Source organism: Rhizobium sp. 10N427 (genome assembly GCF_056394605.1).
This window is the reverse complement of record NZ_JBFTID010000006.1, coordinates 224740-279835: the sequence shown is the minus strand read 5'-3', so window position 1 is coordinate 279835 and position 55096 is coordinate 224740. Positions and strand designations below refer to the sequence as shown.

At 55.6% G+C, this 55096-nt stretch carries 59 protein-coding genes and 5 pseudogenes (1 of these 64 cut by a window edge); 42 read left to right on the top strand and 22 right to left on the bottom strand.

Translation table 11 applies throughout. The features are described from left to right. Positions 1 to 560 precede the first annotated feature (560 nt). Entirely contained in the window at positions 561 to 1064 is a 504-nt protein-coding gene (locus AC1DIJ_RS15645) for a DUF4142 domain-containing protein (protein ID WP_112389265.1), read from the bottom strand. Between the two features lie 631 nt (positions 1065 to 1695). On the opposite strand from AC1DIJ_RS15645, the gene AC1DIJ_RS15640 reads away from it, so the two are divergent. Continuing rightward, positions 1696 to 2421, top strand: a complete 726-nt coding sequence (locus tag AC1DIJ_RS15640; protein ID WP_112389266.1) for a Crp/Fnr family transcriptional regulator — start codon at positions 1696 to 1698, stop codon at positions 2419 to 2421. 172 nt (positions 2422 to 2593) lie between these two features. Here AC1DIJ_RS15640 and AC1DIJ_RS15635 read toward each other — a convergent pair whose 3' ends face one another. From AC1DIJ_RS15635 to AC1DIJ_RS15615, 5 genes and pseudogenes are all read right to left on the bottom strand, one after another. Next, entirely contained in the window at positions 2594 to 2809 is a 216-nt protein-coding gene (locus AC1DIJ_RS15635; RefSeq protein WP_112389267.1) for a hypothetical protein, read from the bottom strand. Between the two features lie 866 nt (positions 2810 to 3675). Next, positions 3676 to 4701, bottom strand: a complete 1026-nt coding sequence (locus tag AC1DIJ_RS15630; RefSeq protein ID WP_112389268.1) for an ATP-dependent DNA ligase — start codon at positions 4699 to 4701, stop codon at positions 3676 to 3678. A 50-nt stretch (positions 4702 to 4751) separates the two neighbouring features. Next, positions 4752 to 5648 carry a DUF72 domain-containing protein gene (locus tag AC1DIJ_RS15625; RefSeq protein WP_310295319.1) on the bottom strand — a complete coding sequence of 299 codons (897 nt, stop codon included), beginning with the start codon at positions 5646 to 5648 and terminating at the stop codon, positions 4752 to 4754. Positions 5649 to 5696: 48 nt separating this feature from the next. Continuing rightward, complete coding sequence (locus AC1DIJ_RS15620) at positions 5697 to 6110, bottom strand: CBS domain-containing protein (protein ID WP_112389269.1); 414 nt, start codon at positions 6108 to 6110, stop codon at positions 5697 to 5699. A 350-nt stretch (positions 6111 to 6460) separates the two neighbouring features. Continuing rightward, a pseudogene (locus tag AC1DIJ_RS15615) lies at positions 6461 to 6607 on the bottom strand (type II toxin-antitoxin system HipA family toxin); the annotation flags it as partial. 722 nt (positions 6608 to 7329) lie between these two features. Between AC1DIJ_RS15615 and AC1DIJ_RS15610 the strand changes: the two are divergent. The 12 genes and pseudogenes from AC1DIJ_RS15610 to AC1DIJ_RS15555 all read left to right on the top strand — a co-directional run bounded on the left by AC1DIJ_RS15610 (position 7330) and on the right by AC1DIJ_RS15555 (position 17590). Beyond that, positions 7330 to 8382 (top strand): annotated as a pseudogene (locus tag AC1DIJ_RS15610) (sensor histidine kinase). Positions 8383 to 8448: 66 nt separating this feature from the next. Beyond that, positions 8449 to 8873 (top strand): annotated as a pseudogene (locus AC1DIJ_RS15605) (response regulator). Positions 8874 to 8921: 48 nt separating this feature from the next. Beyond that, positions 8922 to 10028, top strand: a complete 1107-nt coding sequence (locus AC1DIJ_RS15600) for an AI-2E family transporter (protein ID WP_112389271.1) — start codon at positions 8922 to 8924, stop codon at positions 10026 to 10028. A gap of 454 nt (positions 10029 to 10482) precedes the next feature. Further along, positions 10483 to 11639: pseudogene (locus AC1DIJ_RS15595) on the top strand (methyl-accepting chemotaxis protein); the annotation flags it as partial. 426 nt (positions 11640 to 12065) lie between these two features. Next, positions 12066 to 13037 (top strand): CobW family GTP-binding protein, encoded by a 972-nt coding sequence (locus tag AC1DIJ_RS15590; protein WP_112389272.1) that lies wholly within the window; start codon positions 12066 to 12068, stop codon positions 13035 to 13037. Positions 13038 to 13061: 24 nt separating this feature from the next. Beyond that, positions 13062 to 13562 (top strand): DUF1097 domain-containing protein, encoded by a 501-nt coding sequence (locus AC1DIJ_RS15585; RefSeq protein ID WP_112389273.1) that lies wholly within the window; start codon positions 13062 to 13064, stop codon positions 13560 to 13562. Between the two features lie 31 nt (positions 13563 to 13593). Next, entirely contained in the window at positions 13594 to 14337 is a 744-nt protein-coding gene (gene nthB / locus AC1DIJ_RS15580; protein ID WP_112389274.1) for a nitrile hydratase subunit beta, read from the top strand. A gap of 31 nt (positions 14338 to 14368) precedes the next feature. Continuing rightward, a complete protein-coding gene (gene nthA, locus AC1DIJ_RS15575) occupies positions 14369 to 14986 on the top strand; it encodes a nitrile hydratase subunit alpha (RefSeq protein ID WP_112389275.1) in 618 nt (205 codons plus the stop codon). 10 nt (positions 14987 to 14996) lie between these two features. Then, the gene (locus tag AC1DIJ_RS15570) at positions 14997 to 15323 is read left to right on the top strand and encodes a nitrile hydratase accessory protein (RefSeq protein ID WP_112389276.1); all 327 of its coding nucleotides are present in this window, start codon (positions 14997 to 14999) and stop codon (positions 15321 to 15323) included. Between the two features lie 26 nt (positions 15324 to 15349). Beyond that, positions 15350 to 15544 carry a CbtB domain-containing protein gene (locus AC1DIJ_RS15565; RefSeq protein ID WP_405049612.1) on the top strand — a complete coding sequence of 65 codons (195 nt, stop codon included), beginning with the start codon at positions 15350 to 15352 and terminating at the stop codon, positions 15542 to 15544. Between the two features lie 11 nt (positions 15545 to 15555). Further along, positions 15556 to 16272, top strand: a complete 717-nt coding sequence (locus AC1DIJ_RS15560) for a CbtA family protein (RefSeq protein WP_112389278.1) — start codon at positions 15556 to 15558, stop codon at positions 16270 to 16272. 304 nt (positions 16273 to 16576) lie between these two features. Beyond that, the gene (locus AC1DIJ_RS15555; RefSeq protein ID WP_112389279.1) at positions 16577 to 17590 is read left to right on the top strand and encodes a GlxA family transcriptional regulator; all 1014 of its coding nucleotides are present in this window, start codon (positions 16577 to 16579) and stop codon (positions 17588 to 17590) included. An 11-nt stretch (positions 17591 to 17601) separates the two neighbouring features. On the opposite strand, the gene AC1DIJ_RS15550 is transcribed toward AC1DIJ_RS15555, so the two are convergent. Both AC1DIJ_RS15550 and AC1DIJ_RS15545 read right to left on the bottom strand, forming a co-directional pair. Beyond that, a complete protein-coding gene (locus tag AC1DIJ_RS15550; protein ID WP_112389280.1) occupies positions 17602 to 18663 on the bottom strand; it encodes a sensor domain-containing diguanylate cyclase in 1062 nt (353 codons plus the stop codon). Between the two features lie 84 nt (positions 18664 to 18747). Next, positions 18748 to 20613, bottom strand: coding sequence for a GGDEF domain-containing phosphodiesterase (locus tag AC1DIJ_RS15545; protein WP_112389281.1), 1866 nt, complete (start codon positions 20611 to 20613; stop codon positions 18748 to 18750). 148 nt (positions 20614 to 20761) lie between these two features. Here AC1DIJ_RS15545 and AC1DIJ_RS15540 point away from each other — a divergent pair, with 148 nt between their 5' ends. Next, complete coding sequence (locus AC1DIJ_RS15540; protein ID WP_477831450.1) at positions 20762 to 21307, top strand: autoinducer binding domain-containing protein; 546 nt, start codon at positions 20762 to 20764, stop codon at positions 21305 to 21307. A gap of 7 nt (positions 21308 to 21314) precedes the next feature. Then, positions 21315 to 21455 (top strand): LuxR C-terminal-related transcriptional regulator, encoded by a 141-nt coding sequence (locus tag AC1DIJ_RS15535; protein ID WP_477831449.1) that lies wholly within the window; start codon positions 21315 to 21317, stop codon positions 21453 to 21455. Between the two features lie 184 nt (positions 21456 to 21639). Here AC1DIJ_RS15535 and AC1DIJ_RS15530 read toward each other — a convergent pair whose 3' ends face one another. Further along, positions 21640 to 21819 (bottom strand): helix-turn-helix domain-containing protein, encoded by a 180-nt coding sequence (locus AC1DIJ_RS15530; RefSeq protein WP_477831469.1) that lies wholly within the window; start codon positions 21817 to 21819, stop codon positions 21640 to 21642. A gap of 111 nt (positions 21820 to 21930) precedes the next feature. Then, positions 21931 to 22227 (bottom strand): annotated as a pseudogene (locus AC1DIJ_RS15525) (autoinducer binding domain-containing protein); the annotation flags it as partial. Between the two features lie 234 nt (positions 22228 to 22461). On the opposite strand from AC1DIJ_RS15525, the gene AC1DIJ_RS15520 reads away from it, so the two are divergent. Both AC1DIJ_RS15520 and flgD read left to right on the top strand, forming a co-directional pair. Beyond that, the gene (locus tag AC1DIJ_RS15520; protein ID WP_112389284.1) at positions 22462 to 23061 is read left to right on the top strand and encodes a TetR/AcrR family transcriptional regulator; all 600 of its coding nucleotides are present in this window, start codon (positions 22462 to 22464) and stop codon (positions 23059 to 23061) included. Positions 23062 to 23172: 111 nt separating this feature from the next. Then, positions 23173 to 23655, top strand: coding sequence for a flagellar hook assembly protein FlgD (gene flgD, locus AC1DIJ_RS15515; protein WP_112389285.1), 483 nt, complete (start codon positions 23173 to 23175; stop codon positions 23653 to 23655). 40 nt (positions 23656 to 23695) lie between these two features. Here the strand turns inward: flgD and AC1DIJ_RS15510 are convergent, their stop codons facing one another. Both AC1DIJ_RS15510 and AC1DIJ_RS15505 read right to left on the bottom strand, forming a co-directional pair. After that, positions 23696 to 24484, bottom strand: coding sequence for an enoyl-CoA hydratase/isomerase family protein (locus AC1DIJ_RS15510; RefSeq protein WP_112389286.1), 789 nt, complete (start codon positions 24482 to 24484; stop codon positions 23696 to 23698). Beyond that, positions 24484 to 25392: an alpha/beta hydrolase gene (locus AC1DIJ_RS15505; RefSeq protein WP_310295306.1), complete on the bottom strand. Its 909-nt coding sequence runs from the start codon at positions 25390 to 25392 to the stop codon at positions 24484 to 24486. Before AC1DIJ_RS15505 ends, AC1DIJ_RS15510 begins: the two co-directional genes overlap by 1 nt. Positions 25393 to 25508: 116 nt before the next feature. On the opposite strand from AC1DIJ_RS15505, the gene AC1DIJ_RS15500 reads away from it, so the two are divergent. The 5 genes from AC1DIJ_RS15500 to AC1DIJ_RS15480 all read left to right on the top strand — a co-directional run bounded on the left by AC1DIJ_RS15500 (position 25509) and on the right by AC1DIJ_RS15480 (position 30453). Beyond that, entirely contained in the window at positions 25509 to 26699 is a 1191-nt protein-coding gene (locus AC1DIJ_RS15500) for an alpha/beta fold hydrolase (protein WP_112389288.1), read from the top strand. A gap of 10 nt (positions 26700 to 26709) precedes the next feature. Further along, positions 26710 to 27426: a flavin reductase family protein gene (locus AC1DIJ_RS15495; RefSeq protein WP_112389289.1), complete on the top strand. Its 717-nt coding sequence runs from the start codon at positions 26710 to 26712 to the stop codon at positions 27424 to 27426. Positions 27427 to 27527: 101 nt separating this feature from the next. Next, positions 27528 to 27986, top strand: a complete 459-nt coding sequence (locus tag AC1DIJ_RS15490) for a MarR family winged helix-turn-helix transcriptional regulator (protein ID WP_112389290.1) — start codon at positions 27528 to 27530, stop codon at positions 27984 to 27986. Between the two features lie 73 nt (positions 27987 to 28059). Next, entirely contained in the window at positions 28060 to 29433 is a 1374-nt protein-coding gene (locus AC1DIJ_RS15485; protein WP_112389291.1) for an MFS transporter, read from the top strand. Between the two features lie 60 nt (positions 29434 to 29493). After that, the gene (locus AC1DIJ_RS15480) at positions 29494 to 30453 is read left to right on the top strand and encodes a GlxA family transcriptional regulator (RefSeq protein ID WP_310295300.1); all 960 of its coding nucleotides are present in this window, start codon (positions 29494 to 29496) and stop codon (positions 30451 to 30453) included. On the opposite strand, the gene AC1DIJ_RS15475 is transcribed toward AC1DIJ_RS15480, so the two are convergent. The 4 genes from AC1DIJ_RS15475 to AC1DIJ_RS15460 all read right to left on the bottom strand — a co-directional run bounded on the left by AC1DIJ_RS15475 (position 30450) and on the right by AC1DIJ_RS15460 (position 35573). Continuing rightward, on the bottom strand, positions 30450 to 31100 hold the full coding sequence (locus AC1DIJ_RS15475; RefSeq protein ID WP_112389293.1) for an HD domain-containing protein: 651 nt from the start codon (positions 31098 to 31100) through the stop codon (positions 30450 to 30452). The genes AC1DIJ_RS15480 and AC1DIJ_RS15475 overlap by 4 nt on opposite strands. 63 nt (positions 31101 to 31163) lie before the next feature. Then, the gene (locus AC1DIJ_RS15470) at positions 31164 to 32618 is read right to left on the bottom strand and encodes a catalase (RefSeq protein WP_112389294.1); all 1455 of its coding nucleotides are present in this window, start codon (positions 32616 to 32618) and stop codon (positions 31164 to 31166) included. Positions 32619 to 32811: 193 nt separating this feature from the next. Next, on the bottom strand, positions 32812 to 34377 hold the full coding sequence (locus tag AC1DIJ_RS15465) for a DHA2 family efflux MFS transporter permease subunit (protein WP_112389295.1): 1566 nt from the start codon (positions 34375 to 34377) through the stop codon (positions 32812 to 32814). Between the two features lie 11 nt (positions 34378 to 34388). Next, positions 34389 to 35573 carry an HlyD family secretion protein gene (locus AC1DIJ_RS15460; protein ID WP_112389296.1) on the bottom strand — a complete coding sequence of 395 codons (1185 nt, stop codon included), beginning with the start codon at positions 35571 to 35573 and terminating at the stop codon, positions 34389 to 34391. Between the two features lie 96 nt (positions 35574 to 35669). Between AC1DIJ_RS15460 and AC1DIJ_RS15455 the strand changes: the two genes are divergently transcribed. Beyond that, positions 35670 to 36329 carry a TetR/AcrR family transcriptional regulator gene (locus AC1DIJ_RS15455; RefSeq protein ID WP_112389529.1) on the top strand — a complete coding sequence of 220 codons (660 nt, stop codon included), beginning with the start codon at positions 35670 to 35672 and terminating at the stop codon, positions 36327 to 36329. Here AC1DIJ_RS15455 and AC1DIJ_RS15450 read toward each other — a convergent pair. After that, a complete protein-coding gene (locus AC1DIJ_RS15450) occupies positions 36297 to 36992 on the bottom strand; it encodes a gamma-glutamylcyclotransferase (protein ID WP_162706028.1) in 696 nt (231 codons plus the stop codon). The two genes, AC1DIJ_RS15455 and AC1DIJ_RS15450, sit on opposite strands and share 33 nt — an antisense overlap. A 37-nt stretch (positions 36993 to 37029) precedes the next feature. Then, positions 37030 to 37494 carry a winged helix-turn-helix transcriptional regulator gene (locus tag AC1DIJ_RS15445; protein WP_310295293.1) on the bottom strand — a complete coding sequence of 155 codons (465 nt, stop codon included), beginning with the start codon at positions 37492 to 37494 and terminating at the stop codon, positions 37030 to 37032. Between the two features lie 80 nt (positions 37495 to 37574). On the opposite strand from AC1DIJ_RS15445, the gene AC1DIJ_RS15440 reads away from it, so the two are divergent. The 3 genes from AC1DIJ_RS15440 (at position 37575) to AC1DIJ_RS15430 (ending at position 40076) form a co-directional block, all read left to right on the top strand. Further along, a complete protein-coding gene (locus tag AC1DIJ_RS15440) occupies positions 37575 to 38246 on the top strand; it encodes a GNAT family N-acetyltransferase (protein ID WP_112389299.1) in 672 nt (223 codons plus the stop codon). 72 nt (positions 38247 to 38318) lie between these two features. Beyond that, complete coding sequence (locus tag AC1DIJ_RS15435) at positions 38319 to 38837, top strand: hypothetical protein (protein WP_112389300.1); 519 nt, start codon at positions 38319 to 38321, stop codon at positions 38835 to 38837. A 48-nt stretch (positions 38838 to 38885) separates the two neighbouring features. Next, positions 38886 to 40076: a thiolase family protein gene (locus tag AC1DIJ_RS15430; protein WP_310295291.1), complete on the top strand. Its 1191-nt coding sequence runs from the start codon at positions 38886 to 38888 to the stop codon at positions 40074 to 40076. Positions 40077 to 40119: 43 nt separating this feature from the next. Here AC1DIJ_RS15430 and AC1DIJ_RS15425 read toward each other — a convergent pair whose 3' ends face one another. Next, positions 40120 to 40620, bottom strand: a complete 501-nt coding sequence (locus tag AC1DIJ_RS15425; RefSeq protein WP_112389301.1) for a nuclear transport factor 2 family protein — start codon at positions 40618 to 40620, stop codon at positions 40120 to 40122. A gap of 92 nt (positions 40621 to 40712) precedes the next feature. Between AC1DIJ_RS15425 and AC1DIJ_RS15420 the strand changes: the two genes are divergently transcribed. The 4 genes from AC1DIJ_RS15420 (at position 40713) to AC1DIJ_RS15405 (ending at position 43419) form a co-directional block, all read left to right on the top strand. Continuing rightward, entirely contained in the window at positions 40713 to 41144 is a 432-nt protein-coding gene (locus AC1DIJ_RS15420) for a MarR family winged helix-turn-helix transcriptional regulator (RefSeq protein ID WP_112389302.1), read from the top strand. 61 nt (positions 41145 to 41205) lie between these two features. Continuing rightward, positions 41206 to 41946, top strand: a complete 741-nt coding sequence (locus AC1DIJ_RS15415) for an SDR family NAD(P)-dependent oxidoreductase (protein ID WP_112389303.1) — start codon at positions 41206 to 41208, stop codon at positions 41944 to 41946. A gap of 30 nt (positions 41947 to 41976) precedes the next feature. After that, positions 41977 to 42519, top strand: coding sequence for a nuclear transport factor 2 family protein (locus tag AC1DIJ_RS15410; RefSeq protein ID WP_112389304.1), 543 nt, complete (start codon positions 41977 to 41979; stop codon positions 42517 to 42519). A gap of 105 nt (positions 42520 to 42624) precedes the next feature. Then, a complete protein-coding gene (locus tag AC1DIJ_RS15405) occupies positions 42625 to 43419 on the top strand; it encodes an SDR family NAD(P)-dependent oxidoreductase (RefSeq protein ID WP_112389305.1) in 795 nt (264 codons plus the stop codon). A gap of 35 nt (positions 43420 to 43454) precedes the next feature. On the opposite strand, the gene AC1DIJ_RS15400 is transcribed toward AC1DIJ_RS15405, so the two are convergent. Continuing rightward, positions 43455 to 44309 carry an MBL fold metallo-hydrolase gene (locus AC1DIJ_RS15400; RefSeq protein ID WP_112389530.1) on the bottom strand — a complete coding sequence of 285 codons (855 nt, stop codon included), beginning with the start codon at positions 44307 to 44309 and terminating at the stop codon, positions 43455 to 43457. Between the two features lie 58 nt (positions 44310 to 44367). On the opposite strand from AC1DIJ_RS15400, the gene AC1DIJ_RS15395 reads away from it, so the two are divergent. Then, a complete protein-coding gene (locus tag AC1DIJ_RS15395; protein ID WP_162706029.1) occupies positions 44368 to 45378 on the top strand; it encodes a GlxA family transcriptional regulator in 1011 nt (336 codons plus the stop codon). Beyond that, the gene (locus AC1DIJ_RS15390) at positions 45379 to 45870 is read left to right on the top strand and encodes a hypothetical protein (protein ID WP_112389307.1); all 492 of its coding nucleotides are present in this window, start codon (positions 45379 to 45381) and stop codon (positions 45868 to 45870) included. It abuts the gene before it with no gap. On the opposite strand, the gene AC1DIJ_RS15385 is transcribed toward AC1DIJ_RS15390, so the two are convergent. Together AC1DIJ_RS15385 and AC1DIJ_RS15380 are read right to left on the bottom strand one after the other, a co-directional pair. After that, the gene (locus AC1DIJ_RS15385; protein ID WP_112389308.1) at positions 45867 to 46097 is read right to left on the bottom strand and encodes a helix-turn-helix transcriptional regulator; all 231 of its coding nucleotides are present in this window, start codon (positions 46095 to 46097) and stop codon (positions 45867 to 45869) included. The two genes, AC1DIJ_RS15390 and AC1DIJ_RS15385, sit on opposite strands and share 4 nt — an antisense overlap. Continuing rightward, positions 46003 to 46770, bottom strand: a complete 768-nt coding sequence (locus AC1DIJ_RS15380) for a cupin domain-containing protein (RefSeq protein WP_477831448.1) — start codon at positions 46768 to 46770, stop codon at positions 46003 to 46005. The genes AC1DIJ_RS15385 and AC1DIJ_RS15380 overlap by 95 nt, the downstream gene beginning before the upstream one ends. A 138-nt stretch (positions 46771 to 46908) precedes the next feature. Here AC1DIJ_RS15380 and AC1DIJ_RS15375 point away from each other — a divergent pair, with 138 nt between their 5' ends. The 10 genes from AC1DIJ_RS15375 to AC1DIJ_RS15330 form a co-directional block, all read left to right on the top strand. Then, a complete protein-coding gene (locus AC1DIJ_RS15375) occupies positions 46909 to 47667 on the top strand; it encodes an alpha/beta fold hydrolase (RefSeq protein ID WP_112389310.1) in 759 nt (252 codons plus the stop codon). Between the two features lie 74 nt (positions 47668 to 47741). Beyond that, entirely contained in the window at positions 47742 to 48149 is a 408-nt protein-coding gene (locus tag AC1DIJ_RS15370; protein ID WP_112389311.1) for an Rrf2 family transcriptional regulator, read from the top strand. An 8-nt stretch (positions 48150 to 48157) separates the two neighbouring features. Further along, the gene (locus AC1DIJ_RS15365; protein WP_112389312.1) at positions 48158 to 49150 is read left to right on the top strand and encodes a LysR family transcriptional regulator; all 993 of its coding nucleotides are present in this window, start codon (positions 48158 to 48160) and stop codon (positions 49148 to 49150) included. A gap of 613 nt (positions 49151 to 49763) precedes the next feature. After that, a complete protein-coding gene (locus AC1DIJ_RS15360) occupies positions 49764 to 50219 on the top strand; it encodes a MarR family winged helix-turn-helix transcriptional regulator (protein WP_112389314.1) in 456 nt (151 codons plus the stop codon). Beyond that, positions 50216 to 50392, top strand: coding sequence for a hypothetical protein (locus AC1DIJ_RS15355; protein WP_162706033.1), 177 nt, complete (start codon positions 50216 to 50218; stop codon positions 50390 to 50392). Before AC1DIJ_RS15360 ends, AC1DIJ_RS15355 begins: the two co-directional genes overlap by 4 nt. Before the next feature lie 105 nt (positions 50393 to 50497). Beyond that, positions 50498 to 51310, top strand: coding sequence for an LLM class oxidoreductase (locus AC1DIJ_RS15350; RefSeq protein ID WP_112389315.1), 813 nt, complete (start codon positions 50498 to 50500; stop codon positions 51308 to 51310). Between the two features lie 57 nt (positions 51311 to 51367). Further along, on the top strand, positions 51368 to 51829 hold the full coding sequence (locus AC1DIJ_RS15345) for a MarR family winged helix-turn-helix transcriptional regulator (protein ID WP_162706034.1): 462 nt from the start codon (positions 51368 to 51370) through the stop codon (positions 51827 to 51829). A gap of 80 nt (positions 51830 to 51909) precedes the next feature. Continuing rightward, positions 51910 to 52530 (top strand): TetR/AcrR family transcriptional regulator, encoded by a 621-nt coding sequence (locus tag AC1DIJ_RS15340; RefSeq protein WP_112389317.1) that lies wholly within the window; start codon positions 51910 to 51912, stop codon positions 52528 to 52530. Positions 52531 to 52595: 65 nt separating this feature from the next. Beyond that, positions 52596 to 53681 (top strand): efflux RND transporter periplasmic adaptor subunit, encoded by a 1086-nt coding sequence (locus tag AC1DIJ_RS15335; RefSeq protein WP_112389531.1) that lies wholly within the window; start codon positions 52596 to 52598, stop codon positions 53679 to 53681. After that, positions 53681 to 55096, top strand: the 5' portion of a protein-coding gene (locus tag AC1DIJ_RS15330) for an efflux RND transporter permease subunit (protein ID WP_112389318.1). Its footprint extends 1707 nt past the window's final position; the window shows 1416 of its 3123 coding nt (coding positions 1-1416); its start codon is at positions 53681 to 53683; its stop codon lies off the right edge, out of view. The genes AC1DIJ_RS15335 and AC1DIJ_RS15330 overlap by 1 nt, the downstream gene beginning before the upstream one ends.

The following is a 55096-nucleotide window of genomic DNA, read 5'->3' as shown; positions in this document are numbered from 1 at the left end:
CCACTACACCGTCGTTGGCGGGATACTTTGGCGAAGGGCAAAACTTCGTCTCCTAGAGAAAGAACGGAAACGCTTTATGTCAGAGCTGATCTCGGCGCGCAGCGCAGTGAAGGTAGCCGCAGGCGTGGACGAGCGGGTGCGAGCCGCGCGGAAGGCCGTGGACGCGGCGAAGATAGTCGTGGAGAGCGCGGGCCAGGGGTGATGGACCGACGGAGCGCTGGATCTCAAGTGGCATCTGGCGCGCACGACTGAGTATGCGGACTAGTACTCGAAACAGCATATCAGTGGCTGTTAGACGAACAAAAAGTGGTCGTCGAAGGTCTCTGCGCGTTTATTCGAGGGGGGTCTCCGCCCTCATCGTCGTCGGTGGTCGCTCGCTTAGCCTTGGCAGGCTCAGCGGGTCCACTTTTGAAGACATCATTTGAAGGCCTTCTCTTGCATTTTTTGCTAAGTCGTCTGGGCGCTTGTTAGATTCCGGGGTATCCGACGATCTGGTATCGTCGGTTTCCCGGTTCGCGGTCTTTTCGGTCACGATGCCTTTTTTGGTGAGGCTCGGCCCTTTATTTGGAGGTAAGGCCTTGGACGCGAACGAGATGCATCCGCAGATCGGGCAAAATCTTTCCCGCGGTGTTCTTAAGCTGTCCATCCGGACCAGATTTTGAGTATTGTTCGAAGAGTTTGACGGCGTCCTGATGGGCCGTAAGCTGAGTCGAGAGATAGGCCTGATCGAGATTTGCACTGTCGGCAGACGCCAGGGCATCCACCTTCTTTTTGCTGTCGGCATCGATCGAGGTGGGGACGGTTACGCCGTCGGCCTTCGCGGCGGCTTCCAACTCCGGGCCGGCCTTCCCGTGGTCCTTGAGCATGTCCGCAGCAAACTGCTTTGCGGGGCCGTCCTTGCCTTTTGCGGCTTCGACTTTCGCAGCCTCGATTTCGAACATGTTGGCGGAGGCTGCTTTCGTGGCGAACTCCTGAGCTGCCTGCTTCGGTCGTTCAGCCGCGAGGCAGGCCGTGCCTGCGAGGGTTGCTGCAATCGTGATGGGTGCGATCTTCGAGATATTCATGGTGCTTTACACTCCGTTGCGCTCCTAAACCTCCAGTAGAGAGCGATGTTCCCGCCGCCAGGCATTCTTTGGTCTGCGCCCCCGGCCATTAGAAAAAGGGCCGGTACCTTGAAGTTTTGAAGGTTTATCGTGGAACCAGAGGATGGAGGAGCTTGCTGCCCTAGCCTCCCGGCCCGGCAGGCGGGCCTCACCGCGCGCCGAGACCCAGCGAACGTTGGATGCCTCCGTTAATATCCGAAAATCGATTTTGTAGGGGCCGAAGAGCGCTCTGGTCGCAACGAACGCGGCGCGCACGGGGGTCGCGGTTTGCCGGATGAATCTTTTCAAACAAATGCACGAACGTCAGCTCCCCGTTTCCTATAGCCGGCACCCCTTTTCATCCATCACCAGCGTGTCGTCGTTGACGTCTCACGTCCACAGCGCGACTCCCGCGGCTTTGGCGCCGCGAAGCTGAGAGAGTTCGGTTCGTTACTGTTTGTTACGGACACTCTTCTTGTGGGAGTACGCCTTCATGGGAGTGGCACGAACGTAAAGAAAACACCTTTTGCGCGTACCGTTGAATATCGGTTGCTGACGTCTGGCGCGACCGGCTGGGAGACCGTTTTGCTCTTGCCTCATCAGGAAGAGCGATATGCAAAATCCCAACTCGTCCCCTTATCGAAACAACCTGCTGATCCGAATGAACCCAGAAGACTTGGCGCGCATAGCGCCGCACCTTCAGTTCCTGGATCTGCCCCGGAGCCTGGCCCTCGCCGAACCTGGTAAAGCGGGGGACTTCACGTATTTTCCCGAGAGTGGGATCGGATCTGTCGTCGTTCCATCAACGACCGAACCAGAAGCCGAAATCGGTCTGTTTGGTCGGGAGGGCCTGACACCTGCCGCCGGCGTCTCCGGTGTTCTTTCCAGTCCGTACCACGTCTTCATGCAAGTCCCGGGCGCCGGACACCGTATCGAGAACGTGCGCCTCCAAGCAGCAATGGCCGAAAGCGTCACCCTGCGGAATCTCCTCACCCGCTATCTGCATTCGGCGTCCATACAGGTCGCCTATACGGCCTTCTCCAACGCCACCCAGCATATTGAGGCGCGTCTGGCCCGATGGCTGCTGATGTGCCACGACCGATCCGAGGGCGACGATATCGAACTGACCCACGAGTTCATCGGCATCATGCTGGCGGTGCGCAGACAGAGTGTGACGACGACTATCCATATTCTCGAAGGCAAACGCCTGATCACGGCCTCCAGAGCGTCCATAACCATTCGCGACAGAGCCGGTCTGAAAATGCTTGCGGGGGACGCCTATGGTATACCGGAGCGCGACTACGAGGCGAATGTGGGCGGCCTCGTGACGAAGGAGTGAGCGCGTCAGCCTCGATTAGACTTCGTTTCCGTTGACGTCCGGCTAGAAACAGCTCTATCGGCCTCCTGTTGTCGTCTGAAGATGCGTGCGACGATCATGATAACCTCCGTCGTGGACGTTCCCTTTTCCATTTCGGCCCTGATACGGGCCATAACGAGCCGGTGATTGTCGGTCATGCTCTGACACCCGTCATCGCCATGCCTATCGCCTTGACAATGTCGGCCGAAATCGACGGCTTCGAGAGCCAATATCCCCTTGCGAAAGCCGGTTCCTCTTCCACTAGGGAATGGTCGTCGCCCGAGTGGACGACGAAGGGTATTTTGCTCTCGGCCAGCAGCCACACCTCGGCGTTGCAGAAGCAATCGCGAAGACCGGGATCGATGATCACGACGACCGGTGCCCTTGGCCAGCCAGGTGGCGGCGTCGCCGGACGACAATATGTTCCGCACGACATTAACCGGCCTCGTTGAGGACGTCTTCGACGTCGAGCGCAATCGTTGGCTCGTCCCTCAAGCAGCAGGACGGTGCCTGCGCTGCACTGCAACTGCTGATGCATCGATTAAACTGACTGGCACACGGTGCCTGCTGGGAAACGTTCGCACGACGCATGGGACGCCGTCGTTAAGTCAGCATTCAACCGCCTCGGTGCACCCCATCGGTGCGGGGAGGCAAGCTCGAAAGACCGCTTTCGATCTTCTCTCGGCCACCGGAGGATGCTCGATCAAATGCACGGTACCGGACATTGCTTTGAATGTCACTGACAATCGGTCGAGCAACCACCCTGCTAGCGTCCTGCGCCGCCGTGGAGGACGTTCACCTTACGACGACCGTCGTCGTATTGGCGAAGGCCCAGGAGCGCCACACCGCGAGCTTGGCATCTTGTTAAGAGCCGCGTTCGTGTCGCGTGTCCCACGACAGCAATCAGTACGGGAAACACCATCCACCGACCGATTAGATCTTAGAAAGCCGGGCTGGAATATGGGGCTGCATGCGCCCCCCGGTACAATAGGGTGCGCCCCTCTTCTTTCGCATTCTGGGATTGACGCCGCGCCGCAATCAGCTGATGGCTGCCTCCGGAGGCTTCCTGCTCCCGGTTCCTATTCGGCTGGCTGCAAGGGGCGCTCGTGCTCCCCTTCCGGGCTGCTGTTTGGCTTCCCAAATTCGAGCGTGTGTTTTCTGATTTTGTCGATAGCTATCGCCTGTTCTCTGTAATGAGGGCTTAGTTCGCCTGTCCATCTCGGCAAACACTACGATTCACTGGCCAATCTGGCGGAAGTCACATTGAGACGGGCTCTTGTCCGGCCGCCACCGCAAGAACTTGGTGCCATGTCGGAAACGATGTCCCGTCACCTGGTCAAAGCGCACTTCGACAACAAGCTCCGGTTTCAGCGGCTGCCAGTCGGATGAACGCTCGGTGCTCCACCGACTCGGTCCGCCGGGTGCCTTACCCGTGAATCCCGGCGGCTCGCGCAATGCCTCCAGCCGCCTTGTCAGTTCTGGCTTCTCTGCATCCAAAATGGCTGACGTGAAGCCCACGTGGTCGAGCTCGCCATTATCATTGTAAAGTCCGAGCAGAAGCGAACCCACTAGGTGACTATCATTCCCGTAGCGAAATCCACCGACCACACAGTCGGCGGTACGCACTCGCTTGACTTTTACCATTGCCCGTTCACCAGGGCGATAGGGCTCATCCAGCCGTTTGCAAACAACGCCATCGGTGTCGCCGCCGGATCCTGAAAGCCAGCTCGCAGCTTCCTCACGATTGCGCGTGAACGGGGATACCACGAACTGACGGGGATTAGTGGGGATTGTCTTGCCAAACTCTTCCAGCCGAGCTCGGCGATCGGCAAGATGCTGATCGAGAAGCAGTACGCCGTCTTTGCCCATGAGCATATCAAAGGCCACAAGCCGCGCTGGCGTCTCGTTAGAAAGCTTGCGAATTCTGCTTTCGGCTGGATGAAGGCGCGCCTGGAGAGCGTCAAAGGACAACCTCCCGTCGATCTCAACGACCAACTCGCCGTCTATGACGAAGCGGTCAACCGGGAGACTGGCCAGGAAGGCGATCAGTTCCGGAAAATAGCGCCCCAGCGGTTTTCCAGACTTTGATCGAAGGTCGACACGGCCGCCACTCCTGAACGCGATGCACCTGAAACCATCCCATTTCGGCTCGAACTGCCAACCCATACCAGTTGGCAGGGCCTCCGCAGACTTGGCCTCCATCGCTTCAATCTCGACCGACATGCCGAGGTTGGCCCGTTTTTCCGCCGACTGTCTTGCCATCACGCCACAACTTTCATCGCTTCACCGTTTGTTGCATCGAAATGTCAAACTTACAGGGCGAGACTGAGCATCTCTGCTAGTCTCTTGGCATTTTTGATTGAATGACCGTCACGATCGTTGTTGAAATACGCCCATATCGTTTTCGCTCCGCTCCTGCTTATGCGCTCGGCCCAAACCATGAGCTCATCGTCAGAATAGTCGTGGCGATACCATTGTTCGATCCCGTGGAACCGAATGTAGATATCATCGGCGGTACATACGAGTTCGTCAGGCAACCGAGGACCGCTGCAAGAGCAAAAGATTGCCCCCGCTGCCTTGAAGGCGTTGAAAACCTCTTGGTTCCACCAGCTTTTGTGACGAAACTCGACGACATTCCTGTGGCGTGAATCAAGCTGCGCCAGAATGGACTGCAGCATGTCCGGATTGTAATGGACGCTCGGCGGCAGCTGAAACAGAAAGCATCCCATCTGCGGGCCGAGAAGATCGGCGATATAGCCGAAATCCTCAATCAGGGTCTTAGTCTTCTCAAACCGCTCGATGTGGGTGATCAGCTCGCAGACCTTGATGGTGTAGACGAAGCCCGGCCCGGCTTGGCGGATCCAGGTCTTGACCGAACTGATGGTCGGCCAGGAATAGAACGGCGCGTTGAGCTCGACTGTCGCGAAATGCTCTTGATAGATCGAGAAATATTGGCCCGGCGAAACATCCGAGGGATAGAAATTCCCTTTCCAATGCCAGTAGTACCACCCGGAGCAGCCGATATGGACGCGACCTAGGAGGCGATCCTCGGGCATTGGTTTGCCAGTCGGAGGAGCGGCAATCCGCACCTGATGCATCTTGGCGGCGCGATTGATGTTGGCCTCGCGCTGCTTCAGCCGCCGTTCAGCGCGTCGCACGCGTCGTGCCGCGATTTCCTCCGCGGTTCGATCCTCGACCCCAGCCGTCATCACGGTTGGCTCGCAGAGGCGTCGGTAGTTTCGCGCAGAGCAAGGACATCATTCATCTTGTGAGATTTCCTCAAGCGCTTCAGTCGCCAAATTGCCCTGATGCTCTATCGCTATGTCGCCGAGTGAGATGATGCCGGAAAGCTCGCCCTCACTGTTGAACACGACGAGCCGGCGCATCTGTAATTCGGCCATTCTCCTCGCAGCCTCAGCAATGTCGTCATCCTCAAGGCAGCTTTCGACCCCCTGCGTCATAACTTCGGAGACAGGCGTGAAACCATCCTTGCGCTCAGCGATGACGCGTATGACGATATCGCGATCAGTGATCATCCCAATGACGAGGTCATCTTCAATCACCGGAATGGCGCCGCTATCTATCTCAGACATCATCCTTGCCACATCTTCGACGGTATCGGTCGGTTTGGCAGCGACCACCTGAGCAGTCATAAATTCTCGTACTTTCATCCAAAATCTCCTGTAGGTTGCGTTCTCGGTTCGCTGGCGATGCGTCGAGCCATTGGCGACAGTAATGCCCGCCGAAGCGGCTTGCGATCGCTCTGTTACTTTGAGTTATTGTGGCTTTGTTCGCCCGCTTTTACGTGCTGCTCGTGCGAGCCACCCTGCTTGCCTGACGACGAGCTTGAGCTTTCCTTCGAGGACGCACTCTTGGCGCCACCAGACTTGCTACCGGCTTTGCTGCCGTGCGATCCCCTTGTCGATGCCATGATTTTATTTCCTCCATGAGAGATCGGATTGATCTCGGAGCACTAACCCGGGCAAGAGCACAGTGTTCCTTCGGGCTGAAAGTCACCACACGGTGTGCGACGATCGGAATAGACAAGCGACCAGATCTTCAAGTGAATGTCGCCATTGCCGGTCAGCGTGCTGAAGACCAGGCGGCGGATGAACTCGGCCACATCAGCCGTGCCCGTCTCGATTCCCAGAACACGACTGATCATTCGGGCGCTGTAGGCCGACGTCGTTCTTGTCAGCCGTAAAGCGTGCAACGACGAGGAACTGCAGAAACGCGTCATGGATGGCGCTTTGTTCGATACGCCGACGCCGGTCATCATCAACCGCGGAAGGCGGCCGCTCTCGCCCAATTACAAATCGATAGTGCTGGCATATCGGCGCCTGGCTCTCCTCCATTCACCCGCTTTCGCGAGAGCGGATCGACCATCGTGACGGTGACGCGAGACATGATCGAGCCGAGCAGCATGCCAATATTCATGGCGCACTGAGGGGACGCCGTGGATAGCGGCTGATGCAATCGTCGGTGATAGACTGCTGCAGGTTCTGCACGACTGGACGCGGCATTTCCTGGCTTGTGCCTCCACTACCCGCAGAACGCTATCTCGGCACGAGCATGCAATCCTTCCTCAACTTCCGAGCGTTTAAAAGGGCTCGATGACGACAGCCCGAACGCGACGGCTGTCATGGTGCGTCCGGCCCGTTGTGTCAGCAAGGTCAAAACTAGCTGGATCGTCAAGAGCCTCCGGCTGCGATATCCCGGACGATCTTTGAACAGCCGCCTTATATAACCTGAAGTGTCAAATTAAGTGTGGTGCTGATCCACAGTGGACGTGCTACGCTATGCCAGAGCGTCCGTTTAGGTCTCCGTTGGCGGCGTTCCTGCCGAGTGATGGCTCGCTGAGCGAGTTTTCGGCCCCTGAGGGCCATTTCCATGTCAAGAGAACCGATTGCTCATTTTGAAGCGGCGAGCACGCTTGCCATAGTGGTCTCGTCGAACGAGCCGCTGCTTTTCCTGTCCGCAGACCAAAAGGTTATTGCAGCCAGTGCATCGTTCTGCCGGACCTTTGAGATCAATCCCGCGACAATTCCCGGCAGGGCGCTCAGTGAGCTCGGAGACGGCGAATGGGCAATGCCGAAGCTTGCCTCGCTGCTAAAGGCGACCGCCTCCGGCAGTGCCAGGATAGAAGCCTACGAGATCGACCTCAAACGGTTTGAGCGGAAGACACGACAGTTGATCGTCAATGCGCAGGTTCTGGACGACGGCAACAAGGACCATATCCGACTGCTGGTGGCGATCACCGACGTGGCCGATGCACGAGCCTAAGAGAAACAGAAAGACGACTTGGTCCGGGAGAAGGCAATCCTCGTTCAGGAAGTTCAGCACCGGGTGGCAAACAGTGTTCAGATTATCGCGAGCGTTCTCATGCAGAGTGCGCGTCGGGTGCAGTCAGAGGAAGCTCGTGGACATCTTCACAACGCCCATAACCGGGTTATGTCGATCGCAGCGGTGCAACGACAACTCTCAACATCATCTGTCGGCATCGTCGAGCTTCGCAGCTATTTCACGCAACTTGGCGAGAGCATTGGCGCTTCGATGATTGCCGATGAGGACCGGCTCTCTATCGCCGTCACCGTCGATGATAGCGCCGTTGAAGCTGACGTATCCGTCAGCCTGGGACTGATCGTCACGGAATTAGTGATTAATGCCCTGAAGCACGCCTTCCCGAAACAGGAGACGGGCAGGATTGTGATCGATTATCGCTCGGAGGCCAATGACTGGATCCTAACCGTCTCTGACAACGGCGTCGGCATGCCAGCAGGCAGCGCTACACCCAAGGCCGGCCTTGGCACTGGCATCGTCGAAGCGCTGGCAAGGAATTTGCAGAGCGAGATAAAGCTGTCTGATGCCAATCCCGGAACTGTCGTTACTATCAGTCACCGCGGCGGCGCCGACCGCCGAACCAGGATCCCGGCCGCGGCATAAAAACCGATCACTCACTGAACGCTAACCGCCCGGACTTTCCAGGCTCACACAGAAATCGAGTGGCATATGTTGAATGGCAAGGCAGTCGTGCTGGTGGTCGAAGACACCGCAATTCTTCGGATGGAAGCCGTCGACCTGGTGCAATCTGCAGGCTACGAGGCGCTTGAAGCAAACAGCGCCGACGAGGCAATTCGCATCCTGGAATCGAGAGCCGATATCGACCTGGTATTCACCGACGTGCAGATGCCGGGGACGATGGATGGTATCAAGCTATCCCACTACATCCGCAATCGATGGCCGCCGGTGAAGTTGATCGTGGTTTCCGGCATGGAGATCCTCGAAGAGAGTAGCCTTCCCGAGGGAAGCCGGTTTTCCCAAAGCCCTACACCAATCATGCTATAGCAGATGCAATGGCCCGCACGCTTCGAGTGACTCCAAGATTCCCAACGCATAAGGAGCCGCCTCACCTGCCGAAGCTGTCTTGTGCTTAATTCGTCTATGGCTGGTGAAAAAAGAAACTGGCGGGGAGCAACGCAGGCATGTCAATTCAGCGTACGAGCTTTTACGTTCTTCTGGCAGTTGTGACGATCGCGTTCATCTGGCTGCTCATTCCCTATTATAGCGCTGTCTTCTGGGCCGTCATCCTCGCAATCATTTTCTTTCCAGTGCATAAGCGGCTGGAGCATTTGTTAGGCGGCCGCCGCGGCATTGCCGCCCTGCTGACGGTGCTGATGTGCATATGCCTCGTGATCGTGCCTGCAATGATCATTCTAGGTTCACTTATCCAGGAAGGAACCAGCCTGTACCAACGTATCAGCAGCAACGAAATTGATCTCAACGGATCTCTGGTCCGGATCCAGAATGCCCTGCCGCCCTTTATAGACAACTGGCTGACCTCATTGAAGCTCGGCGGGTTTCCCGAATTGGGCACGAACATTTCGTCTGCCGCCGTACAGGCGAGCCGGTCGATCGGCGGCAGCGTGCTCAGCTTTGGTCAAAATACCCTGCAGTTGTTCATCAGCTTCGGCATCATGCTTTACCTGCTTTTCTTCCTGTTCAGAGATGGCGCTGACCTCAGCGGCAAAGTCCGGCATGCCATCCCGCTCAGCGACGATTACACGCGGCAGTTTCTCGACAAGTTTTCCGCAGTGGTGCGCGCTACCGTAAAGGGAAACGTCATCATAGCGATCATCCAGGGCACGATCGGCGGCGTGGCATTTTGGGCTCTTGGTGTAGAGGCTGCTCTGTTGTGGGGTGTGACGATGACGTTCCTATCGATGCTTCCTGCAATCGGAGCCGCACTTGTATGGGGTCCGGCTGCCATCTGGTTGGTCCTCACAGGTGCCTGGCTGAAAGCATCGATCCTGGTCCTCGTCGGCATCTTCGTTATCGGGCTGGTCGATAATCTGCTGCGCCCACCGTTGGTGGGAAAGGGAACGCGGCTGCCCGATTACGTGGTGCTGATCTCGACAGTCGGCGGCATCTCCCTCTTCGGTATCAACGGCTTCGTCATCGGCCCCTTGATCGCGGCTTTGTTCATCGCCGCATGGTCGATTTTCGCCGAACAGCGCAATGCTGACCGATCAATGGCAAAACTATTGAATGAGGGTTCACCGACCGCCCGGCACTTGGCACGACGAGAGTGATGAAGGCAGGTGATCGGACGAGCTTGCGAGCCTGTCCGATAGATCTGGCGGCGGTTCGCCTCCACGCTGACGCCCGGCAACTGGGACCAGTAATCACAATCCGCGGCGCCATCGCAGATCGAAAACATCGTCGTCACGATCGGCGACGCGCTGAACCGGGTTGCGTAAGAGCTTGATGCGGGCCGATGACCAGCCCGCACCACAGCCACACGACCGGAGAAAAGGTGATAGCACCTCCGCGCCGGTGCGCCGACTAAACCGGCCCGGCAAATGCCCGGCCCCGAAAAATTAGGCGGGGTCTTAGCTCGTTTCCTGCCGAGCAAGTTTGAGACGGCGGCCCTCGCCTCGTGCCCCAGATCGCCATCCGCCTACATGCTCGCCTTGGACGGTTAGAACCGGCGACCTTTGTTATCGATCAGGCGCATCAAATCCAAAATACTCGGCAATGGTCGTTGATGAGATCGGCTCCATGGCGGACGCGGTGGAAGTGTTTCGGCAGGCAGCAATTGAAAACACCAAGCTTCAGCGCGAAGCCCAGGCCTCGCGCGAGGAGGCGGAGCAAATGAGAATCTCCACTCAGGAGAAAGCCGAGCGGGAAGCAAGCGAGCGGCTGAAGATTGCCACTTCGGGTTTGGCGGCTGGCTTGGAACGAATGGCGTCGGGCGATCTGGCATTCCAGCTCCTAGAGCCATTTTCTCAAGAGTTCGAGGGCTTGCGCCAGGACTTTAACCAGTCGGTGTTACGTCTGGGCTCCGTGTTGGCCGCCGTCACCAACAGCGTGAACTCTATCGACGCTAGCACCCGCGAGATTTCTTTGGGCGCGCAGGATCTTTCGCGCCGAACCGAACAACAGGCGGCTTCGCTTGAAGAAACCGCAGCGGCTCTGGACGAGATTACGGCGAATGTGGCCGCATCGAGCAAGAGGACCGAGGAGGTACGTTCCTTTGCGACGCAGGCCAATGGAGGTGCGGTCGAGTCGGCGCAAGTTGTAGCTCAAGCGGAGGACGCGATGCAGCGCATAGAAGGCAGCTCTCAACAGATCTCTAACATTATTGGTGTGATCGATGAGATCGCGTTCCAGACAAATCTCCTGGCACTGAATGCGGGAGTGGAAGCGGCACGTGCTGGCGAAGCTGGTAAAGGCTTTGCGGTTGTCGCCCAAGAAGTTCGTGAACTGGCGCAAAGGTCGGCACAGGCGGCGAAAGAGATCAAGGGCCTCATTCGAAACTCAACCGACCAGGTCGGAAGTGGCGTCGTACTGGTGCGGGACGCTGGAGAGGCTCTCAAAAGCATCGGCAACTACATCGCCGAGATCAACGCACAGATGGACTCGGTGGCGACGTCTTCACGGGAGCAGAATATTGGTCTTGTGGAGGTGAATTCCGCTGTGAATCTCTTGGATCAGACAACACAGCAAAACGCCGCGATGGTTGAGCAATCGACTGCGGCTTCCAATGCCCTGGCCGCCGAGCGACGCGCCTCCGCGAATTGGTCGGTGCTTTTATTGTTCCCTCCGCGCCCACGTCCTCGAATGCGCACGAGCCCGAAAAGCATTTCCGTGCACATAACATCTCATACCTGACACGCGAGAATAGACGGCGGAATGCCTGAATCTCACTGCAACTCCGCCGTCGCCGGCGGAGTGTTCATTTGTGCGTGTCAGCAGTCTGCGTCTTATCAGGCCTCGGTCATCTTCGCCCTAACCTCGTATTCGTAGGGATGGCGCGTCTTGCATGCAACGCATACTGGTTTTTACCTTTCAATTCCGAATTGACGTCATTTTAGACATCAGTTGCTTTCAAACAGGCTAATATGCCCATAATTTGATCGCGCATATTTTTTCATCACAAAATGGCGTGATATACCCCTAATTTGGCTTAAAACGCACTGTGTCAGACATTGTGCGACAACTACGTTTAGCTTGTAATTCTCCCACACCCGCCAAGGGTACCAAACACTTCCAGACCAATCTGGGCGCTGAGCCAGACCCCCTCACACCGGGGAACGGACACGTGCGCGCTAAGACGGAGAACGGCAATGTCAAAGATCAAGACCACCATTATAACCGGCTTCTTGGGCGCAGGCAAAACCACACTGCTAAACCGGATCCTGACTGAGACAGAAAGCGAGCGAGTCGCTGTCATCGTCAATGAATATGGTGAAGTAGGTATCGATGGAAAGCTCGTTGTCAGCACGCAAGACGACGTCGTCGAACTAAATAACGGATGCATATGTTGCACCGTTCGGGACGATCTGATTTCCGCAATCCATGGCCTTCTGCGCTCGGGCCGTCAGATCGACCGTTTCGTCATAGAAACCTCCGGCCTTGCCGACCCTGCGCCGGTCATTCAGTCATTCATATTAGACGAAATGCTGTCTGCAAGACTCCAGCTCGACGCGATCCTTACTGTCGTGGATGCACGTCACATTGAACGCCAGCTAGCACAAGACGAAGCAGTAGAGCAGATAAGCTTCGCTGACCTGATCCTGTTGAACAAAGTCGATCTTGAATCTGAAGAGCACGCTGCGCAGACCGAAAGAACCATCCGTCTCCTCAACCCTCTTGCAAAAATTGTCTGCACAAGCCGATGCAACATCGAACCGCGTGAGATTTTGGATATCGGTGCATTTGACCTCAAGAACATCTTGAACATTGACCCTTTTGTTCTCGATGACCACGAACACGAGCACGATCAGGCCGTATCGTGCGTCGCCTTCAAAGAAACCTCCCCTCTTGATCCGACACTTTTCAATGGGTGGCTTTCTCGACTTACCCAAGAGATCGGACAGGACCTCTTCAGAATGAAGGGGGTCATAAACTTCGCCAACGAAGCTCGCCGCTATGTGTTTCATGGCGTCCACATGACCCTAGAAGGTCGCCCCGGGAAACCGTGGATGTCGGACGAGAGATTGACCGAGATCGTGTTCATCGGCCGCAACCTTGACGAAGCAATGCTCAGACACGGTTTCCTGAGCTGCCGCATGCCCCTCCCCGCACTCGCTTCCTAACCACCGTAACAAGGAGATGATGAAATGCCACCACTTATCGCCGCAATGATCAGCCTGGGCGTACTGGGCGCAATCGATACCTACATCACCGCCACTGTGTTCCCGGTCCCCGTTTGGGTGACGTTCATCGCTTGGGCATCATTCTTCGCCTGTGGCGGGGGCCAGCATGGCTTGGCCAAATCAATCGTCTCGAATTGGACAGGGATCATAATCGCGTCCATCACGCTGCTTGTCATACAATTCGGTCCAGAGCATCCAATCTTTGCCGCCATTCTTGTAGGGGCTGGCACATCGGCGATGGTTCTCGTCTCCGCGATCCCGATCCTGAATTTCCCCCCGGCTATTGTATTCGGATTTGCGTCCTTCGTCGGGACGACAGCAGCGACGGGAACAACCGTCACTACCTCGGGACTGAACCACCCGACCCTTGTAGCGATGGCCGCAATGCTTCTCGGTGGCGTGTTCGGCTTGCTTTCCGAGATCGGTACAAACCTCCTCGCGGCCAAGAAGACCGCCACGGCATAAACTTACCTGCAACCAACGAAAGGGTAATCGAATGAAACTCCAACACTATCTCGGGGGCCTTGAGGGCCTCGGCCCCGTAAGCACCGAGACCCGCGTGTTCGTTGAAGAGTGGGAGACCCGCATTTTCGGTATTCACACCGCGATGATGGCGCTGTCCTCCCAACTTCCGCTTCCTGCGACACCTTCGACCTTCACCACGGTCTGGACCTGGGCCGACCTGCGCAAGGGAGCCGAAAGCCTCAACCCGTTCGACTATTTCAAGTATCGCTACTACGAAAAGTGGCTGGGCGGCATCTCGGGTTATTTTATCGAGCGTGGATACATCACCGCTCAGGAGCTCGATGCGCTCACCGAGGAATACTATGCTGACGCGGCCAAGCCGCTCCCTCAGCGCGAAGAGCGGGCAATTGATGATCGCGTTGTCCGGTATCTGGTTGAAGGGGATAGCCCCAAGCGCGACGTCGCTGTCGAGTTCGATTTCGCCGTTGGTGATCAGGTTTCCATCAAGGATGTGCCTAGCGTCGAGCACACTCGCCTGCCGGGCTTTCTTCGAAATCAGACCGGCGTGATCGAGACCGTCTACCCGGGGGCCTACACTTATCTCTGCGATACCGGCTCGGATGGCATCGGGGCGGCGATGCCGGTCTACTGCGTCAAGTTTGAGCCGGGCGAACTCTGGCCTGACAACGCTGAGCCGAACTTCAGCCTCTACGCGGACCTCTACTCTCACTACGTCGCGGCACCAGAGGCAGTTGCGACTGCTCGAGCAGCCTAACTCGGAACAGACAGAAACCTGGAGAAAACACATGTTAGATCGCTTTCAATACCGAGCCGATCGCGAGGCATATAGCGCCGCGCGGGTCCGCGCGCTCGAAGCCCTCCTGATCCAAAAGGGGGTTATTACCGACAAAACCGTCGATACGGTTCTCGCTTTCTTCGAGACTAAGATGGGGCCTTTCAACGGCGCGAAAATCGTAGCGCGCGCATGGGTCGATCCCTCGTTTAAGGATCGACTGGTTGCAGACACTCCCAAGGCAATCGCCGAACTTAAGCTTCCGGAAGGAATGGCGGGTGCAGAGGGTGAACATATGCGTGCGGTCGCCAATGAGCCGGGCATTCACAATCTCATCATCTGCACACTGTGCTCCTGCTATCCCTGGCCGGTCCTGGGTCTTCCACCGTATTGGTACAAGGATCCGACATTCCGGAGTCGCGCAGCTCGCGAGCCGCGGGCCGTGCTTTCAGAGTTCGGGCTCCCTATCAGCAACGAAGTCGAAGTCAAAGTATGGGATTCCAGTGCTCAGATTCGATGGTTTGTCATTCCGGAGCGGCCGGCAGGGACAGACAATATGTCCGAGCAGGAGCTGGAAGCCCTTGTAACTCCCGAAGCTATGATGGGCGTTGCCATATCCAAGGCAGCCTGAGGAAGACCAGATGCTCACTCAGTTCGAACACTTCGCTGTAACCGAGATGATGGGAGAGGCAGACAACCCTCCAAGGGCAAACGGCACCCTCTGCTTTGGCTCTGAATGGGAACGATCGTCCTTCGGAATGGCGTTAGCCCTCGCGAAGCACGGATACTTCGAGTGGGATGACTTCAGAGATGAGCTAATCGCTTCCATCAAGTCTTGGGAGGATGCTCACCCAGACGATCGGTCTTCGTGGAACTACTACGATCAGTTCTTGACGGCTCTCGAAACTGCCGTTGTGAAGGCCGGCATCATCAACCCCGACGAGATCAAGGCCGCTTTGGCGGCCTGATCAACCACCAACTCTCAAAAGTGGAGATTTCCATGTCAGCTTCTACGACCCATTCCGCCACCCGCCCCGCCATTTCCATTGGGGCATCGAGACTCTTGCAATCCGCAGCAGCAGCATTCTTCGGCATTGCTATCGTCGGCTTTGTTGGGTTCTCGCATTTGGAAGCGGTGCACAACGCCGCCCACGATACGCGCCACGCAAACGCATTCCCCTGCCACTAGGAGTTTTGGTGATGCCGCTTTTCAGATCCATCGTATTCGCTTCAGTTCTGGTCGGGCTGATAGTTGGAACAGCAACAACAGCTGTGCAGTTTTTTGGAACCATTCAGCTCATCGCCCAAGCGGAGGTGTACGAGAGAGCTGGCAGCGAGCATCACCACGACGCAGATAGCGTTGCCGAGCCAACGACAGCTCATTCGCATCAACATGAAGAGGCCGCGTGGGAGCCCAGCGACGGCGTTGAAAGGTTGTCCTTCACGCTTGTCGCAAACATTCTGACGTCAATAGGCTACGCTCTCGTGCTTATCGGGCTGGTGGCGCTTCGCGGCAAGCGCGTAACTTGGCGGGAAGGCATCTTCTGGGGACTCGCAGCGTTTGCGTCGGTAATGCTCGCGCCGATGCTGGGTCTGCCGCCAGAGCTACCGGGCACGCCCTCCGCTCCGCTTGATGCTCGTCAGCTGTGGTGGGTGGGCACAGCCGTTGCGACGGCGGCCGGGATCGCCCTAATCGCATTCAACAGAACGGCGTGGGCCGCGGTGCTCGCCACTATTATGATCGCTCTCCCGCACCTGATCGGAGCACCAGTTGCACCAGAGGGTGAGCATGGTCTTGCTCCTGCTGCACTTGAGCAGCAGTTCATCGCGGCCGCCGTGATTACAAGCTTCCTTTTCTGGGTCATGCTCGGCTCGTTAGGCGCAGCAGTCTACGGTCGGTTTGGAGTGGAGAAGTGACCCTGCAATGGGTCCACGACCTCGACGCTCTGCAGTTTCCCGCCCCCAACGGCGGGATCTGCTTCATTCACCGCCGTGCTTTTCGCGCTGTCTTTGGTCGCGAGCCGCAGCCAGCGGATTGCCTTGCCTTCGTACGGCAACACGCGGTGGAAATCGAGGACGCAGCTACGGAAAGACTTGCGGAGCTTACTATCGGCTACGGAAAAAACTATCATCTGAATAGTCGCCATATCCGAAGAACAACCATCTGGCGCGCGGCTTGCATGTCAAAAGTATCACATTCCCCAATGGAAAGGTCTGAACCATGCGGATAGTCATCCTCTCTCCCCCGGGAGTTCAGTCTCTCGATATCGTCGGGCCGGCCGAGGTCTTTTGGGAGGCCGCGAGGCGGCTTGGTGACATGACGAAGTACGACATTCAAATAATGTCGACGGGCGGGCCATCGATCAGCGGGACGGGCCAACTAAGGTTTGTTGCGGACTGTACAATATTTGATGACGATGAACCGATCGATACGCTCCTCGTAGCGGGAGACCCTTCGTTTCAGGCAATCGATCCGCAAGTGATCATTTGGTTGCGCCGCCGCGTTCCGACTGTTCGACGTTTCGGCTCGATATGCACGGGTGTCTTCCTCCTGGCTGCCGCAGGCTTACTAGACGGGAAGCGCGTTACGACACACTGGGAGTGTGCACCAAAGTTCAGCCGCGATTTCCCGGATATCGAGATGGACGCAGATGCCATCTATATTCGCGACGGTTCGCTTATTACCGCGGCAGGAGTCACCGCTGGCATCGATCTCGCCTTGGCACTCGTTGAAGAGGATTACGGTCGAGAGGTCGCGCTAATTGTGGCGCGGTATATGGTGATGTTTATGAAGCGCCCCGGCGGCCAATCACAGTTCAGCGCTCATCTCGTGGGGCAAATGTCGGAAACAACGCTGATCCAGCGAGCTCAGGATTACATCCTGGCAAATTTAGCCACTTCATTATCGATTGAAACGGTAGCGACTAAGGTTGGAATGAGTACTAGAAATTTCGGCCGCGTATTCAGGCAGGAACTTGGCATAACGCCGATCGATTTCATCACTGCAGCGAGAACCGATGCAGCGAGGAGACTGTTGGAGGACACCAACCAGCCGCTGCAGCGCATTGCGACGGTATCGGGTTTTGGAGACGTGCACGCAATGCGTCGGGCATTCGCTAAGACAATCGGCGTGAGCCCAAACGAATACCGCTCGAGGTTTCAACCGGCCACGTCATGGAGCAGATCCAAAATTACTGCGGTTAAATCTGAGCTGGAGCACGCAGCCCAGGTTTGACCTCCATGGCGTCAGCGCTCACCGACGCGTCCGCGCCCATCGCGCTTCGCATCGTAGAGCGCTTTGTCGGCGACCGCCAATAATGCGTTGGATGGCCCCTCGTCCGCTGTAGCGATTCCGATACTAAGACCAATCGTGTAAGCGCGCCCTCCAACTGAAAGAGGCTTGCTGAAAGCGGTCAGAAGGTTTGCCGCCGCAGTGCGGGCGATCGCTCTGGCGTTCGAGGCGAGTATTATCGCGACGAATTCGTCTCCGCCAAGGCGTGCCAAGACGCTAGCTTCTGGGAGGTTATTGAACAGCCTCACCGCGGCGATTCTCAGTATTTCATCGCCAACAGCGTGACCATCAGTGTCGTTCACTTCCTTAAAATGGTCGAGATCGATCTGCAAACAGGCCGCACGCTTCCCCGCATGCTCCTTGCTAGTTATAAATCGCTCCAGATACCGGCGGTTCGGCAGATTTGTTAGCGGGTCGTGGAGCACCAATCGCTCCATCTCATAATGTGCTGCTTCCAATCTCTCGTTTTGCGCCTTCGCGCGCAGGGCCGATGCTCGTAGCTCTTCCTGAATCGCCACGTCTTCCGTGACGTCCCAATTGGCTCCGACCATGATCGTTTCGCCACTGGGTAATTGAAATGGCATTCCGCTCACTCGGATATGGCGCGTTTCACCAGCCGGACGTGTTATCCTGAACTGCCCGCTGAGCTTGCGACCTGTCTCAAGCGATGTCGACAAAGCGCTTTCGACAACCGCGATGTCGTCCGTATGGAGGGAGTTCTTGAAGATTTCGTAGGTCGGGCCATCGGTCGCATCCAGCACACCGAACAGTTCACGCATCCGTCGGTCCCAAAGAAGTTCACCCGATCCCGGGCGATATTCCCACACTCCTGCCTCCAACGCTTCCAAGGCTAATTCTAGTCGAAGTGTCAGATGCTCTAGCTGGTTCTCGGTACTTCCCGGAAAGCGGCGGGCGATCTCCTCTCGACGCTCTTCGAAGTTGGTTTTGAAATCGTCGTCGAGAAACTGCACCGCGAGAACTCCGGGTGGGGTCGATTCTTTGTAAAGCTGAGCCATGATATTTCAAGTCGAAATTGGCGAGCCCAAGTTTTCGTGGGCCGTCGCTACGTTGATAACTATGTAAAAGATATGAATTTCACGTTAACTTCGATCTCCGGAAGGCCGGCCCGCCAGACGTGCGATCTCGTCCGCTGTGACAGGCGGACTAAACAAATATCCTTGCAAAACATCGCAGCCGAGCTCCTCAAGTAGGTCGGCGTGCTCGCTGGTCTCAACACCCTCCGCGATTACTTCGATGTTGAGGGCCTTCGCAATCTCGATAAGCGAGGCAAGTAAGGCCCTCTGCGCCCTGTTGGCGACGATTGGAGCGACTAACTTTCGATCAATTTTCAGCCTGTCTGGCTTCAAATCCATCAAGCTAACTATCGAAGCGTGACCCGTGCCAAAATCATCGAGTTCAATCTGAATCCCAAGCCCCCGAATTTTGTCAACAGCTTGCGAAAGCTGCACGTCACGCTCGTCGAAGGAGATGGACTCTAGCAGTTCGAACGATAACACGCCCGCACGGTTCCCGATTGATCCCAATGTTTTTATAAAGTCGTCGTCCTTCAGCCGTTGGGCAGAGATGTTCACGCTTATCCTGGGGATCTGCACCCCGTCGCGTTGCCAGCGATCGAACGTCGCCAAGGCTTTCTCTAAGATCATGCCATCGAGATCTCCCAGCCGCCCCACCTGCTCGGCCGCCGATAGGAATCTGGTCGGAGGTAAAATTCCGTCGTAGGGATGCGACCATCGAGCAAGCGCTTCAGCTCCCAGAATCTTCCTTGTTTTTGCGTCAATCTGCGGCTGAAAGAACGGAACGAACTCAGACCGCTCTAGACCGCTCAGCACCTCCTCGGCAAGCTCCCGCTCATTTACTGCTTTCTCCCTGAGCCGCGGCGAGAAGACAGAGTAGCGACCTCCTCCCCGACGTTTAGCTTCGTACAACGCAATGTCAGCGTCGGAGATGAGCGTTGCTAGGGGCGAGCCAGCATTCTGGAAGGCAATTCCTACGCTTGCACCGAGGCGAAAGCTGCGACGACCGATTCTTATCGGCTCCCGACATGCAGCAACAATCGCCGCCGCGGTAGCAGTGACTTCCTCGCGCTCTGCTTCGCATTTTTGGAGTATGACGAATTCATCTCCGCCTGTGCGCGCAATAATATCCTCGCTGCCACAAATGGTTCTCAGTCGGCCAGCCATTGCTTGAAGCACAGAGTCACCTAGCGCATGGCCACCTGTGTCATTGACCGACTTGAAGCGATCAAGATCGACATGGAGACAAGCGATCGTGTCCTTCGGCGCTATCCGTTTGAAAAGTAGATGTGGGTCAAGCTCAATACTCCGGCGATTTGCCAGCCCCGTGAGTGAGTCATGCAAAGCTTGGAACTCCAGCTCAGCCCTTATCTCCTGAAGTTCCTCATTCTGTTTCCTTGCGCGTTCCTCCGCTAGGCGAGCCTCGCGCTGCGCAAGGACATCACCCGTGATGTCCCAATTTGCGCCGATCAGAATACGCTCGCCGTCCTCAAGAGTGTGGACAATTCCGTGGGCGCGGACATGCCTCAGATTCCCGTCGGCATTGAAGATCCTAAATTCGCCCTTGAGCGGCATATTCCCGGTGAAAGCCGCATTTAGTGCATCCTCGACAAGGGACAGGTCTTCCGGGTGAACCATCGCTCGAAAGTGCTCGTACCCAAGCGTCTCGGCTAACGCTGTTATACCGAAGATCTCGCGCATCCGGTCGTCCCAAACCATTACGCCGTCGAAGGGGTGAAACTCCCACGATCCTACACCCGATGCCTGTAGCGTAAGATCTAGACGCTTTGATAACAGCAGGAGCCGCGCCTCCCGGTCTCTTAGTAAGGTCTCAACCTCGCGGGTTGGAGCGGTTGGAGCGAAGGTTGACGTTGAATTTTGAGCACGTGGATATGCCGGAATAAACTCCGCTGAGGCAACACTCTTTGGCATCTCAATGCTTTCTATTATGAATTTCCAACATCAAGCCCAATCACGCGCATTATGGCCTGTGTCATTTCAAGCCAAAAAATATGGATGACGTGCTAAGGAATAGTGAATCGAATCAGGCTCCAGGGCCAAATACACGGAAGGCACATGCTTGGAACAAGATTATCCTGACCTAAGATCGGTGCCCGCCAGGCGACGTCTCGAAGCTGACGCTGTCTTGACCAGGCTTCGCGTCGCGGTGCCGTTTGACTATATTTGGATCTGCGGTTTGGATATTCCGGGCTACGAGGCCGGTACCGCGAAGTCCGTTGATACTGATTTTCCTCCGCTTTTCGTCGAGAAGTACGTGCTTGGGCACTTTAATGATAAGGACCCACTCATTCTCGCCGCGGCTGAAACACGACGTTCGGTCACCGATTTGCAAGCGTATAAGCTTCATGAGTCTCCGCCTGGCCTCCAATCACTCCTAGCTGACTTCGGAATTTTCGCTCGCGCCATTGTCCCCATCGAACGTCAAGGCGGTCCGTTTGGCGCAGTAATCGTGGCACGCAGCAATGCTTTTGCTTCTGACGAGATGGAATATCTCGAGTTCGTTTCACCAGTCCTGCATGGAAGAATTACACGCTCGCTGATGCGCAAATATGGAGCAGATCAACTGAGGTTATCGCCGACGGAGCTAAGGTGCCTCGCGCTCTGAGAAAGGCATGACGAGTGAAGAAATCGCAAACGGGTTCGGCCTGCTTCCACAGACCGTAAACGGTCATTTCCTTGCAGCAGCAAAGAAACTTGGCGCAAGTAATCGAGTACAGGCGGTCGCTATCGCGATTAGGCGAGGCCTCATTTAGCGTAAGGGAGCGGACAGCTCATTCACGATGGTGTGAGCGTCCTTACATTGGCATCCTTGGTATCGACGTCGGGACTCCGATTACCCGCGAAGGGTCCGTGGAATACGAGAGGCTACCGCTCAGGACCAAGGTGAAGCCTGCCTTTTGTTTTGAATTGGTATTTGCAGACACTATATGCGGCCGTTCAGATAATGCCTAATCTACAAGCTTTAGCAACTGCTTGCATACGATTGACGACGTCCATTTTCCTCATTGCACTCTTCATATAGCCGTTGACCGTATGCGCTGATATTCTCAGTATGGCCGCGGTTTCGAAACTGCTTTTTCCTGCAGCTGCCCAACCGAGGCATTCGATCTCACGCATCGACAAATGGTCGACCGACCCGATGTTTGATTGAGCGGCTAATTCTTCAATTATCCTGATAGTGTCGAAAAGTACCCTGGGAGCATCAGGCTCCCAACCCTCCTCCGCTTCCCTTGAAAAGAAAAACAGGAAACGTCGGCCCTCATGATCGCACAAGGTGAAGGCGAGCGTCGCGGCGATACCACGGCGCGCGAAAACCTTGCGCAGCGGGTCAGAAGATCGGCTGCCATCCACTGGAAAAATTATGTTGCTTCCGAAGAGTGGAAGGATTGTGCGCCGGGCGCGACTTACGAACTCACTTCTTCCCAAGTAGCCAGCAACTACATATTCTTTGAATATATCTGCTGGCCAATTTGTGCATATCAGGCCGTTCTCGAGTGGGCGCAGATCGGCCTCAGGAAAGTGAGCGGCGAGGTAATCCGCCCTCTTTCGCGACCCTCGCTAACGAGATCTCAAACATTTCCTTGGGATGGGACTCGGAAACGCCGTTTTTTTGACCGGCGGCCAGATCAGTCGCCAGGCGAGCATTAGAAGAGATTAGCAAATGAAGACCCCGTTCGACCAAGTCACAAGCATGACGGTTATCATGCTTCATTTTTGATTACATTGCGGCTATTAGGTCAAGCACAAAGGAGACCCGGAATGAGATATCCAGCACACGAGACCGAAGAGAAGCACCAGCGCATTCTAGAAGAAGCTGGACGCGCTTTCAGGTCCAAAGGTTTTGACGGCGTTTCGATCAACGACATAATGAAAGCCACCGGTTTGACGCACGGGCCGTTCTATAACCACTTCCCTTCAAAGGCGTCTCTTGCTCGTGAGGTTATCGCAAGGACCACTGCTCAGCTTCAGCAGACCCTGAAGTCCCTGGCGGCGAGTGGCGGAAATTCGCAGATATACGAATACTATGTCTCGGCCGATCACCGTGATGAGCCCCAGAATGGCTGCGTGCTTGCGGCTTGCGGCCCGGAAATTGCCCGAGACACTGATTTTCGCGAGATTGCTGCTGAACACATCGACAAAGTAGTCGAGCAACTTGCCTCCGGGATTAAATCTGATAGCCCTGAAGAAGCAAGACAGGGGGCGATTACGCAGTTCGCGACAATGGTCGGTTCGGTGGTGTTGGCCAGGGCCTGCTCGGGCCATCAGCTCTCCGATGAATTGCTGGCTAATGTCCTTCGATCCTTGGGAAGCCCTCTCCAAGAAACAAAAAAACGCCGAACTGCAGCTACAGAGACTTGAACTAAATCCAAAATAAGGCTCAAACATGATGGGCATCATGCTTGAGTCGATAGGACTTTTTGAGAGATCCGTTCGACGTCTGAGGTTCATAATGAGAAAGCCGAGGATACAATGACGGTGGTTGGACAGGTTAATAAGGCGGCTGCGAGCACAACTAACGGCACCGGGAACACGGGGAATACAACTGACCCAACTTCGCAGGCCGGAAGTAAGACGGCCAGCGATAAGGCTATGTTGAATTACGATAGCTTCCTCCAACTTCTAATCGCACAGCTAAAGAACCAGGATCCCACTGCTCCTTCCGATCCGGCGCAGCAGCTAGCTCAGCTTGCTAGTTTTTCGCAGGTCGAACAGACAATCCAATCGAACCAGAAGCTTGACAGTCTGCTCACCCAGAGCAGCCTGCAGATCGCACAGAGCTATATAGGAAAGTATGTCCAGACATCTGGTGACAATCCGGTTTCTGGCACAGTGGCGTCGGTGAAGGTATACAGTGATGGCCTTATCGCGACCTTGGACAACGGAAAGCAGGTCTTGGTCGGTCCAGGGGTTACAATTAGCGACGCGCCGCCTAAGACCAACACACCCAGCTGATAGGTGCCCGCCGGCAGGACCGGCGGGGTATCGCATCTCACTACTCACCCTTGAAGTCGAAGGTCGGTCTCGGCTTTCCAGCCTTGAAAAGCTCGACTGATGTCGGCAGCGCTTTTAGAACGTCAGCGGTCTTGAAGAGAGGCATTGCGATATCGAACATGGCCTCGTCCGCGACAGCAAGGCCTCCGTTAGCCCATATCCTCAGCAATGCCTTGTGGGCAGCGTGTGCCTTTGTTGGTCCTCCAGCGATGCGTCTAGCGAAAGCGTCCACTTCGGCATCAAGCCTGGCGGCTTCCACCACGCGATTGACAACGCCGTAATGCGCCATCGTCTCCGCCGGGACTTGTTCGGATGTCAAAGCCCACTCCATAGCCTTCGCCCGACCGGCTTTTTCGGCTACCCTGTATACACCTCCGAGGAGCGTGACGATTCCGAGAGATTGCTCTGGGTGTCCAAATCTAGCGTCCTCTGAAGCAAAAACCACATCGGCACGAACAGCCAACTCAAGGCCGCCGCCAAAGCACAGTCCGCGAACAGCCGCAATCGTCGGAATGGACAATCGCTCAAACTTGTTAAATGCATTGAGATATCCCTCGAACAGCGTTCTCAGTTCACGCTCGTTCAAGTCGACCCATGGAACGATGTCGCCTCCGAAGCTGAAGTCAGGACCATCGGCGGCAATGATAAGAGCACGAGCATTACTGTCGCTGATTATCGTGATAGCATCGGAGAACTCTTCCAGCATTTGCGGAGAAAGGCGATTTTGAGGAGGGTTCTGAAGGACGATGCGGGCAACGCCTTTGTCGATGTCGTAGCGCAGATGGCTCATTAGCTTTCTCCCTTGCTGTTCAGATGTTCCTTGAACCAAGCGACGGCGGCGGTACTCGCGGCTGGGAATTGCCCCAGATACGGATCGAAGTGGCCGCCTGGGATTGTCATAAGCCTCTTCGGCTGCAGCGCTCTTTCATATGCAGTCAAGGCAAGGTCGGTAACGGTAATCGTGTCGTTCATCGCGACAACCATTAGCAACGGCGTGGGTGAGACGCGCCCAACCCAAGTCCCCGGCTCATACATACGTGCAGAGCGTGTCGACCTCACGGTGACATTGTTTTCCCAAGCCCCTCTCGGCACTGGTTGAGTATAAAAAGAAATCGCGTCGGTGGTCCGGTAAGAAGCAGCGATCGACGGATCATCACTAACGATGGCTTGTCGTCGCGGCGGAAATCCCGCAAGCTGACCACGCTCATCTTCTGAGAAAAGCTCTTCGAGCTTGGGGATACCATCTGGGGGAATACGCCTTAGTCCCTGCTCATATCCGCTAATCGTAGGAACCTGGGAGACGACAGCTTTCACACGGCGATCGGTAGCGCCAAGAACGAGCACGTGACCGCCGGCGTAGCTTGTACCCCAGATGCCAATTCGATCTGGATCGACTTCTGGCCGCGACTCGAGGAACGAAATGGCGCGACGCCAATCGGCAATCTGCCGCCAGGGATCGACGTCGTGGCGAAGATCACCTCCACTTGCGCCAAATCCTCTGTGATCATGAAGCAGCACGACGAACCCAGCATCGGCAAAGGCCTTCGCAAACGGCTCTAGTCCCTGCTCTTTAATTCCCGCATATCCGTGTGCCATGGATATCGCGGGCAATCTTCCTTGAATTCCGTTGGGCAGGAAGAGCCAGCCAGCCAAGGTAACGCCGCCCTCGGCGGCAAATTCCACATTTAGTCTTTCCAAAGCCATTCCTCCAATGGTTATCGAGACGCCCTCTTGAAATTAGGGGCATATAAGACTTATAACTGGGCAGCCGTTCTAGCAAACGGTTTTTGGAAAACGTTTCTCGGGAGGAGAACATGACCAAGGAAACGACCGCCCGCATTCCGTTCAAAAGTACCGGTGCGGGGCCTGTCACTCTGCTGTTTATTCATGGATTTTTGGACTCGGCAGAGGTCTGGAATCCACTAGTGGATTTGCTTTCTGGCGCTGCAGTCTCGATCATAACTACTGATCTGCCCGGCATGGGAGGCCTAAAGGACGATCAATCGAAGATCACTCTTGAGCGATATCGAGATGACATCGCGTCGATCATCGACGTAGTTTCCGGCGATGTAGTCGTTGTAGCGCAAAGCATGGGGAGCCAAATTGCCGAACTGGTGGCAGTCGCCCGTCCCGCGAGAGTTCGTGCGTTATTGCTAGTGACTCCCGTGCCCCTGTCAGGAGTTAACGCACCAGCCGAAGTGGTGAGCGACTTCTACGCTTTGGGCGGGAATAAGGACGCTCAGCGCAATGTCAGAGCTTACCTATCGCGGAACTTGACATCCGAGAAACTCGACGCGCTTAACAAGCTCGGCGAGGACGTGTCTGCAAACAATGTCTCGTCTCTCGTAGACCTTTGGAACGATGGGCTATCAACGACGGAACCAACCAGTACTTTTGCGGGACCCGTCTTAATTGTCCGCGGCGAAAGCGACCCGTTCATAGACGCCAAAATGGCCGACCGGGTAGCCGCGCGATTCAAGAGTCAACGACAGGTCTCCGTCCCAGGTGCCGGACATTGGCTACACTACGAAAAGCCTCAGGCTGTCGCGGACCTAATCCAAGACCTGATCAAAGTGGTGGGCTCTTCGTCAGGCGCGAGCGACTGGAAAGGCGCCTTTGCTCAAAAGTCCTCGTCTGCATTCGCCGACGCGTTTGATCAGAACGTGGCTCTAGAGGCAGCAACTCTCTATAAGCCGGTTGTCGGTCGCGACGACGTTAAGAACGTTATGGAAGCGGCAAGTCAAATCTACGAGTCGCTTGAGTTTACGGAGCAGTCTACAGGACCGGGACGCCAGTATCTGGAATGGCGAGCAACCGCGTTCGGCGGGGTGCCAATATCCGGGGTTACAGTCATCACGCGTAACCAAGATGGCCGAATCGCAAATATTGCAATTCACCATCGACCGCTTGCCGCCGCCCTCAAGTTTTCGAACGAACTTGGACTTCGATTGAGAGGTAAAGTGTCCGAGGAGCATTTTGCCGCATCCCCAGTTATCACTGCTTAAGGAGGAACCAATGATCATTGACGCGGACTCGCTCGATGCCACGCAAGCTTACAAGCTCTTGATCGCAACCATTGTGCCACGCGCAATCGGCTGGCTTAGCACCATCTCAACGGCGGGCGTTCCCAACCTTGCGCCGTTTTCGTTCTTTACGGTTGTCGGAAGGAAGCCGCCAGTGCTGTCAATCAGCATGCAGCCCAAATCAGACGGCGTGACCCTCAAGGACAGCTTCGTTAACATCCGTGACACAGGGGAGTTTGTAGCGAACCTGGCCACACTGGAATTGGCCGGGCAGATGCACCGCTCCGCCATCGAACATCCTTCAGATGTAGATGAATTTGAAGCGACGGGGCTTGAAAAGGCTTCGAGTACCATAGTTCGACCTCCTCGCGTGGCCTTGGCTCCTGTGGCGATGGAATGCAAACTTGATCGGATCATCCCCGTCGGCGATTATGACGATCACGTTGTGTGGGGTCGAGTTGTTCGCTTCCATATTCGGGACGACGCCTATCTTGAAGGCGGGAGGGTGGATACCGCCGCGTTGGCGCCAATAGGCCGACTGGCCGCTGAATACACACTGGTCGAGAACGTGTTCACCACGCCTCTGGATGAGGATCTCCTCAGGAAACGGGATGGCGCTCGGATGCATAGGCTCGACGGCAAGCCAGCCGATTGGTCTGCCGTCAACCAGAAGACTTGGTCGGCGTCCGGCAGCGTAGCCGCCGACTAATCCCCCCATTAGTGGTGTTGGCATTTACGCTTTGAATTGTTACTTCTCGCATATATATGGCGACGCTCATCGGCGTCGCCGCTTTTTAGTCAGGACCTGCCATGCCCGCCAAAAAGGCAAAGACAGTTACGGAACCGGATATCCCCTCCTTGTGTAACTGCACTAAAGTGCGTCGCGCGGCTCGAACACTCACCCGCTTTTACGATGAATGTATTGCGGAAAGCGGTGTCAAAATCACCCAATACTCGTTGCTGGGATATCTCAAGCACAGAGGTCCGAAGACGATGCTGGAACTCGCCGATCTCATGGCAATGGATCGGGCAACTGTGGGCCATAACCTTCGCCCTCTAGAGCGCGATGGGCTTGTAACCATAGAAGTTAGCGAAAAAGACAAGCGGGCGCGTATCGTGAGCGTAACCAAAAAGGGTCTTGAGTGCATCACCGCTGGCAGACCAGGCTGGGACCGCGCGCAGGCTGCGTTTGACCGCGCTTTTGGAGCTGCGGCGGCTGAAAATCTTCGCGAGACCATGGATACCGTAGTGGACGTCGAGCTCGCCTAACGAGCGACACGCCCGTCACTTGCATTATGATATTGACTCGGTCTAGAGAGAGCTTCTGGCAAGGAAGAGGCTCATGGACCAAACATCAAAAGCGAGTCAGTCCCGCGGGATCCTATCCAAGTTGACGCTTACCGTCGTGGCGGCGGGCAGCCTTTTGTCGGCCTTGGACCTATTTATCGTCAACATCGCGTTTCCGTCGATACGTGACAGCTTTTCGGACGCCTCGAACCAGTCGCTGTCTTGGGTTCTCAGTGCATATTCTATTGTTTTCGCCGCGCTGCTCGTTCCCAGCGGTCGAATGGGCGATCGGTTCGGCAGGAGAAACGCATTCCGTTTCGGATTGATCGTGTTCGCGATCGCAAGCGCAGCCTGCGCGTTCGCTCCGAACGTCGGAATGTTGATCGCTGCGCGCACCCTCAAGGGCGCTGGTGCCGCATTGATGATCCCGTCATCGATTGGCCTCCTGCTTGGGGCGTATCCGCCTTCTAAGCACAAACAAATGCTCGCCATATGGGCGGCAATCGCGTCCGTGGGCGCTGCACTTGGACCTGTCCTTGGCGGTCTATTGGTACACCTGGATTGGAGATATATTTTTCTGATCAACTTACCAATCGCAATCCCTGCAATTTTCCTGTGTTGCTATCTCCAGGAAACCGAGCGCGGTGAAAGCGGCGTGCCTGACATTTTGGGCTCCGTACTATTTGCGCTCGGCACGGCCTGCGTTGTGGCAGCAATCTCTTACTTCCACGAATGGGGTGCCCTCAGTCACAAACTGTGGGTGATAACCGTCGCCGGTGTCGCCATGTTGTCCGTATTTATCTATCGGTGCAACACCGCGCGCAACCCGGCCCTCAACCTGAGAGTCTTTCGGATCCCAGCCTTCTCGCTAGCGACTATCGGCATGCTGACATTCTACACTGGGTTTTCGATGTCCATCCTCGCGGGAAGCCTCTACCTGACACAGGTATGGGCATGGGACCCGGCCCGCGCGGGTATAGCCTACGCAATCGGCCCTGCCCTGGCCGGCACGACTTCGATTTTGTCCGGGCGAGGGAAAATCGCGCCGAGAACACTGACTCTCATCGGTAGCTTGGTCTTTGTAGCCGCGAGCCTCTGGTGGTTGACGTTCTTGGGCGACACTTCAAATTTCCTCATAGGGTTCCTCCCTGGCTTTGCCTTGTCCGGCATCGCCGCAGGGATGGCACAAGCCGGCTTTTTGGCGGCGGGTACCGCGGTACTATCACCGGGGGAATATTCGGCGGGGAGCGGAATTCTGAATACGTCTCGCCAGATCGGCGGGGCTCTGGGCATTGCGCTACTGGTGGCACTGACTGGGACCGCGCAGCACAGTCAAGATTTCCTCGTCGCTTTCTGGGTAATAAGCGTGACATCACTTGCAGCTGCTGCTACGTCGCTATCGATAAAGAAAAGCCGATCGGCGCGTTGATTTTTGGAGAGGCGCCGCAAGTCGCCCAAAACTAGCGGGGCAGCAATGCGATCCATTGGAATGTTGATTTTCGATGGTGTCCAGGCTCTGGACGTTTCGGGACCTCTCGACGTATTCGCGGAGGCCACCGGGTTTCTACCTGATGGCGAAGGTTACGACGTGACTTTGATCGGTCCAACAAGGACGCCAATCAAAGCTTCGAATGGTATGGGTCTGGTCGCGGATGTCGATTTTGACAGCGTGACAGGTCCGTTCGATCTCTTTCTGGTCGCGGGTGGCCCAGCGCTTCCCTCGGCCAGCATAGACGAGCGAATGAGCGCATGCATATTGCGGCTCTGTAAAGTAAGCGACACTTATGGGTCGGTCTGCACTGGCGCCTTCTGCCTCGGCCACTCAGGCTTGCTCGATGGAAAGCGTGCGACCACCCATTGGCAGAATGCAGCGAACCTAGCTGCCAAGTTTCCTCTGGCGAAAGTCGATTACGATCGAATATTTCTTAGGGACGGCAAGCTCTTGACATCCGCCGGAGTCACAGCCGGCATCGATCTTGCCCTGTCTGTAATTAGGGAACACCACGGTGGAGCTTTAGCTGTGGCGGTTGCGAAGCGCCTCGTCGTAGTCGCCCAGCGGCAGGGCGGACAATCCCAATTCAGTCCATATATAGAGATGGACTTCGATGACGCTTCTCCTCTGGCTAGCCTGACCAAGTATGTTATGGAAAACTTGGCGGAGGCTCTTACCGTGGCGGACCTCGCCCAAGTTGTCGGCATGAGCGCTCGAACTTTCGCCCGTGCTTTCGTCGATTTCGCGAAAGTTACACCCGGCGAGTTCGTGGAGAAAGCAAGGATCGATGCCGCCAGACATGTCTTGGAGGCAACTTCTCATCCGCTGAAGGTAGTCGCGCACCAATGTGGTTTCGGCAATCCGAAGCGCATGCGTCAGGTATTTCTCAAACGTCTCGGCGTGACGCCCGCGGAATACCGCGAGCGCTTTAATCTCAGACCACTCGTCGAAGCTTAGCTTTCCCAAGGAGAATTCAGGATCATCTCCGCAAAGTCCTTGCGCTTATAGCTAGGATCCATCTTAGCAAGAACATCAGCCTTTACGTTACCGAAGGTGGTCTCCGGCTTACGGATCGTTCCCAGGCAGAAAGATGACAGAATCCCATGTTTGAATTTGAGCCCACGGGGGTGGCACGCGCATACTTCTTCGCGTTGGCTCTCAGAGAACTCACCGTAGTTGATCCCTAAAACGTCCATCTCTACGCCAGCGGTAACGAGAGCCACCGTCGGTCGCTTGTGTTGAGGTATTCCTGGCGTCGTGTGCAAGGCGATTGAGTCCCATACATCATCAACGTCGCGCTCCGAGACATCATAGGATTTCAGGAAGTCACGAGCTGCGTTAGCTCCATCCACTTCGAAGCGTTCGGTATCACTCGCATATTGATCCATGATGCCCATGTCGTGGAACATCGCGCCGATGTAGAGGAGCTCCGGGTCGTAGGAAAGACCCTTCCGTTCGCCAGTAAGCGCGCCAAACAGGAAGACCCGGCGCGAGTGGTGGTAGAGAAGGTCTGTCTCAGTCTCCCGGACCAGATCCGTAGCTGCCTTCGCCATTGCGCTGTCGGGTATCTTGATACCCGCGACAACTTCCGCAGATTTACTCATGTCAATCTTCCTCTAAAGAGTCGCGGYCACTAGCTATGTCTTGTAGCTAGTGGCCCAAGTGAACTAGTCAGCCAGCGCCGGACGTGCTGCGAGAGCCTTGACAACGCCCTCGCCGTAAGCGGGGTCGGCCTTTGTGCAATTGTCAATATGACGCTGCCTCACCTCGTCTGAGACGGCTTCCATAGCGCGTGCCGTATTGTTGAAAAGAACTTGTCGCTGTTCGGCTGTCATCATCCGGAAAAGATTTCCCGGCTGCTCAAAGTGGTCGACGTCTACCCGATGATCCCAATGATCCGCGTCACCTGAGATTTTCAGCGGCGGCTCGCGATATGCGGGCTGCTCCGGCCAGTCGCCGCGCGAATTAGGCACATAGGCCTTCGCAGATCCATGGTTTCCATCGACTCGCATAGCGCCGTCCCTGTGGTACGAATTGTGTGGGTTCTTGGGAGCGTTGACCGGGATCTGGTGGTGGTTCACACCGAGCCTATAGCGCGCTGCGTCGCCGTAAGAGAACAAGCGTGCCTGCAGCATACGATCCGGAGAGAAGCCGATGCCCGGAACCACAGCCGCAGGAGTGAACGAAGCCTGCTCGATCTCGGCGAAGTAATTTTCCGCGTTGCGGTTCAGCTCCATCACGCCAACCTCGATCAGCGGATAGTCTCTATGCGGCCAAACCTTCGTGAGATCGAACGGATTTACCGGATGAGTTTCTGCTGCAGTCTCAGGCATTACCTGGACATAAAGCGTCCAGCGTGGGAACTCACCGTTCTCGATGCTGTCGTAGAGATCGCGGTGATGGCTTTCGCGGTCACGGCCGATCAGATCGGTGGCTTCGGCATCAGTCAGGTTTTTGATGCCCTGTTGTGTCTTGAAGGTAAACTTCACCCAGAAGCGCTCGTTGGCTCCATTGATGAAGCTGTAGGTGTGGCTTCCGAAACCATGCATATGCCGGTAAGTCGCGGGGATGCCGCGCTCGCTCATCACGATAGTGACCTGGTGTAAAGACTCCGGAATTGAAGTCCAGAAATCCCAGTTCGTTTCGGGGTTTCTCATACCAGTGCGCGGATCACGCTTTACTGCATGGTTCAAATCGGGGAAGCGAAGCGGATCACGGAAGAAGAAGACGGGAGTGTTGTTGCCGACAAGATCCCAGTTGCCCTGTTCGGTATAGAACTTGAGAGCAAACCCTCGAATATCACGCTCAGCGTCGGCAGCGCCGCGTTCGCCGGCGACAGTCGAGAAGCGAGCGAACATGTCCGTTTTCTTGCCAACCTGTGCGAAGATGCTCGCGCGGGTGTACGCGGTGATGTCGTTTGTCACCGTGAAAGTACCAAATGCTCCGGCTCCCTTGGCGTGCATACGACGCTCGGGTATCACTTCACGGTCAAAGTGAGCGAGCTTTTCGATTAGCCAGACGTCCTGAAGCAGTGCGGGGCCTCGAGGACCGGCCGTCTGGATGTTGAAGTTATCAACTACGGGCGCTCCGGCCGCAGTCGTCAATGGCTTTTTGCTATCCATTATCTGATGCCTTTGTGATGTTACAGCAAAAGCCGGGCAACCCGGCCTTGACCGCAACATCTGCTTCCCAGCGCCTTATCTCAACCTCGGCAAGGGGCGAGAATCTGCCAATCTTGGTCCGACTCCTGCCGCAAAAAGAAAGGACCCTGCTACAAGGGTAGCAGGGTCCGTCAAAAACGACTTCTGATGTGCGTCAGTGAGCGCCAGCTCCACCTCCGGCAGCAGACCGCTTTGCCAGCAATAGCGCCAATGCGGCGATAGCCAGTACTGTCCCGATCACCGCGAAAGTATCGCTAAAACCCATTATCAACGCTTGCTTCCGCACCACACGGCCCAAAGCCACAACGGCTTCCTTCGTAGCCTGAGTTCTATCCGCGACGCCATGAGACATGAAGTATCCGGTCAATGTATCGACCCGTAGCCGCACTTCGTCTTTAGCCATCGTGATGGACTGCCCGATCACGTTAGAATGAAACTGCTCGCGCTTCGTCAAGATCGTTCCAAGCGACGCAGTACCCACCGCCCCGCCGAGATTGCGAAGCATATTCGTCAAGCCAGACGCGGCAGCTGCGTCAGCAGGCGCAATGCCGCCTGTTGTGATGGCGGTGATCGGCGTCAGTACCAGTGCCTGTCCGATGGCGCGAACGATATTCGGAATCCAAAACTGATCCCCCGCGTTATCAGCCGATAGATAGATATTAAGAAAACAGCTTGCGGCGAAAATTGAGATTCCCACAAAGCCGATGTATCGAGCATCGAAGCGTTTCATCAATACAGGGACTAACGGAATCAGCAGCAGCTGTGGGAGACCGGTCCAAGCGAGAACATACCCGATCTGTTCGGCGTTATATCTCTGCACCTGGCCGAGGTACTGGGGTAGTATGTAAACTGTTCCGAAGAGCGCGATGCCAACCAGCACATTTACCATCACTCCAATGCCGAAGTTTCGCTGAGCGAGCAGCCTGAGCTTGACCAAGGGTTTTTCGACGGTCAATTCGATCCAAATAAACGAGACTAAGAACACGGCTGCGACGATACTGAGCTTTACGATGAACGGCGACGAGAACCAATCGTCCTTGTTGCCCTCCTCCAAGACCGTTTGAAAAGCTGAAAGGCCGATAGTCATCGTCACGATACCAAACCAGTCTCCCTCTCTCAAAAGGCCTAAACGCATCGGCGAGGGGTCAAGCGTAGCCGCCAAGGCGGCCGCCATGATCGCGCTGGGAATCGCATTGATATAGAAGATGGTCTGCCAGCCGTAGTTCTCGGTAAGGTAACCACCGATTGTGGGCCCGATGGCGGGTGCAAAGGTGACCGAAAGCGCAAAGATCGCCAGTCCTAGCGGCTGCTGATTTTTGGGCAGCTTCGTAAGCACCATTGTGAAAGCCATTGGGATGAGTACGCCTCCGGCGAAGCCTTGCAGCCCGCGCAGGACGATCATCGTTCCCAAGTCATGCGCAAAGGAGCATGCGATCGAGAAAAGGGGGAAAAGTATCGAGTTGACGAGGATGTAACGTCGGAACGAGAACACGCTGCTGAGGTAAGCCGTCAACGGTATCACGACGATCTCCCCAATGAGATACGAGGTCGATATCCAGGCGCCATTATCCACGCCCGTACCTATCCCACCCTCAATGTCGAGGAGTGACGCATTTGTGATCTGGATGTTCAGGATCGCCATGAACGCACCGATCATTCCGGCGAGCACGGCAATCCATTCCCGGGCGCTGGCGCTCGGAGCCTTGGCGACGGCTGACATTTTCGTGGCTCCTACTGGTCGCTCGCTGACCGGATGTCGATCACCGGCTGGACAGACATCCCCGGCCTCAAATCACCGCTCTTCATGTCATCCCGATCCAAAATGATCTTCACTGGGATGCGTTGGACCACTTTGGTGAAATTGCCTGTCGCGTTATCCGGTGGCAACAGCGCGAACTCTTGGCCACTGGCCGGTGCAATGCTATCGATCCGCCCGTGATACTGCTTGCCTGGGAACATATCTACGTCGATCTCGACTTCCTGGCCGGGACGCACGTCAGTGAGCTGCGTCTCTTTGTAGTTGGCAACGACGTAAACCTGTTGAGTGGGAACGAGAGACATCAGTTGCGTGCCCGCCTGCACATATTGCCCGGTTCGCAGGGTCCGGTTGCCCACAACACCGTCAACCGGCGCAACTATAGTGGTGTAACTTAGATTGAGCTCAGCCTGGCGCTGCTGGGCCTGTGCTCTGGCAACGGTGGCGCTTGCCTGGGCAATCTGCGCATTTATCAGTAAGATCTGCTTACGTGCGGTCTCCAAGGTCGCTTCATCTCGGGCTACCGTAGCCTTGGCCACCGCGATTTGCGAAGCTGCCTGTTGTGCGGTTTGGACGGGCGCGTAGCCGCTCGTAGCCAGATTCGAGTAACGTTTATTATTTTGCTCCGCGAAGAGCTCATTGGCCTTATCAACCTCGAGGGTGGCCTCTGCAGCGGCAATGTTTGACTGCTGGATATCCAGAGATGCGCGGCTCGCCTCAAGGGTTGCCTGAGCCGCGAGAACGTCCGCATTGGCTTGATCTAACGCAGCTCTAAAATCCCTATCATCGATGCGAGCCAAAGGTGCCCCAGCTTTGATGACCTCGTTGTCCGATACGAGGACCTCTTTAAGATATCCCGAGACCTTGGGCGCGATAGCGCTGCTATCAGCTTTAACGTAAGCGTCGTCGGTCTCGACCTGAAAACGCCCCACGGTCCAATAGTGCTGACCGTAGTACACGGCACCGACAAAAACGGCCAAGCCACCCACAATTAAGAACCCGCGACCGCCTCGACGCTTGCGTGGAGGCGGCTCGGCCGCCGAAAGCGACGCGCCGATGGCCATCTCTTGGGCGACCTTTGCTGGGGGCTCTGCGGTAGGGTTTGGTGTAGTTTCAGCGATAGGCTTCGCCGGATTCAGTACGCGTACGTTATCTGTCATTGGTGTGTTCTCGAATAGTCGACGACATTAAGGAAACTTGTCGTCTTCCAAAATATGCTGTACTTGGATGCTGTCAATCAATTTTGGAAAATAATGATGGTCCAAAATGCCTCACCTCCAAAACGACCGCGTGGTCGCCCCCAAGCGCGTTGCGATGACGACACCCGGAGCGTCATTGTCAATGCTGCTTGCAGGTCATTTAGAGAGGGCGGATACGAGGCCACGAGCGTAATTGCCATCGCACAGGTCGCCGGGGTTTCAACGAAAACACTCTATCGGCTATTCCCGTCGAAAACAGACTTGTTCTCAGCGGTGGTGAGTGCCCGGATCGATGACTTTTTACTTCGGCTCGATGTTGCTGCGCTGGAAGGACTCAACATCCGCGAGGGCCTCGAGCGAATGCTAGGCGCTTACGGTGAACTGACTCTTTCCGAGCGAACCGTGACTTTGCTAAGGCTCATCGTGAGTGAATCCGATCGATTCCCGGAGATCGCCACGGCATTCTACGAGAAAGCAATTGATCGGACAAATGATGCCATGGAGGCTTATCTTCGCTCCCGCATGGACGCAGGGGAGATCAGGCTTGAAGACCCACATGTCGCCTGTGGTATGCTCAGGGGTATGATGATCATGGAACCGCAAAGGTCCGCACTGCTCGGTCAGACTGAGTACCCCAAGCCCATCGAAATTCAGGCCAGAGCTCGGATGTGCGTTGACATCTTTCTAACAGGTACCGCTGGGACCGGACGTAATTGAGGAAATTGGGCGGGCGCTTATACGATCCACGTGCTTCTTGACTTCGCCCAAGTGCTCGTCGTTCAGATTTATCTGTTCGAGATGGCGTATCGTATCGAACAGGTACTCCAGAGCGGTCCCTAGCGGGCCCCGCGCTCTGAAAAGGCGCTCGGCCACTGCTTCAGCAGATAGCTCACCCACGAAACTCGGAGAGAGCGGATTTGCAACAAACGCCAGAGCCCTCAGTGTTTCGGTCGGCGTCACCACCCTTATCCATTCTGCTTGGTAGCCAGAAGTAAACATCTCCCTACGCCAGACAAGCAAAAGCTCCTCGCGTTCGCGCCCCTTGGGGAGTTTGTAAGCGACCCCCTCAGCCCGGCCACCTTGATTGAGCGCCAGAAACAGGGTTGGGCTCTCTGGCGTTCCGCGCCCAAAGGGAGCTGACAAGCAAAAGCTCCGGTGCCAACCGTCCGCATACGCAGCAACACGGACTTCATACTCGAACGCCGGATTCCAGATTAGAGAGCCGTAGGCAAAAATCCAAATCCCATCTTCCGAACTCGCAGCTACGAGGGATCGACCGAGGCTATCCTCTAGCTCTTCGTCCGTGAGAGCAACAACGCCAGGAATTGAACGAGCACGCGCAAGAAACGTGCCATCGAGCAGGGCCTGCCGCGTGATCAAATGCCTCTCATCTTCCTGCTGCAGTGCCGGATTCACACTATGCCTGCTGTTCAGCTGATTGAAATTCGAACCGCGGTGCGCGGATGATTTCGCCTGAGTGGCGATCAACGGTTATGGGATCAGCCTCGTGGCCAGTATTGGTGTCGATGAACACCACGTGTCCGCTGTCCTCTCGAAAATTTCGGTTTCCAAATCCGACGAAAGCTTGGACGACACTCTGAAAATCTTTACCGCGCTCGGTCAGCAGGTATTCGTCCCGTGGAGGATGCTCGCTATATCGCTGCCTGACGAGGAAGCCATGATCGACGAGATCGTTGAGGCGACACGTCAGAGTATTCGGAGCGATCTCAAGACTACGCTGGAAATCGTCAAATCGCTTCGCCCCTTTAATCGCATCGCGAAGGATCAATATGCTCCATTGATCGCCAACGCGCTCGAGCGTCTGCGCGATTGGGCATCTTACATTTGCCAAGCTTTTCCGTTTCACGCGAATTCCTTTCATTGCCAAATTAGGCTAGTGACTTTTATAAAGCAAGTCACCATATTACGGTTCCCGACTGGCTATCACACCGGCAAGAAACAATGAGCCCCCTTGATAATCCAATTTGGCACGCGCTTGCCAACGAGCACAATGAGCTTTCGATCGGCGGAGTAGATGCTAGACGATATCGAGAAGATATCGCGCCATTCGCGGCAATTCGAACCGCTGAACCAGAAGCTTTTCAGCAGCTCGAAGCAACACTTTCACCAGGCCAGACCGTAGCACTGTTTAATGCGGCAGCCCCAATTCTTCCCGGAGGCTGGAAGCTGCTGCGACAACGCCAAATCGAACAGATGACGTGCACGTCTTTTTCCGAAAGGAGAGACTTCTTCCCAATTCGCTTGGGAGCGAGTGACGTAACGGAAATGATGGAGCTTGCCAAGCTGGCAGAGCCTGGTCCATTTGCGCAGAACACAATATCGATGGGTCCCTACTTTGGGGTCCGGTCCTCGACGGGAGTGTTAATCGCAATGGCAGGCGGACGTCTCGCATTACCGCACCACGTTGAGATTAGTGCCGTATGCACCCACCCGGAGCACCGAGGACATGGATACGCGCAATCGCTTGTCGCCTTTATCAGTGAGCGGATTATGCGCGAGGGGCGCATTCCGTTTCTGCACGTGAAGGGCGAAAATAGCGCCGCTCGCGTTTACGAGCGTGTCGGCTTTGTTACACGCGCGCCGATTACTCTTTCCGTAATCGCCAAGGGCTAGTCACTATCGTCATAAAAGCTACGAGCAAGCTTGCGTTGTCAAAGATCCCTGCAGTTCAATCAGGAGAATCCTATGACCTATATCGATCGCACCCAGAACTCTGCAGCAAGCCTATTTTCGGCTCGTGGCGCACGCGCCGCCAAGGCCGCGACCTTCGATACACCTGATCATTCATCGACTAGCGGCCAACCTGGCTTTGCTCTCAATTCCGACAGCGGTAGTTCAAGCAAATTATCTGGCGCCCTTTGGTCGCTCCAATCCGGTACGGATGATGGGATCGACCAGGCACCCGATAAGACGCCAGAGCAGGAATTCAGCGAGTTGGCTGACATGGACCTTGGTGACCGTATGATGCAGCAATATCTGGGCGAACATGGATTGTCTAAAGAGGACTTTGCAAATCTTCCGGCCGAGGAGCGGGAAAAAATTATTGAGGAAGTCCGTCGAAAAGTCCTCGAGCAATCAAAAAGTCAGCAGCTGCAGGCGAAAGCGTCCGGCACAGAGAACGTGGTCCAAGGCCTTGGTGCATCATCTGGTTCCGATCAGGCGGGCCTCTCTGATAGCGAGGGACGTCGCAAACACAAAGACTAAGCACTGCACGCAAATATTCCGATAGACCCCGCCACATGAGGTGAGCAAGTGAGCAACGACGATATCGTAATCTGCAGCCCCGTCCGCACCGCAATCGGCACGTTCAACGGATCTCTTCGTGATCACTCCGCAGTAGATCTCGGGGCAGCTGCTATCAAAGAGGCGATATCAAGGGCCGCTCTTTCCCCTGCCATCATAGGCTCAGTAATTATGGGGAACGTCGTGCAGGCAGGCAACAAGATGAACCCTGCGAGACAGGCAGCCGTAAACGCTGCCCTGCCCGTCTCGGTCCCCGCATTTACCGTCAACCGAGTATGTGGTTCTGGAGCCCAGGCGGTGATCTCGGCCGCACTCGAGATACAGGCGGGGCTGACAGACATCGCGGTCGCGGGCGGCATGGAAAACATGGACCGGGCTCCATACCTTTTGCCAAGCGGAAGATGGGGAAATCGTCTCGGCACCGCGCCGATGTACGACAGTATGCTGAGTGACGGGCTTGAGGACGCTTTTTCGGGCAAGCATTCCGGTTGGCACACTGAGGATCTCGTAAGCCGCCTCGGCATACCCCGCGAAGCACAGGATGAGTGGGCGGCGCGGTCTCAGTCAAGGTTTGCGCAGGCTCAGGAAGCCGGTGCTTTTGTTGATGAAGTCGTGCCACTTACACTGGCTGGAAAGAAGGGGGACACCGTCTTTGACAAGGATGAGGCACCGCGACCGGAGACTAACGTGTCCGTGCTATCGAAGCTCCGGCCGGCATTTCGCCCGGAGGGCACAATCACGGCTGGCAACGCGCCAGGCCTGAATAGCGGCGCCTCAGCGATGCTTATCACAAAGCTCTCTCAGGCTCGTAGCCTTGGACTAAGCGCATCGGCCAGGATCGCGGGTGTGGGGATAGCAGCGGTTGAACCCGCAATGTTTGGCCTTGGACCTGTGCCCGCTATTGGCAACGCTCTCGCGCACGCGGGCTGGACGCTATCAGACCTGCAGCGCGTGGAAATAAACGAGGCCTATGCAGTAGTACCTCTGGCGGTAATGGCAGAAACCGGACTCTCTCATAACATAGTCAACGTTGACGGTGGCGCCATTGCCCACGGCCATCCGATTGGTGCCACCGGGGCTGTTCTTTTGACCCGTCTTATACACTCTATGAAACGAGACGGCCTGCGTAAGGGACTAGTTACCCTGTGCATTGGTGGCGGCCAGGGGATTGCGATAGCGATCGAGCTTACCAGCAACTGATAGCGACTGCGCGCCCGACTGAGACGCGGGCGCGCAGGAGTTCTCAGAAATGATGAATTCTGTCCTCAGCGACATTCTCCACACGTTTGTGGCGAACCTTCCATTGCCCATTGCCGACGCGCGTCAATGTGTCGGTCACCTGAGCATAGGAAATAAGCTTTGGAAAATGCTCATCGTACTCCATGATTGACATCGGGTTATCCTTGAGCGCTGCCGCTTCTGAACTTGGAGCGATCCTGACGAGCAGGATATAGTATGTGACCTTAACGTCCCCGCCATCCACAACGTCAACAACGTGGTTGGCGTTGTGCCGGCGCACCCCATGAGTGATCGGTTCGTAGGCTTTCAAGAACTCCGCCAGCGCAGGCTTTCCGACGCTTCGTCCGAGTGGGTGGTCGACTATTACGTCGTCCGTAAACGAGGCCAGGAGCGTATCGGCCTCCCAACGATCGAAGTAAAAGTTAATGCGATTGACGAAGTTTACAGCTTCGAAGGCGGTTTGGGCATCGGGCACTGTGGACAGGTTCGTCTGGGGGACGGTCATAATCTTATACCTTTGCTGTTGAAGATGCCTGTCGTGACCGGATTAATCCGCAAGACTTGACAGGAAGTGTGCAATAGCACATATTGCTTTTCATGAAAACTCCGTTCGGGCCAGATAACTGCTATTGTTTCGCATCTCGTCGCAGTTCGCGATGGCTTACGCGAACGTATGATGCCGCGCTCGCGCCCTGCAACATCACGATCTCCCAGTTTTCAATCCTGACCGTGCTTGACCACTACAGGTCTCTCAAGATTGCTGACATGGCAGGGATAATGGTGATGGAGCGCACAAGCTTAGTCCGCGCGTTGAAGCCACTGAAAGATTTGGGACTTATTCAGAGCCTCGCCTTGGATGGAGAGCGAGCCAGGGTGGTGTCATTAACCGCTGCCGGTCACGAGAAGCTTGAGCAAGCAATGCCCTGTTGGGAATTGGCGCAGGCAGCGTATGAAGCGAGATTTGGCCAGACCATGGCGTCGCGTGGTCGCGCGGACAATCTACAGATCAGCCAAGCGGCCCTCGACTAGCGGGCCAAAAATCGAACTCAGTGCGCGCTATTTTTGTGTGCAAATACACATAAGGAAGCCAATGGAAATCACTCGGTCTATCGCCTTTGTTACCGGCGCCAACGGTGGAATCGGTCAAGCGCTCGTGGACGAGCTTATCGCCCGTGGTGCGATTAAGGTTTACGCTGCGGCGCGGAACACTGACTCGCTCGAGGCGATCCAAGCTAGACACGGACCTCGCCTTGTCCCCATTCAGTTAGACGTAACTGACATCGCTTCAGTATCAAACGCCAGAGAAACGGCCGTTGACGTAAATCTCGTAATAAACAATGCCGGGTTTTCGGGTGAGACCGGTGCGCTCTCCGGCAACGACTCCGCGCTCGCACGGCGAGAGATGGACGTCAACTACTTCGGACCATTGAATGTATCGAGAGCATTTGCTCCCACGCTCGGAAGAAATGGCGGCGGCGCGATCGTGAACGTCCTGTCATTTTTGTCATTGGTCAACCTGCCGCTAATGGGCACCTACTCCGCCTCGAAAGCTGCGGCGCTTTCCTTGACACATAGCCTGCGCGCGGAACTGAGAGCGCATGGTACCATGGTCGTGGCTGCCATGCCTGTGCAGGTGGACACAGCGATGGGCGCCTGGACAAACCAAGAGAAAGTGACCGCTGAAGATGCGGCGCTGGATATCATCGATGCCATTGAAAATAACCTGTCGGAAGTGTTCCCAGGCGGGCTTTCTCGGTTAGCCGCCGCAGCCTTCGCCGCCGACCCAAAAGCGCTGCAAGCTCAACTTGCTACCGTCCTTCCTTCGACATGAACACAACACCAACTCAAATGAGGACTTGAAATGGAAAAGGCATTTCCGCCGATAAGCAAGCAGGGGATTTTGGATCCTGCGGACCATGTAAGTGCGATTGATTTCGTGAATCGCGTCAACTGGCTCTTTGAGACGTGGGACGTCGAGGGAATGATCGACTCGTTCACTCCCGAGGCTGTTGCCTATCACTTTCACGGGACCATTCGTGGCCACGAGGAAATCCGGCGCTTCTTCGAAGTCGACTATCCTTACCTAATCCCTGGCGTGGGCCGTCACGCAACTAACCATATCGTCGACAAAGATGGTGATGGTGTCGTGGTGCGTTACCACAACCTACTAGTCCGCCACGCATGGCCTGAGGATGCAGTGAAGGTTGGGGCTGGCGAGATTATGGAGAGTGGCCAGGACCTGCCGGGCATCTGGCTGTATTCACCGATGAGGGACTGTCTGATCCGAACCGACAGCGGATGGAAGATCTGGGAGCGCTACATCGGTGGCTCGACGACCAACACGCGCCTATCGCCGCGGGATACAAAGGCTGAGGCATTCAAGGACTTCATGCCCCGTCTCTAACTCTCACCCATAGTCCTTGGGCTCTCCCCCATCTCACCCAAGGACCGGCCAACGCGATTTTCGCCCCTTCGCGTTGGCGTTCTCTTTAAATGAAAGGATACTGGAATGAAGATTGACCTCTCGGGAAAAAGCGCGATCGTCACAGGTTCGTCTGCAGGCATTGGCCTTGCAGCGGCGAAGGCATTGGCTCAGGCAGGTGCAAATGTTGTCATCAATGGTCGTAAGGCTGAAACAGTCACGAAAGCGGTAGAGACGGTCTCGACGGCAGCACCGAATGTTAAGGTTCAGGGCTTCGTTGGGGATCTAAGCAAGGCCGAAGTTGCCGAAGAATTGTTCAGGCAGCATCCATCGTGCGATGTTCTAGTCAACAACCTCGGAATCTATGCCTGGAAGGATTTCTTCGAAGCAACGGATGAGGAGTGGGCAGAGTTCGTTTCAGTTAATGTGACTTCCGGAATCCGGATATCCCGACATTACATGCCAGCAATGATGTCAAACGGTTGGGGACGGGTGATCTTCATCTCCTCAGAATCGGGGCTGAACATTCCGGCTGACATGATCTTCTACGCAACCACCAAGACAGCACAGCTGGCACTGGCACGCGGCCTTGCTAAACGTGCGGCCGGGACAGGCGTGACTGTCAATTCCGTTCTCCCTGGTCCCACGCTTTCAGACGGTGTTGTCTCGATGATCGAGGGTTCAATCGCCGGAACCGATCAGAGCGTGAAAGAAGCCGCCGACGCGTTCGTCAAGGCAAATCGCCCATCCTCGATAATTCAGCGCACGGCTTCCGTCGAGGAGGTTGCGAACATGATCGTATACATCGCATCTCCCCTGTCTTCCGCTACAACCGGTGCCGCGTTGCGCGTAGAGGGCGGGATTGTTGACAGCATCGGCTAAATGAAAAAGGGGGCGAATCTTCGCCCCCTTTTTCATCATACATCCTCTGTAATCAGCCGGTATTGACCCCCGGACCACTCGACCCGACCTACACCCGGATACTTCCAGTGATAGCCCAAGAGCTTTGCTCGACTTGTGGCGAACCTGTCGAGCAGAAGTTTACGGGTTCTAACCGCCATCTCGTGATCAGCATCAAAACCGAAACGCCAATCCGGATGTTCAAAAGAGATAACCGGGTTCGTTAGTGCATCGCCCGTGATTAGAAGCCCTTCTGCGCCTTCCAGCAACAGCGAGATATGTCCACCCGTATGCCCGGGAGTGCCGACCACTTCAATACCGGTGACTATTTCATGTCCAGGGTTAACAATTGTCAACCGATCACCGATTGCCTTGAAGTTGTCCCGGGCACCAGCTGCGAACGGACGAAGGCCGTCTGCGAGCTTTTCGTCGTCTCGCCAGAAATACCACTCGTCACCGCTGATGAAATGTTGCGCATGCGGAAACAGCAGGCTGCCGTCGGGCCTAACGACGCCGCCCATGTGATCTGGATGCGCATGAGTCAACACAACCTTGGTGACGGCAAGCGGATCCACTCCTGCGGCAGCAAGATTCGGCTCGAAAGCTCCGGCGGTTTCCTGGAACTGAATACCGGACCCCGTATCAACGACAATGAGCTCGCTGCCTTTTCGAATAATTGGAATGTTGGTATCCATGGGCGCACTCGACCGCCCTCCCCCCAGCTTTGCAAGGATTGGACCACGCCTTGTTTCGTCGATCTCCGGCATGATGATATCCGCCGGCAGTGCAATGAAGCCGTCGCTGAGTATGGTGATCTCGAACGACCCTTGGGTGAAGCGGTGTGGGCTGGCAAACCCATTGTGTCCGGGCATAGCTGTCTCCGATTGTCGAAAGGTCCTTGCATTTTACGCGCACGGCAATACTTGTGCAGTGGCGATCGAGACAAAATACGGGGCAAAAATGCCAAAAACTCACCGTATCGGCATTCTTACATTCAAGAGCTGTTCGCAGAGCGCGGTGCACGGCATCGAAGAGATGTGCGAAGTCGCGAACGAACAGGCTCGACTGCTGGGCATTAGTGACCAGATAGCAGCTGCCCGGGTAAGTGCCGGATCAGAGGCTGAATTTCATGTTTCCAATCAGTTGTGCTTCTCCGCGATCGTGTGCCCTCCCATCACCGGAAGCGTTGACATCGAGATGCCTCGAGCAGTCATCCGCTGGCTGGTCGAGAGCGCTGATGCCGGGACAACTATGTGTTCCGCATGCGGGGGAGCTTTCGTTCTCGCTCAGGCGGGATTGTTGGATCATAGGCGAGCGACTACGCACTGGTCTTTAACAGAGGTTTTTGAGGCGAGGTATCCTGCGATCGACGTTCGCACGGAAGACATCCTTATCGAGGATCCGGACATTATTACCGCTGGCGGCGTGATGGCATGGACGCAGTTGGGCCTGAGACTTATCGCGCGGTTCCTCGGGCACGACGTTATGCTGGCGACGGCAAAATTCATGCTGATCGACCCTGCCGATCGTCCTCAACGCTACTACGCCCCTTTCGCGCCGCGGCTCGACCATGGAGATCTCGGAATTGCTGATGTTCAGAGATGGTTACACACGTCCTTGGGAAGAGGCATCACGCTAGATCAGATGGCAGCGCGCGCCCGAACTAGCAAACGAACATTGCTCAGGCGCTTTAACAGGGCGACAGGGATGAACCCTACCGACTATTGCCAACGTTTGAGGGTTAGTCACTCGAGAAGTTTACTGGAGAGAAGCGACATCTCGATCGACGAAATCGCCGTCCAATGCGGTTACGAGGATCAGAATTCTTATCGCAAGATCTTCAAGCGCGTTGTAGGGATAACCCCGGGTGAGTACCGAACGCGGCTCGCCGTGGTGACCTCGCACTACGCGCTAGCTCAAGACAGAAAGGCAACTTACTGAATGGAAACGATTGAGCGCACTTTTGTGAAAATCACTTACGAGGGGAAAGTCGTCGATGGCTTCGGTGCCGACACGGATGATGCTCTTCGTGACGCGCTGCGAAAGTTGTCGCTCGAGCGTGGGTTGGATGAATGGTTCATCTTGAGCACTTCTCGCCGGGAGGACCAGGAGACCGACAAAACGGTCAGGATGTCCTACAGCGTCGCCGACAGCGCGAGACAAACCGCGTTTTCCGCGCTCGACCTTGGTCGTCACTACCGCGGCGCTATCGAGACCGTCAAGACGGTGGCGAACCTGGAACATGGTTTCGCCGGGCGCACGCGGCACGCTGTAGAGGAAGTAGCGATATACGCCATCGGCGCGGCAAAGTATTTAAAGCAGGTTTCGGGCAACGCTATCGACGTCCGCTCCGACCTATTGAACGCCCTCTCCGGCACCCGGTGGAAGAAAGTCGTAGACGTCGACCGTTTGATACTAAGGCGCTCAGGCTAAACCGCGCGGGTCCGGCTTACTCTTGGAGGAAGGCCAAATTTACTGCGATAGGCCCGACTGAACGCAGCTTCCGATTCGTATCCAACTGAGAACGCAATCTCTTTCACTGGAAGATGTGAGTTCTGAAGCAGTTCAGCAGCTATCGAAAGCCTCCAATTCTGGAGGTAGCGCAATGGCGACGTGCCCACGAGCTGTGCGAACCGGTCCGAAAAACTTGATCGCGACATGCCCTAAAGAAGCCAACGATGCGACCGACCATGAGTTCGATGGTTGCCGATGAAGCGCGGCCACTACACGGCTTATTCTGTCGTCGGCGAGTGATCCTACCCATCCATCATTCTGAACAGTGCGCGACCACGTGCGGATGCACCGTATCACGAGGATATCAATCACCCTGGATATCATCAGTGAAAAACCCGGCTCTGGCCGCGCCGTCTCAAGGACAAGAAACTTAGCCACATCCTTGATCAACACAGACGAATTGTCCATTTCAGGGGTGATATGTATTAGCTCAGGCAACAAGCGCAGAAGTGGTATCGCCGCGTCAGCGTTGTCGAAATCGAATGTGGCGCTGATGATCCTGGGTCGACTCGCGTCGACAATACAAGATGCCCTAATTCTATGATGTACCCCCGCTCGCGGGATCAGCACTATCTCTCCCTGGCCCACAAGCAGGGGCACTCTCGCCGGTCGCACGATTTCGATCGCTCCCTCCTGCACGACGTGGATAGTCGCAGCATCTCTTAGCCCGGATTGTTCGCTTTCAGGAGGGAGTTCTCCCGCGAAGACGGCGCCGCCTTTGAGCTGTACAAATCTGAGGACGTCCGAAAGTAGATCAACGGCGTCCGCTTCTTTGGACGATTGATCAATTAATCCGTTTTCCGTGCCATAGAGCGCCACTACGTCTAGTCCTAATCTCTCGCTTGTAACCCAAGGCTTTGGGGCGGCACAAGGGTCCTTAACCCTTCGCGACCGGCCTGAGCCCCAGGAGCACACCTTTGCAGAAAAGCCTGCTCAATCAAGCAAAAGGATTTCGATATGCTCAAAACACTACTCTCCGGCCTAGCCGGCTTGATGGCCCTCTCCGGCGCATCGACGTCGGCGGTCGCCGCGCAGACAGTCAAAAACATCGTCTTAGTCCACGGTGCTTTCGTTGATGAATCAAGCTGGCAACCGGTCGCCCAAATCCTCGAGAAGGACGGCTTTCACGTAACCCTCGTCAAGAACCCGCTCACCTCGCTGGACGCGGATGTCGAAGCCACACGAAAGGCGCTCGACGCCCAGAACGGTCCGACTGTGCTCGTTGGCCATTCTTGGGGCGGTGTTGTCATTACGGAGGCCGGTGACGATCCCAAGGTAAAGGCCCTTGTGTATGTCTCCGCGTTCGCCCCAGAAAAAGGTGAGTCTGTTGCAGCTCTCGGAAACGCTGGGACGAAGACCGCCGGCATTGCAGCCATCCGTCCCGACCAGAAGGGATATCTTTCCATCGATCCGGCAGCATTCCCCAAGGTTATTGCCGCAGACGTGCCGCCGAAGATCGCGGAGGCACTGGCCAACAACCAGCTCCCATTGAACCACACTGCGTTCGAAGCGAAGGTTACGCGTGCCGCTTGGCACACCAAGCCGTCTTTCTATGTTGTAAGCGGACAGGATAAGTTGCTAGATCCCAAGGATCAGCACTTCTTCGCATCACGCATCAACGCCAAAACTACCCAGGTTGAAGGAAGTCACGCCTCACTGGTGGTTCACGCAAAAGAAGTCGCGCGCGTGATCGAAAAGGCTGCTGCTGCCAAGTGACGCAAATGCAGAGCGGCAGAAAAGCCGCTCTGCCCCTTGAGGGCGGAAGCGTGAATGCTTAGGTCTGCTCGGTCATGATCGATCCAAATTTTCCCCGTGCGGTACAGACACTGGTCGCAATATGGAGCCTCAACGCTGAAGGTGCCGTCGCATCTGTGAGGGAGCTATCGGCGAAATTGACGTTTCCTGACTCAGAAGTGATTGCTTTAACGAAAGCACTTGCGTCCAAAAACATGTTGGAGTTCCACGGCGACGGCATCAGCATACTAGCCGCCCCTTCTGAGATTCCCTTGGTGGAGGTCTATGCAGCGGTGACTCGAAATCGACACTGGCTCGAAACTACATCGGTGGTACCAAATCTCGACCAACTGCTTCAGAACATTGAAGAAAGGGCACAGCAGGCGTTGATACGCGAACTTGGTTCGAGAACGCTAGCTGATGTCATCGCGTCAAACAGCTATCCAGCAGCAGTAGCGTATTGACTTTAACTATGTGCAATAGCACATATGATGCCACCTTCAATTTTTGTTTCCGAGGTCTTCGTGTCGAAATGGATCGGCTGGACATCATAGAACTGTTCCTACGCGTCGCCAGCTCCGGCAATTTTACGAAAGCTGCTCGAGAGATTGGAATTTCACAGCCAACAGTTAGCAGACACATGGCGGAGCTAGAAGGCAGGCTTGGGACGGCACTATTGCGCAGGTCCGCGCGAGGTGTGAGTCTCACTGAAGCCGGTAGAGACTACTATAAATCGGCCTTGGGCATATTGCGAGACCTTGAAGATTGCGAAGCTCGCGTTAGCGAGCACCGTGTGCGCCCACAAGGGAGTCTTAGCGTTTCGGTGCCCGGCGGCCTTGCCAAAGAGCTTATTGTCCCCTTTCTCAATGACTTTCTGACCGAGCATCCCAAAATCAGATTGCACCTCAATCCTCAGATTGCCGAAGTCAACACTATTGATGGCGGGTATGATCTGATAGTAAGAATTGGTCTCCCTGGAGACGGATCTCTCATCTCGCGGAGAGTCGGGTTCACGTCCATGGTCACTGTCGCATCTCCCTCATTAGTTGATGTCATCCCGACAATAACCCGCGTCGAAGATCTACGAGGTCATAACCTTATTTATTGGGATCAAGACGCGAACAGCTCCGCTTGGAAGTTTTCGCAAGACGGTGACGACGTGGATTTTCCCATTAAGCCAGCGATCCTCTCCGGGGATGCGGATCTTATATGTGCGGCGGCGGAACGCGGGCTCGGGATCGCGAATGGTCCGCGCTGGCTTTTCGACCAATCCTTGCGTGAGGGGTTGTTGGTGGAAGTGCTTCCCCAGCTCCCACGGACACCACTTCCTATCTTCGCACTTTGGCGTGGCCCGCGCCAACCTCCACTGCGTACGAAGGTCTTCGTGGACTTTTTATCACGAGCACTCGGGTCTTCAGTCGTCGCGCCTGCAGCAAAACATCTTCGGATCGCCCATTCGCAATGAACATTCGCTCTAATAATCTCATACGAGACTTTTCTCCCAAGACGTCGCTCCTCGATTTCCTCTGTGAGGGCCCGCTGGCGCCAACCACCTGGCTCTTCGTCTATGACATCTGGATGATACGGCCACTCGTTGATGCAGTTGAGCGCCAGCCTGCTCTAGTTCGCGGCTGGAGGCGGTCTGTCTCTGCAGCTTTAGACGAACTTGGCGCGGAGTTGCCGCTGACGCTGATCCCAAACGGCTCAACGCATGGAGCGCTCTTGAGCCTCTCTGAGCGCCAAGTTGAGCGTGTCTGGAAACATTGGGTAGACACCAGGGGTTTTCGTCCCGCATGGGTTAACGCCTGGTGCTCCGGCAAGATGATACGCGCCATGGCGTTCGTCACGCAGGGAAAAGTGGTTGATCGCCCTCCCATTGGATTCTTGTTGCAGAATACTCCCGAGGCATCCGCAATCAGGAACGCCGGACAGGTGGCACGCGAGCTAAATTCGGCGTTAAGGGAAATGAACGTTTCCGACAATTACCTTTCGAGATTGGAACGCGACCTAAAGATTGCAGCCAATGGAAATGAAGCTTCTCTGTCGAGGTTCAGAGGCCCGCGCAGTGGGTCTAGCCAATGACGCACTTCGAACCCCAAAGCTGTCATTGTACCTCACTACGACGCGCCGCTCGTTCCACAACCCGCTTTTATGATGAGATACTTGAGCCCTCCGGACTGAGCATCTCGCAGTTTGCGTTAATGACGGTTGCATCAGATCATCCAGAGACTTCCTCGGGATCGCTGGGAAGGATGCTGGGGCTCGACAAGTCGACATTTGGGCGCAGCCTGAGCCCACTCTTGAAGGCCAAGTTGATCCAAATTCATCAGAGCGAGCGTGACCGCCGTGTCCGGACCGTTCAAATCACTCAGGCTGCGACACTCGCTCTGGCGAAGGCAGATGCTCTCTGGAGCGAAGCGGAGAGAAGCTTCGTCTCTCTCGTCGGACAAGTACAAGCTGATCGATCGCGAGCAGTCTCGTCACATGTAGTCGAGCGGATGACCGTTGATCGGATCGCAAGGAATTCACCATGAGTGCTCAGCCGAAGGACACCCAGGCCCAATCACCAATTATTCCGCTCCTCGGAACAAGCGAATTGGAGGCGCTGAACGGGAGGATGAATGATCACGAGACGTGTGATGAGAATGCAGGTCAGTGCCCGTTCACCTTCGTCGCCGCCAAGTTAGGTGGGGCGTTTGAAGGTTGACACATACAACGGCTTAGCCGATCCCCACAGGGAAGATGCTTCTGCTCCATCGCCGCTCGCGGGCTTTAGCTGCACGAACGGAAGCGTCATCGTGTGCACTTACCGATGACCGCCTTCTCGCTAATGATTGCGCGCGAGCGTATGGGTGCAGCCTTCATCGACAGCCGTGATCTGGAAACATTCGCGATTTCCGCTGAAAAATTTGGCTCTTATCGCCTCTGGCTGACCGCTGATGAGAGGTTTTCAGATACCCAACTGCTGCTGAAGCGGGTAGCGAACTCAACCAGCAAGATGCGGATCGCGCTGCATCGGGAAGGCGCAACAGGCGCCACATACAGGGTCTTAAACAACCCTATGATGACGGGTTTTTTCCCGTCGCGTCTCGACGTATTGCTTGGCACCCCAAGTTCGAAGCCGAGTTCGACTGATGGCAGAGCCGGTACACCTAGCGCCATCGGCAGACTCCGCGACAAGCTTATCTCTTTCTTCGACCCTGTTAGCGAGTACGAGCAGCAATCAGATCTACCAATCTTCATATTGGGCTCCACGATCCACGCATCGCAGATTGCGGCCGGCCTCGGTTTCCCGTTCGTCTACGGCCAACACATATCGGATAACGAAAAGACGTTTGCAATCGCGTCATACAAGCGTAATTTTCAATCCTCACCCGCGCTTTCGAAGCCATACCTTGTACTGGCCATCGATTTTGAAAGCCTGATTGCCGAGAGAGACCTTGAAGGAAAACCCACAAATGAAACGATAGATATCGTGATAGATCGTCAACATCTCCGAAGGGCACTCCTTGAAACTATCTTGGAGAGCCGTCCGAGCGAAATCGTATTTCTCCTTGCCCGTACTTCCTTCTTACATCCGGAGACACAAGCGAGGCTCATAGCTGAGGCGATGGAAGGGCTCTAAGGCTTTGACAATCTCGGACTGCAGAAGTTATGTGTAGCCACACCAATGGGCACGGCGATGACAACGAAAAAGAACGAGAGCAAGCGAAAACTACCTACTGAACTCTGCTACTCGCTCGCAACGAGGCAGTTCTCTAGATTGCTGGGTCGTGTGTACCACAAGCACATGCATCCGTGTGGCATATCCGCTGGCGATTTCGCCATACTAGAATTTCTCTCTCAGTGTGGGGAGATGACGATGGTCGATCTTGCACGTAGGCTGGTGATGGATAGGACGACTCTCGTAAGGACATTGAAGCCGCTGCAAGACGAAGGTTACGTTGTCGCACAACCCGACCCCGTGGAGCCGCGCAGACTGAACATTGTTCTCACGGCTGGTGGAGAGACTAAGCGACGGGAGGCGACTCCGCTCTGGGAGGCCGCCCAAGAAGAGGTTGAACGCATGATCGGTAAAACTCAGGCATCTGCTCTCCGCGTGAGCATAGGAAGTGCGGTGCATGAGGGCAAGGAGACCGCCTGAACCAAACGATTCCGGGTTGAGTGAACAGTGACCGCAGCGGTCACCGTTGTTTTCTGCGACTTGCGATGTTAAGTTGTCGCATGGCTGTTGAAGACGATTCAAATTCTGGACAGAAAAGAGGCCCCGCGGAACACGCTGTTCGCGACCAGATAGTGCATGCGGCCAATGGGTACTTTAGCCATTTCGGCTATGGAAAAACGACGATGAACGACCTTGCGAAGGCGATCGGTTTTTCCAAGGCGTATATCTACAAGTTTTTTGATTCCAAGCAGTCCATTGGCGAAGCGATTTGCGTTCAGTGTCTTGCAAAAATCACATCTGCCGCCGAACAGACGACTAACGAGCCTGGGAATTCCGCGGAGAAAATGCGGCGCTATTTCAGGACTTTAATCGACAAGAACGTCGAGTTGTTCTTCGTAGATCGCCAGCTCTACGAGATTGCCACGTATTCAACGAGCGAGAATTGGGTGTCTTCGCAAGAGCACACCGCCCGCATTGAATCTATGGTACGAAAACTCGTCAGCGAGGGCCGTGAGGCAGGAGAGTTTGAGACGAAAACGCCTTTGGATGAAGTCTCGCGAGCCACAATGCAGGCGATGCAATCGTTTCTCAATCCATCGATGTTGCAGCACAACCTCGATGCTGTTCCGAACGGATCGAACGAGGTCATAAGCCTAATTCTTCGAAGCTTGTCAAAGTGAAGTGACCAATTGACAATTTGGTCACTGGTCATAATATGTGGTCCTTAACTTTTAAGGGCACGCATATGAACACGAAACCAAGAATCATTTCCGCTATCCTTATCGGGGTTTCAACCTTGTCGCTTCAAGCGTGCGACAAGGCCCAGACTGCAGAGCAAGACCCACGCACAGCGCCGCCGCTGGTGAAGTCGGCTCTGGTGACCGATCCTCGGCGGTCCGATCGAACCTTCACGGGCGTTGTATCAGCGCGGGTCCAGAGCAATCTCGGCTTTCGTATCGCTGGCAAAGTAACGGAGCGTCTCGTGGACACTGGTCAAGTTGTCTCGAAGGGCCAGCCGCTTTTCCGCATCGACAACACCGACTATGACCTTGGTATCACCGCTCAAAGAGCTGCCGTGGAGGCCGCGAAAGCCGAACTGGCTCAGACATCGGATGACGAGCGGCGTTTCCGTTCGCTCGTAAGCTCAGGAGCAGTCTCCGAAACGAATTATAGCCGTGCGAAAGCTGCAGCGGATGTTGCTCTTGCAAAGCTCAACGCTGCAGAAGCCCAGGTACGCGTCACAAAGAACACCGCCAGCTATTCGGTTCTCGTCGCCGACTCCGATGGCACTGTCGTGGAGACACTTGCAGAGCCTGGCCAAGTAGTCGCCGCGGGTCAGGCCGTTGTACGCCTTGCGCACGCCGGTCCGCGCGAAGCATCAATCGATCTGCCGGAAACACTTCTCCCGAAGGTTGGATCGTCCGCTGTGGCTACCGTCTTCAACAGCGGTAAAGGCGGCAACGCCATACTCCGCCAGCTTTCAAACGCAGCTGATCCCGTCACGCGAACCTTTGAAGCACGCTACGTGCTCGAAGGCGACGCCGCGTCGGCTCCGCTTGGAGCGACTATCAACATCACAATTGCGGATGGGGGACAGAAGCCATTTTATCGAATCCCGCTCAGCGCGTTGTTCGATCCTGGCACCGGACCAGGTGTTTGGATTATTGGCAATGATAGTGAAGTCCACTTCAAGCAAGTCAAGGTAGCTTCGCTCGACGCTGAAAGTGCGTCAATCTCTGATGGCATCGCGCAAGGTGCCCGATTTGTCGCCCTCGGAGCACATCTGCTGCACGACTCCCAGAAGGTAAGAACCGAGCAGGGTGAACAGTAATGTCGTTCAATCTCTCAGCTCTCGCCGTTCGCGAGCGTGCAATTACACTGTTCCTCATTATTGCGATTACTGCTGCCGGAGGCCTTGCCTTCTTGAAGCTCGGTCGTGCAGAGGATCCTAGCTTCACCATCAAGGTTTTGACAGTCGTAACAGCTTGGCCCGGCGCAACAGCGCAAGAGATGCAAGATCAAGTGGCCGAGCCTCTTGAGAAGCGTCTCCAGGAACTGAAGTGGTACGACCGCGCCGAAACGTTTACCCGACCAGGGTTAGCGTTTACCACCCTCACACTGCGCGATAATACGCCACCGGGTGAGGTGGCAGAACAGTTCTACCAGGCTCGGAAGAAGATGGGGGACGAAGCCTCGAAGCTTCCGCAAGGCACCCTTGGACCGTTCGTGAATGACGAATATTCAGATGTTACCTTCGCTCTTTACGCACTGAAGGCCAAGGGCGAACCGGCACGCGTGCTGGCAAGGCAAGCAGAACAGCTTCGACAGCGAATGCTGCATGTGCCCGGCGTTAAGAAGATCAATATCATCGGAGAGCGCCCCGAGCGAATTTTTATAGAGTTCTCCCATGACAGGCTGTCGAACCTCGGAGTTATGCCCTCTGAGATCTTCCAAGCACTGGCGAACCAAAACCTCGTAACGCCGGCCGGTTCAATCCAGACTAACGGGCCGGAGGTTCAGGTTCGCGTCGATGGGAGTTTTGACGACCTCGACGTAATCCGCAATACACCGATCGTGTCTCAGGGACGAATGCTACGCCTCTCAGATGTTGCTGAAGTGAAACGCGGCTACGAGGACCCGGCGACCTTCCTCATTCGCCATCAGGGTGAGCCTGCGCTGGAGCTTGGTGTCGTTATGCGGGACCGATGGAACGGCCTCGTGCTCGGCGAAGCGCTCGAAAAGGAGGTCGCTTCGATATCGGCAGAACTTCCGCTTGGCATGTCGCTTGTGAAAGTGACCGACCAAGCCGTTAACATCGCTGAAGCAATCGATGAGTTCATGCTCAAGTTCTTTGTAGCACTTGCGGTCGTGATTTTCGTAAGCCTGGTCAGCCTTGGATGGCGTGTCGGTATCGTAGTCGCCGCCGCAGTACCGCTGACTCTCGCAGGCGTCTTTATGATCATGCAGGCAACCGGCCGCGATTTTGACCGCATCACGCTCGGTGCACTGATCCTCGCCCTTGGTCTCTTGGTTGATGATGCGATTATCGTTATCGAAACCATGGTCGTGAAGATGGAAGAAGGCTTCGATCGCATCGTGGCCTCCGGCGAAGCTTGGGTTCATACCGCCTCTCCCCGGCTGGCAGGGGCCTTAGTCACGGCGATTGGCTTGATGCCAGTAGGTTTCGCTCAATCCAGCGCAGGCGAGTATGCCGGCAACATCTTTTGGATCGTCTTCTTCGCGCTC

Excerpts from the sequence above, each read along its gene's own strand:
- AC1DIJ_RS15645 (WP_112389265.1), bottom strand. The coding sequence starts at position 1,064 with ATGAATATCTCGAAGATCGCACCCATCACGATTGCAGCAACCCTCGCA.
- AC1DIJ_RS15640 (WP_112389266.1), top strand. The coding sequence starts at position 1,696 with ATGCAAAATCCCAACTCGTCCCCTTATCGAAACAACCTGCTGATCCGA.
- AC1DIJ_RS15630 (WP_112389268.1), bottom strand. The coding sequence starts at position 4,701 with ATGGCAAGACAGTCGGCGGAAAAACGGGCCAACCTCGGCATGTCGGTC.
- AC1DIJ_RS15625 (WP_310295319.1), bottom strand. The coding sequence starts at position 5,648 with ATGACGGCTGGGGTCGAGGATCGAACCGCGGAGGAAATCGCGGCACGA.
- AC1DIJ_RS15620 (WP_112389269.1), bottom strand. The coding sequence starts at position 6,110 with ATGAAAGTACGAGAATTTATGACTGCTCAGGTGGTCGCTGCCAAACCG.
- AC1DIJ_RS15600 (WP_112389271.1), top strand. The coding sequence starts at position 8,922 with ATGTCAATTCAGCGTACGAGCTTTTACGTTCTTCTGGCAGTTGTGACG.
- AC1DIJ_RS15590 (WP_112389272.1), top strand. The coding sequence starts at position 12,066 with ATGTCAAAGATCAAGACCACCATTATAACCGGCTTCTTGGGCGCAGGC.
- AC1DIJ_RS15585 (WP_112389273.1), top strand. The coding sequence starts at position 13,062 with ATGCCACCACTTATCGCCGCAATGATCAGCCTGGGCGTACTGGGCGCA.
- nthB (WP_112389274.1), top strand. The coding sequence starts at position 13,594 with ATGAAACTCCAACACTATCTCGGGGGCCTTGAGGGCCTCGGCCCCGTA.
- nthA (WP_112389275.1), top strand. The coding sequence starts at position 14,369 with ATGTTAGATCGCTTTCAATACCGAGCCGATCGCGAGGCATATAGCGCC.
- AC1DIJ_RS15570 (WP_112389276.1), top strand. The coding sequence starts at position 14,997 with ATGCTCACTCAGTTCGAACACTTCGCTGTAACCGAGATGATGGGAGAG.
- AC1DIJ_RS15560 (WP_112389278.1), top strand. The coding sequence starts at position 15,556 with ATGCCGCTTTTCAGATCCATCGTATTCGCTTCAGTTCTGGTCGGGCTG.
- AC1DIJ_RS15555 (WP_112389279.1), top strand. The coding sequence starts at position 16,577 with ATGCGGATAGTCATCCTCTCTCCCCCGGGAGTTCAGTCTCTCGATATC.
- AC1DIJ_RS15550 (WP_112389280.1), bottom strand. The coding sequence starts at position 18,663 with ATGGCTCAGCTTTACAAAGAATCGACCCCACCCGGAGTTCTCGCGGTG.
- AC1DIJ_RS15545 (WP_112389281.1), bottom strand. The coding sequence starts at position 20,613 with ATGCCAAAGAGTGTTGCCTCAGCGGAGTTTATTCCGGCATATCCACGT.
- AC1DIJ_RS15535 (WP_477831449.1), top strand. The coding sequence starts at position 21,315 with ATGACGAGTGAAGAAATCGCAAACGGGTTCGGCCTGCTTCCACAGACC.
- AC1DIJ_RS15530 (WP_477831469.1), bottom strand. The coding sequence starts at position 21,819 with ATGCGTGAGATCGAATGCCTCGGTTGGGCAGCTGCAGGAAAAAGCAGT.
- AC1DIJ_RS15520 (WP_112389284.1), top strand. The coding sequence starts at position 22,462 with ATGAGATATCCAGCACACGAGACCGAAGAGAAGCACCAGCGCATTCTA.
- flgD (WP_112389285.1), top strand. The coding sequence starts at position 23,173 with ATGACGGTGGTTGGACAGGTTAATAAGGCGGCTGCGAGCACAACTAAC.
- AC1DIJ_RS15510 (WP_112389286.1), bottom strand. The coding sequence starts at position 24,484 with ATGAGCCATCTGCGCTACGACATCGACAAAGGCGTTGCCCGCATCGTC.
- AC1DIJ_RS15500 (WP_112389288.1), top strand. The coding sequence starts at position 25,509 with ATGACCAAGGAAACGACCGCCCGCATTCCGTTCAAAAGTACCGGTGCG.
- AC1DIJ_RS15495 (WP_112389289.1), top strand. The coding sequence starts at position 26,710 with ATGATCATTGACGCGGACTCGCTCGATGCCACGCAAGCTTACAAGCTC.
- AC1DIJ_RS15490 (WP_112389290.1), top strand. The coding sequence starts at position 27,528 with ATGCCCGCCAAAAAGGCAAAGACAGTTACGGAACCGGATATCCCCTCC.
- AC1DIJ_RS15485 (WP_112389291.1), top strand. The coding sequence starts at position 28,060 with ATGGACCAAACATCAAAAGCGAGTCAGTCCCGCGGGATCCTATCCAAG.
- AC1DIJ_RS15480 (WP_310295300.1), top strand. The coding sequence starts at position 29,494 with ATGTTGATTTTCGATGGTGTCCAGGCTCTGGACGTTTCGGGACCTCTC.
- AC1DIJ_RS15475 (WP_112389293.1), bottom strand. The coding sequence starts at position 31,100 with ATGAGTAAATCTGCGGAAGTTGTCGCGGGTATCAAGATACCCGACAGC.
- AC1DIJ_RS15470 (WP_112389294.1), bottom strand. The coding sequence starts at position 32,618 with ATGGATAGCAAAAAGCCATTGACGACTGCGGCCGGAGCGCCCGTAGTT.
- AC1DIJ_RS15465 (WP_112389295.1), bottom strand. The coding sequence starts at position 34,377 with ATGTCAGCCGTCGCCAAGGCTCCGAGCGCCAGCGCCCGGGAATGGATT.
- AC1DIJ_RS15460 (WP_112389296.1), bottom strand. The coding sequence starts at position 35,573 with ATGACAGATAACGTACGCGTACTGAATCCGGCGAAGCCTATCGCTGAA.
- AC1DIJ_RS15455 (WP_112389529.1), top strand. The coding sequence starts at position 35,670 with ATGGTCCAAAATGCCTCACCTCCAAAACGACCGCGTGGTCGCCCCCAA.
- AC1DIJ_RS15445 (WP_310295293.1), bottom strand. The coding sequence starts at position 37,494 with ATGAAAGGAATTCGCGTGAAACGGAAAAGCTTGGCAAATGTAAGATGC.
- AC1DIJ_RS15440 (WP_112389299.1), top strand. The coding sequence starts at position 37,575 with ATGAGCCCCCTTGATAATCCAATTTGGCACGCGCTTGCCAACGAGCAC.
- AC1DIJ_RS15435 (WP_112389300.1), top strand. The coding sequence starts at position 38,319 with ATGACCTATATCGATCGCACCCAGAACTCTGCAGCAAGCCTATTTTCG.
- AC1DIJ_RS15425 (WP_112389301.1), bottom strand. The coding sequence starts at position 40,620 with ATGACCGTCCCCCAGACGAACCTGTCCACAGTGCCCGATGCCCAAACC.
- AC1DIJ_RS15420 (WP_112389302.1), top strand. The coding sequence starts at position 40,713 with ATGAAAACTCCGTTCGGGCCAGATAACTGCTATTGTTTCGCATCTCGT.
- AC1DIJ_RS15415 (WP_112389303.1), top strand. The coding sequence starts at position 41,206 with ATGGAAATCACTCGGTCTATCGCCTTTGTTACCGGCGCCAACGGTGGA.
- AC1DIJ_RS15410 (WP_112389304.1), top strand. The coding sequence starts at position 41,977 with ATGGAAAAGGCATTTCCGCCGATAAGCAAGCAGGGGATTTTGGATCCT.
- AC1DIJ_RS15405 (WP_112389305.1), top strand. The coding sequence starts at position 42,625 with ATGAAGATTGACCTCTCGGGAAAAAGCGCGATCGTCACAGGTTCGTCT.
- AC1DIJ_RS15400 (WP_112389530.1), bottom strand. The coding sequence starts at position 44,309 with ATGCCCGGACACAATGGGTTTGCCAGCCCACACCGCTTCACCCAAGGG.
- AC1DIJ_RS15390 (WP_112389307.1), top strand. The coding sequence starts at position 45,379 with ATGGAAACGATTGAGCGCACTTTTGTGAAAATCACTTACGAGGGGAAA.
- AC1DIJ_RS15385 (WP_112389308.1), bottom strand. The coding sequence starts at position 46,097 with ATGTCGCGATCAAGTTTTTCGGACCGGTTCGCACAGCTCGTGGGCACG.
- AC1DIJ_RS15375 (WP_112389310.1), top strand. The coding sequence starts at position 46,909 with ATGCTCAAAACACTACTCTCCGGCCTAGCCGGCTTGATGGCCCTCTCC.
- AC1DIJ_RS15370 (WP_112389311.1), top strand. The coding sequence starts at position 47,742 with ATGATCGATCCAAATTTTCCCCGTGCGGTACAGACACTGGTCGCAATA.
- AC1DIJ_RS15365 (WP_112389312.1), top strand. The coding sequence starts at position 48,158 with ATGTGCAATAGCACATATGATGCCACCTTCAATTTTTGTTTCCGAGGT.
- AC1DIJ_RS15360 (WP_112389314.1), top strand. The coding sequence starts at position 49,764 with ATGACGCACTTCGAACCCCAAAGCTGTCATTGTACCTCACTACGACGC.
- AC1DIJ_RS15355 (WP_162706033.1), top strand. The coding sequence starts at position 50,216 with ATGAGTGCTCAGCCGAAGGACACCCAGGCCCAATCACCAATTATTCCG.
- AC1DIJ_RS15350 (WP_112389315.1), top strand. The coding sequence starts at position 50,498 with ATGACCGCCTTCTCGCTAATGATTGCGCGCGAGCGTATGGGTGCAGCC.
- AC1DIJ_RS15345 (WP_162706034.1), top strand. The coding sequence starts at position 51,368 with ATGACAACGAAAAAGAACGAGAGCAAGCGAAAACTACCTACTGAACTC.
- AC1DIJ_RS15340 (WP_112389317.1), top strand. The coding sequence starts at position 51,910 with ATGGCTGTTGAAGACGATTCAAATTCTGGACAGAAAAGAGGCCCCGCG.
- AC1DIJ_RS15335 (WP_112389531.1), top strand. The coding sequence starts at position 52,596 with ATGAACACGAAACCAAGAATCATTTCCGCTATCCTTATCGGGGTTTCA.